Source organism: Ochrobactrum sp. 19YEA23 (assembly GCF_029909865.1).
Classification (GTDB): Bacteria; Pseudomonadota; Alphaproteobacteria; order Rhizobiales; family Rhizobiaceae; genus Brucella; species Brucella gambitense.
In genome coordinates this window covers 56420-114090 of the sequence record NZ_JASAMQ010000001.1, presented here as the reverse complement: position 1 = coordinate 114090, position 57671 = coordinate 56420, and the positions used below count along the sequence as shown (strand labels likewise).

The following is a 57671-nucleotide window of genomic DNA, read 5'->3' as shown; positions in this document are numbered from 1 at the left end:
CGGCGCGCTCTATTTCGGCACATTGCTGCTTGCAGCCTGGCTCATTTCCGCAGCCGTTGGCGAAGAGTGCTTCAATGCCGTCAACGCCATTTTCGGCTCCTGGATCGGCCAGCTTGTTCTGTTCGGCTACACCTGGGCGCTGCTGCACCATCTGGCTGGCGGCGTTCGCCACTTCATCTGGGATACCGGCGCAGGTCTTGAAAAGCACACAGCTTCCAAGATTGCCTGGGCAACGGTTGTCTTCTCGGTCATCGCAACGATCCTCGTCTGGGTCGTCGCTTACTCGGTGCGCTAGGAGGCTGATCCCATGAGCGGTTCGAATAACGATATGCGTACGCCTCTTGGCAAGGTTCGCGGTCTTGGCTCCGCCAAGGACGGCACCAGCCATTTCTGGTATCAGCGCATGACGGCGGTGGCTCTGGTGCCGCTGGTTCTCTTTTTTATCGGCCTGGTGATTTCGCTCAATGGCGCAAGCTTTGCGGAAGTCCGGGCTGCTCTCTCGCATCCCCTTACCGCCATTGTCATGGCGCTGTTCGTTCTGACTGGCGTCTATCACATGCGTTTGGGCATGCAGGTCATTATCGAAGATTATGTGCATGGCGAAGGCATGAAGATCGTGCTGGTGATGCTGAACACCTTCTTTGCGGCGGTGGTCGGTTTTGCCTGCGTTTTCGCGATCCTCAAGCTCAGCTTCGGAGGTTGATAGCCCGATGGCTAGTGCAGAAAAGAATGCAGCTCCTGCTGCGGGCGAAAAGTCCTACAAGTTTGTCGATCACAAGTTCGACGTTGTCGTGGTTGGCGCCGGTGGCGCTGGTCTGCGCGCCACGCTCGGCATGGCCGAGCAGGGTCTGAAGACAGCCTGTATCACGAAGGTTTTCCCAACCCGTTCGCACACGGTTGCGGCGCAGGGCGGCATTGCCGCCTCGCTGAAGAATATGGGCCCGGACAGCTGGCAGTGGCACATGTACGATACCGTCAAGGGATCGGACTGGCTCGGCGATACCGATGCAATGGAATATCTGGCGCGTGAAGCGCCTGCCGCCGTCTACGAACTGGAGCACTATGGTGTGCCGTTCTCGCGTACGGAAGAAGGCAAGATTTACCAGCGTCCGTTCGGCGGCCACATGCAGAACTTTGGCGACGGTCCTCCGGTTCAGCGCACCTGCGCTGCTGCTGACCGTACCGGCCATGCCATCCTGCACACGCTTTACGGCCAGAGCCTGAAGAACAACGCACAGTTCTTCATCGAATATTTCGCGCTCGACCTGATCATGACCGACGGTGTCTGCACCGGCGTCGTGGCGTGGAACCTCGATGACGGCACGATCCACCGCTTCTCCGCCAAGATGGTGGTTCTGGCGACGGGTGGTTATGGTCGCTCCTACTTTTCGGCTACCTCGGCCCATACCTGCACCGGCGACGGCGGCGGCATGGCTGCACGCGCTGGCCTGCCGCTTCAGGACATGGAGTTCGTTCAGTTCCATCCGACCGGCATTTATGGCGCAGGCTGCCTCATCACCGAAGGCGCACGCGGCGAAGGTGGCTATCTGGTCAATTCTGAAGGCGAGCGCTTCATGGAGCGTTATGCCCCATCGGCCAAGGATCTTGCCTCGCGTGACGTGGTTTCGCGCTGCATGACCATGGAAATCCGCGCCGGTCGTGGCGTCGGCAAGGCCAAGGATCACATCTTCCTGCATCTCGACCATCTCGATCCCGCCGTTCTGCATGAACGCCTGCCGGGTATCTCCGAGTCGGCCAAGATTTTCGCAGGCGTGGACGTGACCAAGGAACCGATCCCGGTTCTGCCAACCGTTCACTACAATATGGGCGGCATTCCAACCAATTACTGGGGCGAAGTGCTGAACCCGACGCCGGAAGATCCGGATCGCGTCCAGCCGGGCCTGATGGCTGTCGGCGAAGCGGGCTGCGCTTCGGTGCACGGTGCAAACCGTCTCGGCTCTAACTCGCTGATCGATCTTGTGGTGTTCGGTCGTGCGGCTGCGATCCGTGCTGGCGAAGTCATCGACCGCGCCGCGAAGATCCCGGACATCAACGAAGCTGCGGTTGAAAAGATCATGGATCGTTTCCATCGCCTGCGTTACGCCAACGGCTCGACGCCGACGGCAGAGCTGCGCGAAAAGATGCAGCGCACCATGCAGGAAGACGCCGCCGTGTTCCGCACGTCGGAATCGCTCAAGCAGGGTTGCGAGCGCATGGAAAAGATCTGGAACGAACTGCCGGATATCAAGGTTTCCGACCGCTCGATGATCTGGAACTCCGATCTTGTCGAGACGCTCGAACTTGAAAACCTCATGGCCAACGCGTTGACGACCGTTGTTTCGGCGGAAGCGCGTCATGAAAGCCGCGGCGCTCACGCGCATGAGGATTTCCCGGACCGTAACGATGCCGAGTGGCGTAAGCACACCCTGTCCTGGCTCTCGCCGGACGGCAAGGTGACGCTCGGGTATCGCGCCGTTCACCTCGATCCGCTCACGACGGAAGAAGAAGGTGGCATCAGCCTCGCCAAGATTGCGCCGAAGAAGCGCGTTTACTGATTAAGGGAAAGAGCAATGGTTGAACTCGCACTTCCCAAGAATTCCCGCATGCAGGAGGGCAAGACCTGGCCCCGTCCTGATGGCGCAAAGCGCGTCACGGAATTCCGTATTTATCGCTGGTCGCCGGATGACGACGCCAATCCGAGCATCGACACCTATTATGTCGATCGCGACGATTGCGGTCCGATGGTTCTGGACGGTCTGCTCTATATCAAGAACAAGATCGATCCGACGCTGACGCTGCGCCGTTCGTGCCGCGAAGGCATTTGCGGCTCCTGCGCAATGAACATCGACGGCGCCAATACGCTGGCCTGCACCAAGGGCATGGACGACATCAAGGGGACCATCAAGGTTTACCCGCTTCCGCACATGCCAGTGGTCAAGGATCTCGTTCCGGACCTCAACAACTTCTACGCCCAGCACCGTTCAATTGAGCCCTGGCTCAAGACGGTTTCGCCGGAGCCGCAGAAGGAATGGCTGCAGAGCCATGACGACCGCCAGAAGCTGGACGGTCTCTACGAGTGCATTCTGTGCGCTTGCTGCTCGACCTCGTGCCCGAGCTACTGGTGGAACGGCGACCGTTACCTCGGCCCGGCTGTGCTGCTTCAGGCCTATCGCTGGCTGATCGACAGCCGCGACGAAGCCAAGGGCGAACGCCTCGACAATCTCGAGGATCCGTTCCGTCTCTATCGCTGCCACACGATCATGAACTGCGCGCAGACCTGCCCGAAGGGACTGAACCCGGCCAAGGCGATTGCCGAAATCAAGAAGATGATGGTCGAGCGCCGCGTGTAGTAGCGCGACCGATCTGGAAACTAAAAGGGGAAGGCCGTTGCCTTCCCCTTTTTCTTTGTCAGGTTTCTCATCGTGACCATACACTCATTGATTGTATGGACTTGACCTTTGCGTTGCCGCCGATATGTCTTGAGATAACAAGGCAGCACGGAGAATGAGCAATCATGCTCGACCATATTGGCTTCAACATTTCCAGCATGCCCAAGTCGCGCAAATTCTATGACGAGGCGCTGGCCCCTCTGGGCATTACCCGCGCCATGGAATTCGGTGATTGGGTCGGTTATGGGCGCAATGGCAAGCCGGAATTCTGGATCGGCAAGCAGAAGGGCGCCAAACTGGAAGGCGTTCTGCATGTCGCCTTTTCGGCTGGCACGCGTTCGGAAGTGGATCGTTTCTATGAAGCGGCCATTGCAGCCGGCGGCAGCGACAATGGCAAGCCGGGCCTTCGCGCCGATTACCATCCCGATTATTATGCGGCCTTCGTGAACGATCCAGACGGGCACAATATCGAGGCCGTCTGTCATCTGCCGGAATAAAAGGCGGGTTCCTTAGAGCGCCGATCTGATTGGATCAGATCGGCGCTCTAAGGGTATGTTCTAACGCGCATCTTTTCCGATCGAAGCAGGATCAGAAATCAGTCCAGTGGACTGATTTCCCTGCGGAGGCGTTTCACACTTTTCGGGATGCGCTCAAAAACCCGCCTTTGGCGATCTTAGACCAGCTTCGCGTCGAGCGTCACTTCGATTGCGCCGAGCGCCTTCGAAAGCGGGCAGGATTCCTTTGCCTTTTTCGCAAGGCTGTCGAAATCATCAGAGGAAATGCCCGGAATCTTGGCATTGAGCGTCAGTGCGCTGCGGGTAATCTCAAAACCGCCACCCGAGGCAGGGCCGATGCTGACCACTGCCGTTGCTTCCAGCTTTTCCGGTGGAGTGCCGTTCTGCGTCAGCAAGGCGGAAAGCTGCATCGCAAAGCAGCCCGCATGGGCTGCCCCAAGAAGTTCTTCTGGGTTGGTTCCTGCGCGGCCGCTTTCATCTTCAAAACGGGCCTTGAAATCATAGGCAAGGTCCTTCAGCGCGCCGCTCTGGGTATTGAGCGTGCCTTTGCCTTCCTTGAGCGTGCCTTGCCAGACTGCGGTTGCTTTTCTATCCATGGGGAAGCTCCTCTCGGTGATTGTCCGTCACGGATATAGGGCGCTTGGCCGAGGCTTCCAGCGATTAACAGGCAGCAATCTGAGAGCAGGCGATCAGATCGACTGGCCTTTCAACAAGCGCGGTGTTTCGCCGGACAACCCGGCGGCCTGCTTGATGAAGAAGGACTTCAGGCTGGGGACGCGATCCACGAGGCCAAGGCCAATATCGCGGATGGAGCGGATGGCCGGGTTGTCGTTGGAAAACAGCTTGGTAAGCACATCGGTCGTCACACCCATCTGCACCGTGTCGAACCGACGCCAGGACTGGTAGCGTTCGAGTGCTGCGAACGATCCGATATCGAGGCCGAGACGATCCGTTTCGACGATGACTTCGGCGATGGCCGCAGCATCGCGGAAACCGAGATTGAGACCCTGTCCTGCAATCGGGTGGATGCGATGGGCCGCATCGCCAACGAGGGCAAATCGCGGCTTCACGAATTCGCGCGCCAGCGTCAGGCCAAGCGGGAAGGCGCGGCGCGGACCTTCGACATGCAGCGCGCCGAGACGGTGGCCAAAACGCTGCTCCAGTTCGGCTTCGAAGACGAAATCATCCTCGCGGATCAGGCGGTCGGCGTCAGTGGTGCGTTCTGTCCACACCAGCGAGCTGCGATTGCCCTTGAGCGGCAGGATGGCAAAGGGTCCGGCAGGCAGAAAATGCTCGTCGGCGCGACCGCCATGCGGCTTTTCATGAGACACGTTGCAGACGATGCCGGACTGGCCATAGTCCCAGTTAACGGTCTTGATTCCCGCCTGATCGCGCAGGCGCGAGCGAGCGCCATCGGCAGCAATCAGAAGCCGGGTTTCGATTGTGTGGCCATCAGAAAGCGAAACGGCCACAGTTTCCGGCTTGGTTTCAAAGCCGTTCACGCTGGTTGCTTCGAGAAAGGTGATGCCCAGCGCATCGGCCTTGTTGTGCAGGGCGGTATTGAGAACACGGTTCTCGACCATGTGGGCAAAGGGCTCGCCGGGGTCTACGTCACCCGAAAAGGTAAGGAAAACCGGGCGCACCGGGTCGGAAACGCGCGAATCGGTGATGACCATTTCGGTGATCGGTTGCACATCAGGCACGATTTCCTGCCAGCAGCCGAGCTTGTCGAGCATGCGCGATGCGGCAGCCGCAATGGACGAGGCGCGCGGGTCGGTCTTCCAGGCGCCAGCAGGCGCACCGTCGACAACCGTGACGGAAAGATGCGGTGCTGCAGACTTGACCGCGACCGCCGTGACGAGGCCGACATAACCGCCGCCGGCGATCAGCAGGTCGGTATTGCTGGTGCTTGTCTGTTTGGATTTCGCAGCCATCAGTTCGTCCTTTCCGGAAAGCCTATACCATGCTTGTGCGCTTCTGGCACAAATACGGCAAGAGTGAAGCCGATATTTTGCCGCGGCACTGTGAGGCATGTTCGCAAGGAGGCGGAACCCTAAAAACAGCCACGCCACTTGACAGATTTCTGCCGTCGGGAACAAACATGAGCCATAGGTTTATTAGGTTCATATAGTGTCGCAGGAGCCAGGCTGTCCATGTCCGATCGCGAAAAGTCCGAATATCAGCAGTCCGATGCCAAGTCTGTATCAGGGTCTGTGTCAGGCGAGAGTGCAGGCCAGACGGCTTCCATGCGGGAGTTGCTTTCGATACTTGATCTGGAAACGCTGGAGATGGATCTGTTTCGCGGCAACAGCCCGCAAGTGGGCTGGCAGCGTGTATTCGGTGGTCAGGTGATCGGTCAGGCGCTGATTGCGGCCCAAAGGACGGTGGAACCAGAGCGGCATGTGCATTCGCTGCATGGCTATTTCGTGCGCCCCGGCGACCCGGCAATTCCGATCATTTATGAGGTGGATCGCATTCGCGACGGTTCAAGCTTCAATACGCGGCGTGTGCTGGCCAAACAACACGGCAAGGCCATCTTCACGCTATCAGCGTCGTTTCAGGTGGATGAGGGCGGTCTCGATCATCAGATCGCCATGCCTGAAGGGTTGCCGTTGCCTGAACAATTGCTTGGTGATCGCGACATCAAGGAGCAGTATCTGCACCTTGCTCCGGCCAATGTCCGCAAATATTGGGAGCGGGAGCGGCCTATCGAGATCAAGCCAGTCCAGCTCACGCATTATTTCTCGCGGGAGAAGCTGGAGCCCGTGCAGCATGTCTGGGTGCGCGCAAACGGTATTGTTCCCGATGATCGCGCGCTTCAGGCGGCAATTCTCGCCTATCTTTCCGATATGACGCTTCTCGACACCTCGCTGCATCCGCATGGGCGCTCGATCTTTGATCGCGATCTTCAGGCGGCAAGCCTCGATCATGCCATGTGGTTCCATCGTCCGTTCAAGCTCGATGACTGGCTGCTTTATACGCAGGACACACCGAGCGCTTCCGGCGCACGCGGGTTTAATCGTGGCGGGCTTTATACGCGGGACGGTATTTTGGTGGCCTCTGTTGCACAGGAAGGGCTAATTCGTGTGCATGAAAAGAAAGAATGATTAAATATTAATCGCACCTGTAGATGCTGTATAAATATTGAGCATTACACCTCTCGCCTGCAAAGTTCAGCGCTCTGGCAGGGCGCTGAAAAACTGAATCGCCAGAATCACTTAGCCTGATTTTGCCTAAACCTCCGGCAGAAAAAACCCGGCTTTTCGGGTTCTGCCTTACCCCGTAACAATGGGCTTCACAAAAAAATCACATTTTGTGCCGCGCCTTTCTGCAACTGGCACGATTTTTGTTTCTCTTAGTTCGAACCGGTCTTTCCAGCGCATACGCGTTTGAAACCGCCATTCGACGGAGATATTCGATGCTCATAACAGGAAGAATCAAGCCAGCAGCTCTTTTGGCCACTTTGCCTGCGCTTGTCGCCATGGCTGGAATGGCGTTGGCTCAGGACGCCGCAGCCCCTGCGGCACCCACGCCCACTCTCGATACGGGCGATACGGCCTGGATGCTGACGTCAACCGCGCTTGTGTTGATGATGACCATCCCCGGCCTTGCGCTGTTCTATGGCGGCATGGTGCGCAAGAAGAACGTGCTGTCCACGGTGATGCAGAGCTTCGCCATCACCTGCCTCATGTCCGTGCTGTGGATGGTGGCTGGCTATTCGCTCGCTTTCACCGATGGCGGCTCGATGAATTCGTACATCGGCGGTCTGTCGAAGGCCTTCTTCTCCGGCGTAACGATGGAATCGCTGACCGGTACCATCCCGGAATATGTCTTCATCACCTTCCAGATGACCTTCGCGATCATCACGCCTGCGCTGATTGCCGGTTCGTTTGCTGAACGCATGAAGTTTTCGTCCATGCTGGTCTTCCTGACCCTGTGGCTCTTCATCGTCTATATCCCGGTCGCACATTGGGTCTGGGGCGGCGGCTTCATGGCTTCCGATGGCGTCCTCGACTTTGCGGGTGGCACGGTTGTTCACATCAACGCCGGTGTTGCCGGTCTGGTGGCGGCGCTCATCATCGGCAAGCGCGACGGTTACGGCCACACCAACATGGCCCCGCACAACCTCGTTCTCTCGGTTATCGGCGCTGCCCTTCTGTGGGTGGGCTGGTTCGGCTTCAACGCCGGTTCTGCCGCTGGCGCGAATGCACTGGCTGGTGTTGCCATGCTCAACACGCAGGTTGCGACTGCCGGTGCGGCTCTCGCCTGGATGTTCGTGGAATGGGCGGTTGCCGGTAAGCCAAGCGTGCTCGGCATTATTTCGGGCGCCGTTGCTGGTCTCGTTGCGATCACGCCTGCTGCCGGTTTCGTCAACCCGACCGGCGCTCTCATCATCGGTATCGTTGCTGGCGCGATCTGCTACATTGCAGCCGTCAAGATCAAGCACGCTCTCGGCTATGACGACTCGCTTGATGCGTTCGGCGTCCATGGTGTCGGCGGTTTCGTTGGTGCGGTTCTGACCGGTTTCTTCGCAGACGCCACCATCAATGCAGCTGGCGAAGGTGCCACGATGGGCAAGCAGTTCTTCGGTGCTGCCGTAACCGTCGTCTACACGGCCATCGCCACGGCCATCATCCTCTACGTGGTAAAGGCTGTCATGGGACTGCGCCCAAGCAAGCAGGCCGAAATCGAAGGTCTCGATATCTCTTTGCACGGCGAATCTGTTCAGTAAGAACAATTCTCCCAAAACGGAGAAAGGCGCGGGAAACCGCGCCTTTTTTCATTTGTGTGAAGATAATCCATGGTTAATGCGGAATTAACCATCGCCGGATTAGGATCGGACCGATTCATTCTGCCCGTAACTGTTCTGTTATGGGCGACAGCGAAAATTTCGGTTCGGGACTGGCTATATGCGGCAAGGATATTCGCCCTCATACCCGCTGCGTGACGAGCGGATAACGGAAGACAGGCTTCGCCTGACCAATATCTTCCGCAGGCAGTTCTATATACTGTTTGGTCTGGCGCTTTTGTCGCTGACGGCAATGGCCGTTGGCGCGCTGGCTACATGGAATGTGGCTGATCCAAGCTTCAGCCATGCTACCGACAATCCGGTGACCAATGCGCTTGGTTATCCCGGCGCTGTCTTCTCCGATCTCGCCATGCAATTTTTCGGTCTGGCGAGCGTTCCCGCATTGTTGCCGCTGGTCGTGTGGTCGCTTCTCATGATGACCCGCGGCGGTATTGGCCGTGTCGCCAAGCGCAGCTTTGCCTGGATCGGCGCAGCCGTTCTTTTTGCTGGCATTGCGAGCTGCTTTGCCGTGCCGGAAAGCTGGCCGATGCCGATCGGACTTGGCGGCGTGTTCGGCGACATGCTGCTGCGCTTTCCCGGCCTGTTCCTTGGTCAGTTCCCGCAGGGAGCAATCGCTTCGGCTATTGCGCTGGTTCTCGCTTTTCCTGCGCTGTGGCTCTGCCTTTTTGCAAGCGGCATCATTGGCCGTGGCATCATCAATCCGGTTCAGCCCACGCAACGCGGACGGGCGGAAGAAGATTTCATCGATGAGGATGACGAGGAAACCGCTGGCGGCGGCTTCCAGTTCATCGGTGCGCTGACCCATCTCGTGCTGACGACGACAGCCAACTTCAAGCGTCTTACCGGGCTTGGCCGTCGCCAGTCCCGTGACGATGATTTCGGCGATATGCGCGCCGTGCGTCGTAGCGCGGAAACGCGCAATGGTGCGGAAGCGGGCAGGCGTCGTGAACCGGGCTTTGGCGGACCATCGGCGGACGAAGCGCCGTTCGATATGGACGATCCGATGGATGATGGCGCGGACGAAGCACCGCTGGCCGGTCAGGAATGGCACGATGCGCCGCCTGCACGCAGCCGCAAGGCGCGTGTCGAACAGGCCGCACCGTCGCCCAAGCCGGGCGCTCGCGCCCAGCGTGAAGCACAGCCGTCCTTCCTCAAGGATAATGGCGTGTTTGAAATGCCATCGCTGCATTTCCTCGCTGAACCAAAACTGGTTCAGCGTGATCCCGCTCTGTCGAAGGATGCGCTGGAGCAGAATGCGCGTCTGCTGGAAGGCGTGCTGGAAGATTTCGGCGTGCGCGGTGAAATCATCAATGTGAAGCCTGGCCCGGTGGTCACGCTTTACGAACTGGAACCGGCACCGGGCATCAAGTCTTCCCGCGTCATCGGCCTTGCCGACGATATTGCCCGCTCGATGAGCGCGATTGCCGCGCGCGTTGCAGTGATTCCGGGCCGCAACGCCATCGGCATCGAATTGCCGAACCCGAAACGCGAAATGGTGTATCTGCGCGAAATGCTGGCCAGCCGCGACTTCGAACAGTCCAAGGCGAAACTGGCGCTGGCGCTTGGCAAGACCATCAATGGCGAGCCGGTGATTGCCGATATCGCGAAGATGCCGCATGTGCTCGTTGCCGGTACGACCGGCTCGGGCAAATCGGTGGCGATCAACACGATGATCCTGTCGCTGCTCTATCGCATGACGCCGCAGGAATGCCGCCTGATCATGATCGATCCGAAGATGCTGGAACTCTCCGTCTATGACGGCATTCCACATCTGCTCACGCCGGTTGTGACCGACCCGAAAAAGGCTGTGGTCGCGCTCAAATGGACCGTGCGCGAAATGGAAGACCGCTATCGCAAGATGTCGAAGGTCGGCGTTCGCAACATTGACGGTTTCAATCAGCGTGTCGGTCTGGCACAGAAAAAGGGCGAGCCGATTGCGCGCACCGTGCAGACCGGCTTCGACCGCAATACCGGCGAGGCGATCTACGAAACCGAAGAACTCGATCTGTCGCCAATGCCCTATATCGTCGTGATCATCGACGAAATGGCCGACCTGATGATGGTTGCTGGCAAGGATATCGAAGGCGCGGTGCAGCGTCTGGCGCAGATGGCGCGTGCCGCTGGTATCCATGTGATCATGGCCACGCAGCGCCCGTCGGTGGATGTCATCACCGGTACGATCAAGGCGAACTTCCCGACCCGTATTTCCTTCCAGGTGACGTCGAAGATCGACAGCCGCACCATTCTGGGGGAACAGGGCGCAGAACAGCTGCTCGGTCAGGGCGATATGCTCTTCATGGCTGGCGGCGGTCGCATCCAGCGCGTGCACGGACCTTTCGTCGGCGACGACGAGGTGGAACGCATTGTGCAGCATCTGAAGCTTCAGGGTGTGCCGGAATATCTGGATGCTATCACTGAGGACGAAGAAGACGATGAGGGCGGCAGCGGCCCGTCTGGAACCTCCAATCTGGAAGATTCCGATGACCCGTATGATCAGGCCGTCGCGGTGGTACTTCGCGACAAGAAGGCATCCACGTCCTATATCCAGCGCCGTCTCGGCATTGGCTATAACCGGGCTGCGTCGATCATCGAACGCATGGAAGATGAAGGGATTGTCGGTCCCGCCAACCATGCGGGCAAGCGTGAGATTCTGGTGCCCACTGGTGACGATGACTTTTAAGCCAGGGATATTTCGGCTCTGGCAACCTGCAAATGGCGTTGTTCTGCGCTTCCGGTGCTCATGTACGTTAAGTACACTCCGCTCCGGTTCTCGAACTCCACCATTTTCGGCACGCCATAGCCAAAATCTCGTCGACCCTATGAAAACGGCACGCCACACTCGCGCCAAACTGGCGCGATAACCTGACGATATGATGAAAAGAGAAAGTATACCGATGATATTCTCCCGTTTTTCAGCCTTTGCGAAAGCTGGTCGTCTTGCAGCCGTGCTGGGAATGGGAGCGCTTGGTCTTGGCGTCACGTCTCTGGTTCTGACGCCTGTTGCCGCGATGGCGCAGGGTGCTGGTGCTGCTGGTGCGGCGCAGCAGATCGCCGATCATTTTTCATCGGTTCGTACCATGACGGGCGAGTTCGTACAGTTTGGTCCGAAAGGCGACCAGACCGGCGGTACTTTCTATATCGAGCGTCCGGGCAAAATCCGCTTCAACTACAACAACTCGCCGATCCGCGTGATTTCCGACGGCGAGTCCGTGGTCATCAACAATCGCAAGCTGGATACGTGGGATCTCTATCCGCTTTCCAAGACGCCGCTCAAGCTGTTGCTGGCAGATCGCATCGACCTTGGCGGTGGCCGTCTTCAGAATGTGAAGCAGGAACCGGACATGACCACCCTGGTGCTCGGCGACAAGTCGATCTTTGGCGATTCGAAAATCACCATGATGTTCGATCCCAAGTCCTATGAGCTGAAGCAGTGGACCATCACCGATGCGCAGAAGCTCGACACCACGGTCATGATCTTCAATCTGCGTACCGGTGTTCGTTTCACCGATGACATGTTCAAGATCGACTATCAGCGTATCGCCATGAAGCGCAAAGGCCAGTAAGCGGCTTTCACAAAAAGGTCAGCAATTGTCACCTTGCTTCGGCAAGCTGTTTGCATTTGCAGGATAAATGGTTAGGTTCGCGGCATCTTTTTCGTTGCTGCGAGTCCCACCCCCATGGCTTTTTCCGTTGCTACTTGGAACATCAACTCCGTGCGCCTGCGCATGCCGCTGGTCGAGCAGTTTCTGCGCGACTATCAGCCCGATGTTCTGTGTCTTCAGGAAACCAAGTGCCCGGACGATCAGTTTCCGTCCAAGGGGTTTCGTGCGCTCGGCTATGAGCATATCGAGATCAGCGGCCAGAAGGGCTATCACGGCGTTGCAACCATCTCGCGCCGTCCATTGTCCGGTGTCGAAAAGATCGGTTTCTGCGATATGGGTGATTGTCGCCATTTGAGTGCGGTTGTTGAAGCCGGGAACAAGAAGCTTCGTATCCATAATTTCTATGTGCCGGCAGGCGGCGATGAGCCGGACCCGGCAATCAATCCGAAATTTGCCCATAAGCTGGGCTTTCTGGAAGAAATGCGGGCCATCGTGGCGGATCGTCAGGATGGTCTGTCGTCGATCTTGGTGGGCGATCTCAACATCGCGCCGCTTGAAAACGATGTCTGGTCCCATAAGCAGCTTTTGAAGATCGTCAGCCATACGCCGATCGAGACCGAGACGCTGGAAGATCTGCGCGTCAAGGGCGGCTGGAGCGACTTGATGCGCCAGATCATTCCGTCTGACCAGAAAATCTATACTTGGTGGAGCTATCGCGCGAAGGATTGGGATGAATCGGATCGTGGCCGCAGGCTTGACCATGTCTGGGGCTCTGCCGATCTGGAGGCCCATATGAAGGGTCTGCAGATTCTGCGCGATGCGCGCGGCTGGGAACGTCCATCAGACCATGTTCCAGTTATTGCGACATTCGATCTAGATTGATCCGGTAACAGCCCTTATATAGGGAGCAGTCAAAGCAAGGAGAAAAGAACGATGGATCAGACAGCACTGTATCAACCGACCAGTGTTTTCAATGTTTCCATGGTTCGCAATGACTGCTCTTCTGACACTTCAGGACGTTTCGTGCATCACGGCTGATGGCCGTACACTTTTCGAATCCGTCAATTTCAGCGTAACCGAGGCCCGTATCGGGCTTGTCGGGCGCAACGGCGTGGGTAAATCCACGCTTCTCAACATCATGAGCGGCGCGTTGACGCCAACATCAGGCACTGTCGCACGCAGCGGCAGGTTCGGCGTTCTGCAACAGAATATAGCGACTGACGGCGGGCAGACGCTGGCCGATCTGTTCGACCTTTCCGCAGCATTCGCTATGCTTTCACGTATTGAAGCGGGGCAGGGTTCGGATAGTGATTTTGAACAAGCCGACTGGCTTCTGCCGCAGCACTTTGCCGACGCTTTGCAGCATTTCGGACTGGCGCAGGAACCGCAGACGCTGCTTTCGTCGCTCAGCGGTGGGCAGCGGACACGTGCTGCTCTTGCCGCGCTTCTGTTTCACCGGCCCGATCTTATCCTGCTGGATGAACCGACCAACAATCTCGACCATGATGGCCGCAAGGCGGTTATGGATATGCTGGCGGACTGGCCTGGAGCGGCGATTGTCGTCAGCCATGATCGCGCGCTGTTGCGGCAGATGGATAGTATTGCCGAGCTTTCGCTAACAGGACTCCATCTTTATGGCGGCAACTGGGATTTCTACCACGACAAGAAACAGGAAGAGCGGGACAATGCAGCCCGCAATCTGCAACTTGCCCAACGCGAGGTAAAGCAGGTTCAACGCAAGGCGCAGGAAGCAGCGGAACGTCAGGCACGCAGTGATTCACGCGGGTCCAAATCTCGTGCCGATGCTGGTATGAGCAAACTGTTGCTTGATGCGCGTGAAGACCGGGCGCAGAAGACCGGCGGCAAGGGGCAGGCGCTGGCGGATCGCAATTCAGAGAAGGCGCACGCCCAACTGAAGGATGCTGAAGCGCTGGTCGAGACGGTCAAGCCGATGCGTTTTAGTGTCGAGCGCAAGGCGCTTCCATCTGGGCGCGTTCTTCTGCAAATGGACAATGTATCGGGTGGACCGCGATCAGACCGGCCTGTTATCCGGGACTTTTCGATGAAGATCGTCGGGCCGGAGCGCATCGCGATACGTGGCGCCAATGGTGCGGGTAAGACATCGCTGCTGAGGCTTGTCATGGGAGAACTGTCGCCGGTTGCCGGACGCGTGCAGTGCTACGTACCAATTGCGATGTTCGATCAGCAGATGAAGTTGATGGACCGCAAAGCTACGCTTTATGAGAACTTCCGGCATCTCAATCCGGATGCGAATGACAATGATGCGCGGGCGGCGCTGGCGCGTTTTTCATTTCGCGGCGAAAGCGCGAGCCGGTTTGCAGGAGAGCTGAGCGGTGGCGAATTGCTGCGCGCCACGCTCGCTTGCGTTCTGGGTGGTACACAGAAACCGGAATTGCTGCTCCTCGACGAGCCGACCAATCACCTCGATCTTGATTCTATCGAGGCGCTGGAAGCTGCATTGAACGACTATGAAGGCGGCTTACTTGTTGTCAGCCACGATCAGGCGTTTCTTGACGCCATTGGAATCGAGCGGATAATTAATCTGTAGCACAACGAAGTTCGAACCTGCCCATATGGGATTACAGGCAGCGAACCTGCTCCAATCGACTGCGGATATTCTTACAAAATTTGGGGGAAAATTTGAGAGTGCCCTTCGGGTCAAACCGCCGAAAGGACTGAGGGGATTGGATAAGACTATAGGAGACCAAAAGTGCGGGCCTTAGCGACGGCCTGAACCTTGTTCACAGCAACAAGCTTGGTCAGCACGTTGCTAATATGGAAGTTTACTGTGCGGGTTGAGATGTTGAGTATTGCGCCGATGATTTCAGACGTCTTGCCTTCACTAGCCCAGTGGAGGATTTCCCTTTCACGCGCGGTGAGATTGACTTCGGAAACGCAGTTCATGGTCGGAACATCGAGATGTTCATACATGGACAAATGGAGCAGATTTGCCGAAATCTGCATTTGGCGGCGCAATGTGGCTACTTCGCCCGAAGATAGGGTTGGCTCGCTTCTGATAAAAGACAGCATGCCGAATACGCCTTGTGCGGCCCAGCAAGGTTGCGAGATGCCAACCTTGAAGCCGAATTTCTGCGCGTCCTCCCAGATTTGCGGAGCATCCGCGAACAATTTTGCCGACCAGACCAGTGGCTCTATGCTATTCAATGCTTTACGAACAAGCGGATCTTCTTCCGCGTATTTCTTGGACGCATAGTGATCTGTCCATTCTTGCGGTAATGAGCCGAAGCTAAGCCACTTCACCACACCGTTGAGCAGTGGAACGCGCATGGCATAGGACACATGTGCGAATCCGCGCTGTCTGGCATAGCTCTCTATGTGTTCCAAGAGCTGCCCAGCGTCATCAGCTGATTGCATGGCTTCATAGATTTGTTCCCATTTCATTGCATGCACCCAATAAGAATGTTTTGTTTATGCTCGTATGTGAAATTTAGTAGGGTATTGTATTCAGATTTACTGAATCAATTTCATCATATTACTATTATTTTTACAAGATTTTAATATGTTTTCGAACAAATTTAATTCAGTTTGGTATTATACTAAAAATCTAAATTAGTGTAATCTATGAAAGATTACACTAATTCTATTGGCGATCAATTTGTGGGCGGGTTTCTACAAACTGCTTGTTAAAGCAGGTATGTCCAGTCAATGTCGGCGTCACGGCATATCCGCTCACAGTCGAGACGAAGGAATTTTTACGGCACCGCAGGGATGTAGTCCACCTTTGCATATAGGATCAGACAATCATGTCTTCTATACACAGAGGGGTGTCGCAGGATCTTCGTTCGATTAGATTAACCGCCTTCGGTTATCCTTTTGAACATCTCCGCAGTTTCTGAATATAGCGATCCATTATCTGTCCGTTTCTGGTATCCAATCGGGTCAACATCCGTTTTGGGGGATCACTGTCGCCAAACATATGGCGACAGTGCTGTTTTCGTGCTATCAAACAAAAGGATCGACGGTATTGAGCAGGACATTATCGAGCACCGCCGACCACGTTTTCTCAATGAAATAGTCGGCTTCCAGAGTGCCGTGATCATATCCGTTGACTTGATCATATGGGAAATTGAAGACCATTTTCTTGGCGTTAATTTCGACGTCCGTAATTGGGATTTCCTGTGTTAGGTTGGCACCGAAACTCCCATCGTGTTTGTTGAGATAGACAATGAGATGGATAGTCTTTTGGGGGATCCAATACTGGGGATCATAGTCCACGATAACATTAAGCCCGCCGATAATATCGCCATGAACAACCATAGTGGCGTTGTCATAGAGGCGTGGAGCAAGCATAGGTCGATCCTGGTCCGGTATCGGCAGGTTCGTTAACGGAGTTCCTTTCACTTCAGGCGGAAGGGGCGTAGATCGAAAACCCTGACCCGTCCTGCTGTCGACGGCCATATAGCAAAACATATTGGTATTGGTGGTTCCAGGTTTGGGCGTAACGTAGTTGAAGGGAACTATCACGCCGTTTTCGGCTTCTATAATATCAGTGATTATTATTCTCTCACTGGGGGTGGGATCGGACATGTGGCTCTCTAACCAGAACACGACAAGGTCGTACCCACGTTGAGCTGAGTTCTCCGGAATGTTTAGGGTGAAACCTTTGTGATCGATGGAATATTGGCCTGAAAGCTCGATGGGCTTTGGCTCGTAGTTGACGCGGCTCATACCCGGTTCAGCAAGATCAGCCGAAAAAGTTGCGATGGCAAAATCTACTGCTGGTGTTGTCGCAGATGGGTTGCCAACCGGGTTGGCTATGACGTGGCCGAGGTGCGCAGCTGAGCTCCCGATCTTGAGGATGGCTCGTCCTTCTGCGTTGGTTTTTGTAAAGACGTTGTGGTCAGCGTTGGCTTCCCATTTAACGTTGTTTTCGTCATAAAACCTGAGATTTCCTGACATGGGTTCGATGTTCCAAGCGATCCACTGTTCAGGCTGAGGTTCATCATTCTTCTTGTAGATGAAGTTGAAAACTACAATTTCACCCTCGTCACGCGGTACGGCATCAAAGCCCTCTGGCATGTTATGCGCGTAGTTGGTTTTACAGAACATATTGCTGTCGTAATAATCGCTGCCAGTGAAGTTCAATCTGAAATATCGTGACGCATTCGCAGCTGACGCCACTACGTCAATCTCGAACATTTCTTTAGAGGTTGTGGTGAATATGGCTGTGGCTTCCCCATTCGCAGCGGTAAGCGAATCCTTACTCTCGACAGTAATGCCTTTTGGGACGAGCCAGGTGATAGGGTATTTCGCCATCGGCTGTCTGTTGTTGTTGGTCAGCTGCAGTTTGACGTGGATTTCAGTGCCAGGTACCTGAGAAGAATTGTTTGCCGGATGGAGAAGGGTTAGATGATTTTCCTTGCCGCCACCGATGAATTTCAACGTTACAGAATCCGAAGCGCCGAAGTCATCGCGAACGGTTGCGATGATGGATACTGGAGAGGCGGGCAAGCCGTCAGTGGTTGAATAGTTAAACCAGAAGGAGTATTCGCCTTTCGGGCCTGTCGCGCTTGACCGCATCCATGTCAAATTAGGCGGCAAAGGGCTTCCGTCAGCGAGCGTAAAGTCCAATTTTAATTGGGCGTCCTGAAGCGGTTTGCCTTGGTCGTTCGTATAATTCGCGGTTATCGCCACCTGTGTGTCGTACCGGATATCGACCTCTGGTTTGTTAATAGTGACGATGTTCCTTTTCGTTTCACCAAAGGTGAGCTCGATGATTGTGGGAACACAATCTGGCCCCTCTGAGATGGACAAATGTGTCGTAAGCGCGGTGGACGAAGTTACCGGTATTGTGGCGATGCCATCGGCGCCTGTTACAGCACTGGAACCGACTCGTATGTCAGTGTTGCGGGCGATATAAAGCGTGCGACGGGGCACAGCATTTCCCTTGTAATCGGTCAGGCTAACCGTAACAACCTGTTCAATTCCGACAGCAAGCGGATCAGTGGTAGCGGGTGGAACCTGCGCGATGATATTGGCCGCTACCTGATACGTCGCCTGATAGGGGGCGCCTTCTGTCGGCGTAATGGTAACGTCGACATTCTGCACTATGCCCTGCGGTAAGTTGCTAAAGTGGAGGCCACTTTGACCAAGACCGTGGTCCAGCTCGGTAATAACCACGGGAAAACGTGCCGTTCCCTCGCCGTGCAAGGCGGCGTCCCAAGTAACGGTGACATCACCACTGGGGCTGGTGCCGTGTTCGTCTAGCACCATCACCTGGAACTGACAAGTTTGGTAGGGATCGATGACCCCGTGGTCGGGTGTTGGAATGATGATGCTAAAACGCGGACCTCCTATCGTGAAAGTGGGGTAGTCGAAGACGGTAGCTTCAGATTCATCAAGCCCGACCAGTCCCACTTTCAGAGTAATCTTGTCGTCCATTCCATAGACAACGTATGGAACAGTAATTGAGGAAATGGCTGTGCCGTACTTATCTTCCTTTAAGGATGCAGGTTCAATCTGGACCTCGATACCATCGGGTAATTTGGTGTTTACACTCCAGAAAATCTCACGATGCGGTACGGTAAATCCATTTCCAACCGTGTGAAGTGTCTTTAGGTCATAGGTATATCCGGGGTATAGAACAGAATTGTTAATTGGCCAAAAATTTAGAACCTGATTTCTAAGTATACTTTCATCGTTAAGTAGATTGTTAGAATGCGCTTCTTTACCATCTACTTTAGCGGTTGTAATCCATTTTCCTGAAGAATATTCTTCAACTTCTTTAAAACTGGCATAGAATTGACCAAGTCTGTATTTAGTATTACTATTTATTGTATTGCTACCAAGTACGGAATTGAGAATTATTTCTTTGCCTTCTATAGGGATTCCATAGGGGTCAGTGTAGAAAACCAGGTAGTTTATATCGCCTGCACTTGGATCAAGATTTATGGGGGCAAGGTCTTTAGGGTCGTCTCGAGGGTAGACTATTTCTAGCCAGTTTCCCGAACCAATGGGCGGCGCAGCCTTTGGCGCACCGAACAGACATTCGAATTCGAGCTTTGAATCCGCCTCGTCTTCCGGCCAGACAGCCAGGCGAACGGTGGAATTAGCGTTCGGATCGGCAAGTTCCACCTGGATCGAATTAACGCCGTTGCCGTCGCTGCCAACCGGTGTCGTCTGGTGGCGTAGTGTTGCTTCGCCTTCGACAAGCTGCCACACCAGATTTCTGCCAGCCAGGGGCGTGTGAAAGCTGTCCTTATAGGTAATGGCAAGATCGACAAATTCATTCGCCGGAAATGCAAAACCGAGTGCCGGTGTGCTGGCCATGTAATGCAAATTATTGTTGTTTTGAGTGAGAATGAACTGTCTCATCCTGCTCTCCTGATTTTGAACAAACGGGAAAACTTGCCAGCTCCAGCCGAGTTGGCAATTCAATTGGTTGTCGTGTGCGTTGTGGCTATTCCTGGCCGAGAGCGCTCTCGTGCGCGGGGCCGTCCAGAGCCTCTTTCTGCTCTGCAGATCATCGTGTAGATGAAGAATGACAGGAAGAATCCAATTCAGACCGATTGGATGTCCTCTGCGAACGGCGCGCCTTCTCCTGCCCTGCATCACGCAGGCAGCGTTGGTCCCGAAAACTTACTTTTCCCGCGATCTTGGTCCACCAGTGTTGAGGCTGCCGACGATAGTGTCGATAGGCCTGCCCAACACTCTGCCACTAGAATCCATTACTGTATAATCAATTTCGAATGAACCCAGTACCCCATCCTTGGACATCGAATAATCGTCGAGATTGCCCCCCGAGGGTGTAAATGGGATAACGATGTATCCGTTCTGGGTCGCAGCGTCGAAATCCGATTGAGCCAAGCCTAGAGTCGTGGCTGTTACGTGCCCATGTTTGGAAGTATTGGTGCCGTGCTCGTAGGCATCCAGGCGGAGTTCTATTTGAATGGAATTGCCGAATTGGTAATCGCCGGTCGGCGCTGTAGGTAGCGGGAACCAGAAATCGATCGGCTGGGTCGGACTGGTTATTTCCGTGTTGTAATTGTACATCCGGGCAATTTCGTGCTCGTTGCGGAGGTCTGTCGGCCTTGAATCGGCATCGTCGTTAAGTACGGCAGTGTAAGTGACATAGTTTCCGTCCTCAGCGGTTTCGCCGTTGAAGAACATGTAGCGGAAGATGTTTTCCCCGGTGCCGTCCGTATTCAGATTTGCAACACTAACGGGATATCCATTGGTTATGACCTCCGCAAGATCCCCGAAGTAGATTTGTGTTTTTGCACCTTGCACCAGAAGGGCTGTTTTTGCCTGTTTCCAATCCGAATAGTTCGCGATAGCCATTCGCGGCAACGACACTGGAATTATAGTTTGGGAAGGATCAATCTGGATGACACCCTTAAGAATATTTTCAATCACCGGGTAGCCGAAGTTTCCAATAACGGGCTTTACGGTCATAAAAGCGATGTATTCCGGCAAATCCATTTTTTGCGATTGATCGTCGGCTGCGAGCATATAGGGGGTGAAAATCACTTCTTTGTCATAAAAGAAGTAGAATTCTATAGCGCCATTCGCGGCGCTAGTAATAGTGAATGTACCGTCTCTGTTAGGTGTTATTGGATTTCCACCTTTGCCCATTACGTTTGCGGTACCCTCTTCGAACCCCAGGGTACTATCATGTGACGCTGCTGCGCCATCTACTTTCAAGGTTGCTGTTACCTTGATGGAGTGATCGCCGGGCGCCATTGTAGTGCCGTAAGGAGCTGGTTCTTTCGTAAGTGTTTCGACGTTGATATTTTCATAGGTGATTATAGGCATAGGAGTTACCTTATGTTTGAGAATGCGGGACAAACATGTAGTTTTTGGGGGCGGGCAACAACTGTCGGGAGCGGCATGATATTTGGTGGTTTTGCCAGTTGTGCCGACCGGGGCTTCAATTTTGGGGCAAAAGCTTGAGGAATACGTCGTAAAGCGGCGGCCACGTTTCCGGGTGAGTTTCAATTTGCTTTGCCGCATTTCGATTTGAGAAAATAAGAATAAAAGCAAATTGTATATCGTTCAGGTCTGTATGATTTTGTACTGCGGCATTGATAAATAACGAATATAATTATATTATTATATAATATATTAGAAAATTAATATTAAATACATGGTATCTTTTATTCAAAGACGTTTGGTTGTATCTATGGAAATAATCTAGATTCACTTTTATTAGAGAAATTAATACGATGTATCAGAAGCGCAAAAGAATATTACAATTTATGCATTTAGGTATAGCTAATTCGAATTTGTGTTCGAGTGTCTTTCTGCCTGCAGCGATTATTCTTGCGCCTTCCTTGCTCCTCCCAGTCTCGCCGGCGTTTGCACAAACAGTGGGTGGAGACGGTGGAGGGGATCACTCCATCTCTTATCCTGGTAAAGGCGGAGGACCTGGGCAGGACGGAGGGGATGGGGTAAACGGTAACATCCAACAAGTGGCTCCCGGGATGGGCGGCGGCGGCGGCGGCGCCGGCGGTGGCGCTGGCGGCGTCGGCGGTGTTAGCGTCATAGGGCATAATAAGGGTGGCGACGGAGGTGCGGGTGGGGCGCATGGCAATGCGAATGGCCAGGGTGGTGACGCTGCTTACACGAGCCCTTTACACGGAGACCGAGGCGGCGACGGACAAGACGGCGCAGACGCGACCCAGGACAAAACGCCGAGCGCTAGCGGTGGTGGTGGTGGTGCCGGAGGGTATGGTTTGGTCGTTGTGAGCGGTGGTGCGATCAACAATCAGACCACGATAACGGGCGGCGACGGTGGCAATGGCGGCAAGTCTGGTGTTGTGGTGGCCCCATTCTATAGTAATGGGAACCACCCCGGCAATGGAGGTGATGGTGGCGGTGGCGGTCTCGGGATCTGGATGTCAGTTGCCAATATAACGGCAACCAACGAAGCGACGGTCATTGGCGGAAACGGTGGCAAGGGTGGAACAAGCCCGACGAGTCCCAATACGCAGCTGCCTGGTTACAGCGCCGGGAATGGTGGTGCTGGCGGCGCTGGCATTTATGGCGCGGGAACCGGTGGTGTGGCGCTGGCCGGTACCGAGGTCGTGAATAGTTCGTCAGGACATGTCACGGGTGGAACGGGCGGCGATGGAGGGGATGTGGACACAACGCCCGCTGATATCGGAGGGGGGTTGGCCATCGACTCATCTGGAGCTAATGGTGGCCTGGGCGGTGCTGGTATCTATGGTGTTTCCGCTGTGGATAACCAGGGCGGATCCATCACGGGCGGCCTGGGCGGAAACGGTGGTGTGGGTTCTCAAGATAATACACATCCTGGCTATCAACAAACCGAGGCCACCGGTGGTGCCGGTGGCGCAGGGGTGGTAGCGCTTCCCGTCGACGGTGGTTCTGAGGCGAGCGTCAGCAATAGCGGTTCCATCAGCGGCGGTAATGGTGGATATGCAGGGAACGCGCTAACAGTAGGTGCTAACGCAAAAGACCAAAGCTCAGGCGGCAGAGGTGGCGACGGCATTCAGGCCAGCGAGGCTAGTATCGTAAACGTAAGCGGCGGTTCCATCACGGGCGGCAATGGCGGCGCGGGCGGCATAACATTTGCGACAGACCCGAGTAACGGTAATGGCGGCGATGGTGGCGACGGCATTAATGGCACCGGGCTGAATATCATCAACAGCGGTACGATTACAGGGGGAACCGGAGGCGCTGCCGGCAGTGGATCAGCCGGTAACCACGGCGATGCCATTCATGTGCTGGGCGGCAACAACACGCTGGAACTCCATAGCGGCTCGAACATCGTTGGAAATGTTCTCGCTGAAGGAACGAATAACACGTTCATACTCGGCGGAGATGATTCTGATACCTTCAATGGGCAGCTTTCGACGTCCACAGGCGGCTCAGAGGATTATCAGGGATTCCAAACTTTCGAAAAGACAGGCAATAGCAATTGGACCCTGACAAACACTAGTAATGTGAGTTGGAAAATCCGCGGCGGCACGTTGACAATTGGTGATGGTGGCGCATTGGGGGATCATGCTTCCACCGTCAATACGGGCGATGGTACCAGTAAGGGTTTTTTATCCTATAACCAGAACGCGACCACGCCCACAACATTTGGTGGCACGATCAACGGCGACGGCGGTCTTCGCAAGGAAGGCACTGCCGAACTTGTGCTGACGGGCACCAATTCCTACAGCGGCGGCACCGAATTGAATGGTGGGATGATCTCGGTTGATGACGACACCCGACTGGGGGATTCAAGCGGTGTTCTAACCTTCAATGGCGGAACGCTGAAGATTACGGGCATGTCGATGAAATCGACGGGTCACGCGATCAGCTGGGGCAGTAACGGTGGCGGCTTCAACATTGACTATGTCGGCAACACTTTTACCATTACAACTGATCTCAACGGAAACGGCTCACTGACCAAAGACGGCGCGGGAATGCTCGTTCTGACAGGCCTCAGCACATATGGCGGCATAATCGCGATTAACAACGGCACGTTGCAGATTGGTAATGGCGGTTCGGTGGGAGGGCTTGGTGCGGGCCAGAGCGTTACCATTGCCAGCGGTGCATCGCTGGCCTTTGATAGAACCGACGATAATCTTGTCGTTAGCCAGACGATTAGCGGTAATGGTGGACTTGAGCAGAAAGGCTCCGGAAAGACAACGCTAGTCGGCAACAATACCTACACCGGCGACACCGTCATTTTGGCTGGTACTCTTCAAATCGGCCAGAACGGAACAGCAGGTAATCTGGTTTCCGCAAGCAACGTCAAGATCTCTAGCGGCGCAAAACTGGAGATCAGCCGCAATGACCTCAGCCTGGTTAATTTTGACAACGCCATCAATGGCGACGGCCAAGTAGTGATTGACGGCGACGGTATTGTTTCGCTCACCAATGGGGATAACGCTTACAAGGGCGGAACAGAACTCGATGCGGGCACCCTCGTTGTTAATTCCTACAAGGTTCTCGGTTCGGGTTCGTTGACCTTTGGCGGTGGCACGTTGCGGGTGGAATCTCCCTTTACGATGACGCGTGTCATCAACGTATTGGACCCGACTGCCACGGAAAACACATTCGATACAGCCCAGAACTTGACGTTCTCCGGAGCTATGACGGGGAGCAACGCCTCAAGCTTTACCAAAATAGGCGCCGGTGATCTATGGTTCGATCAAGCGGCAACTACGACGGGCTTTACAGGTACTGCCAATGTCGACGAAGGCACCATGCGGGTTAGCAGCACGTTCGGTGGCAAGGTTAATGTCAATAGCGGCGGCTTGCTTGGCGGTACTGGCACGGTTGGCGACACGCACGTTTTCGCTGGTGGAACGTTGGCCGGACTTTATGGCACGACGTTAAAGATCAATGGGGACCTGACAGTCGACAGAGATAGCGCCGTTCAAGTCAATATCGGCACATTGCCATTCTCTAAGGGTATGTTTAACGTTTCCGGTGCGCTGGAACTTCACGGAACCCTTGACGTTACTACCGGCGGAATTTCGGCGCCCGGTGTCTATCGGATATTCGATTACGCCGGTTCTAAGGACGATTCTGACTTCGAGTTGGGCGCGGTCGACAATCTGCCGGCCGATGAGAATGACTGGGAGATTCAGGATTCAATACCGGGCAGGATCAATCTTATCAACAAGGCGGGACTGACGTTTACCTACTGGGACGGTGAAAACACGCAGGGCGATAGTAATGGTCAGCCAGATGGTGGCAATGGATTCTGGACTACGTTAGCGAATAATTGGACAGAGTCAGACGGCTCGATCAATGGCCAATGGGCTGATAACGGTGTTGCGGTCTTCACAGGATCTGCTGGGCGCGTCGAGATCATGGACGGAGATGTGCACGCAGCCGGCCTTATCTTTGATACAACGGGTTATACCGTCACCGGCATGCCTTTGACCCTGGTCAACGGAACTAACGGCACGACACCGTTTATACAAGTCAGCACAGATAACGATCCGAACGCCGCTGCGACAATTGACGCCGTTTTGGAGGGAACAGATGGCTTGAACAAAACCGGTGCCGGCACGCTGATCTTGACCAAGGATGCTGTATATGCGGGCTTGACGACCGTATCCGATGGTACGCTTCAGTTGGGTGATGGTGGTCGTTCTGGGACAGTCGTAACGGATATCGACCTGAAGGATGGCTTCTTAGGTCACGGTACCTTGGTATTCGACCGCTCTGACAACAGTAATAACTTCAATCATCAGATCAGTGGCGGCGGTGAAGTCATCCAGCGTGGCACAGGAACAACGACCTTCTCTGGAAACAATAGCTTCGCCGGTGGTCTGACTGTTGAGGCCGGTACGGCGAAAGCCGGTATTGCGAACACTGCATTCGGCTCCGGTCGTGTGGCTGTTGAAAACGGTGCCACGCTCGATCTCGATATTTTCAACGAAACGGTCGGCGGGCTTATCGGTAACAAAGACGACAAGGGCGACGGCGAAATTCACCTCGGTACTGGAACCCTGACGCTCAATCAGGACTTCGGTTCGGAATTTTCTGGCGAAATTTCCGGAACGAGCGGCGGTCTCGTTAAAAATGGGACTGGCACACTGACTCTCTCGGGACAGAACTCCTATTCGGGCGCAACCTTCGTCAATGACGGCTTCCTGGTGCAAGGCGCGCATGGTGCCTTGAGTGGCACGTCGGCTTATACTGTTACCAGTGGCGGAACGCTCGATCTGGGTGGTTTTGAAACAGGAATGAAGTCATTGGATAACGCAGGCGCGATCAAATTTGGTGGTGCTGGTGGCACTCAACTGACTATCACTGGAGACTACAAAGGTAGCGGTGGCTTGGTTTATATGAATACCGAACTGGGCGACGATAGTTCCAAAACCGACATGATGACGGTCGCAGGCAACACGTCCGGAAGCACGACCATCGATGTGGAAAATCGAGGCGGCTCGGGTGCCCAGACGGTAAATGGCATCAAACTGATTGATGTCAGCGGCACCTCGGAAGGTACTTTTACTCTGGGGAACGGCTTCACAACCAAGGATGGGCAGCAGGCCATACTGACATCGTCAGCTTATGCCTACACATTGCAAAGAGGTGATGCGTACGGTTCGAATACCAACGATTGGTATCTGGTCAGCCAATATACTAAAACCAATCCAGATGGCCCGTCACCGGATTGCGACGATCCGAATGGCTGTTCTGAAAATCCAGACACGCCGTCGCGGTTCAGCCCGGCAGCTCCGGTTTATACGTCTTATGCCGCCAGCATGCAGGCATTGAACCAACTGCCAACCTTGCAGCAGCGTCGCGGTGATCGTTACTTGGCCAAGAAGGCGTCGACTCTTCGCGGTTCTTCTTCCGACGCTGGCGAGACCGACGGCCAGGCTATCTGGGCTCGTATCGAAGGTGCGCATAGCCGCCTTGAACCGAATTCGACGGCTGGGCATGTGCAACAGGATGTAAACACTGTCATCATGCAGGCAGGTGTCGATGGACAGTTCTATGAGGATGAAAATGGTCGATTGATTGCAGGCATTACCGGTCAATACGGAAATGGCCGCGCCAAAACGTCGAGCGAATTCGATGATTCCCTTGGCGGTGGTCAGCTGAACACGCAGGGCTGGGGTCTGGGCGGAACGATCACCTGGTATGGAAACAGCGGTTTTTATGTTGATGGGCAGGCGCAGGCCACCTGGTACAAGACCGATCTTAGCTTTGGCGGCGGCAACAAAGGATTGTCGAACGATAATAATGGCTTCGGCTATGCACTCAGCGTGGAAGCCGGGCAGCGCTTCGGTATCGATGACCATTGGTCGCTGACGCCGCAGGCACAGCTGATGTTCTCGTCGGTCGATTTCGATACATTCTCGGATAACTACGGCGCCACTGTCAGTAACCGTGATGGCAACAGCCTCAACGGTCGTCTCGGCATTGCCGCGAACTATGCCGATAGCTGGCAAGGAGCGGATGGCCGCGCGGTTAATGCCAATGTCTATGGTATCGCTAATCTCTATCAGGAATTCCTGGGTGGTACGAGCATCAACTATGGCGGGACCCGTATGAAGGACGACCAGGATCGCACATGGGCTGGCGTTGGTTTCGGCGGCACCTATGCGTGGGCGGACGATAAGTATTCGATCTACGGTGAGGGCACGTTGAACACTTCGCTTACTCACTTTACAGATAGCTATGCCGTCAAAGGAAACGTGGGCTTCCGGGTGAACTGGTAAACCGATGTAAATTGCGAGGAGCCCGCTATCGAGCTTCTCGCATCGCATTATTTCGAGACCGATGTGCCAAGCGTGATTTCCGTTTTCGGCGATCAGGTAAGAGCGCGGCAGAAGGCCGCGTGGATGCTGTCAGACATCAGCGGTCTATAGAGCTTGAGGCAAACTCTGCTCCAGAGTATTCTCGGCAAAAATCGCGAGTGCCTCCGCAGGGTACACAGCCGATGGTCCGATTGTAATCCGTCGAGGATCAGGCGAACGGACTGGAAGCGAACAAAAAAGCGCCGACCTGATCCAGTCAGGTCGGCGCTTTCGTTTTCGGAGCAAAAACTTCCGATGAAAATCAGTCACCATTCCCGAGACGAGGCGCGACCTTTTCGATCTCGCTGATCAGGTCCAGCAGATTACGGCTGATATGGCCATGCAGCGAGGCGGCGACCTCGGGATATTCTTCCAGAATGCGCCGGAAGATCGAGCGGCTGATGCGGATCACTTCCGTTTCTGCTTCGGCGACCGCGCCGGTAAGGCGTGATGTCTGGGCGATGAGAGCCATCTCACCAAGCATCGCACCGGGGCCGACAGCGCGGATCGATATCCGCCCCTCATCAGCATCGTGAAACAGGGTAATGTTGCCGGAAACGACGATATAGGCGCAGTCAGCGCTCTGGCCTTCACGGAAAAGCTCGCGGCCCGCGCGTAGCACAAGCCGCTCGGCGCCGAAGGCAAGAAGGCGCAACTGTTCGGGTGTGAATGACTCGAACAGGCCCACCGTGCCGAGAATGCGAATATCGTCGTCTAGCGCCATAGATTGTCAATACACCTGCATCGGGCGCTGTCCATCACGGGACAAGCTTGTATCCCCCGCTTTCTGTGACGAGAAGCGTGGCATTGGACGGGTCTTTCTCGATTTTCTGGCGCAGGCGATAGACGTGGGTTTCAAGCGTATGGGTCGTTACGCCCGAATTATAGCCCCAGACCTCTTCCAGCAGCACATCGCGACCGATGACCTTGTCGCCAGCGCGATAGAGATATTTGATGATCGCCGCTTCCTTTTCGGTCAGGCGAATCTTCGCGCCCTTTTCGTCGATCAGCAGCTTCTGGCCCGGCTTGAACGTGTAGGCGCCGACCGTGAAGGTCGCGTCTTCGCTTTGTTCATGCTGACGCAATTGCGCCCGAATGCGGGCAAGCAGAACGGCAAATTTGAACGGCTTGGTGACATAGTCGTTCGCGCCGGATTCAAGACCGAGAATCGTGTCCGATTCGGTGTCATGTCCGGTCAGCATGATGATCGGGGACTTGAAGCCGCCTTTGCGCAGAAGCTTGACAGCCTCACGGCCATCCATGTCCGGCAGACCCACATCCATGATCAGAAGATCGACGATGCCGTTGCGCGCAGTCTGAATGCCCTTGGTGGCATTGTCTTCCTGCAGGATCTGGAATTCTTCACACAGCTCAAGCTGCTCGACGAGGATGGAGCGGAGATCTTCGTCGTCATCCACAATCAGAATTGTACGGCCTGTCATGCCTGTCCTCGTTACTCTTTGATTTAAATATGGCTCTTCGTGTTTTATGACACTTAATGGCCAGAAGTTGAAGCGGCGAAACGCGAATCATGTTTTCGCCAGCTTCGGGGGCGAATTGTAAACATGTTTTGCCCGAAAACTGAAAATGGAGACGGGGGCGTGACCAGATACCAAGGAAGCCGTGGGGTCGGCATCATCAATGTGCGGGCCAAGCCGGGCCACAAGACTCGCGGGCTGCTTACTGCTGGCAATCTGGTGCTGGAATGCGCGCTTGGCAAGGGGGGCATCAGCGCTTTCAAGCGCGAGGGCGACGGCGCAACGCCTTTGACCGCAATGCGCCTGCTTTATGGATATCGCCGGGGTGACAAGGGAACTCTGCCGACAACGCAGTTACCGTTGCGCAGAATCCGTCGTCTGGACGGTTGGTGCGACGCACCGGGAGACCGCAATTATAACCGGCCGGTACCGCTGCCTTACACGGCCAGTCACGAAGATATGTGGCGCAAGGACCATCTCTACGATGTCTGCATCGTGATGGACTGGAATATCGTTCCGCGCCGCCGTGGCTGCGGCAGCGCCATTTTCTTCCATCTTGCAAGGCCGGGTTATACGCCGACTGAAGGCTGTATCGCATTGAAGCGCGCCGACATGGCGCGCCTCTTGCCGCATCTATCGGACCGGACGGTTGTTCGCGTCCTGCGATAGTTTCGATCTGTCAGTGCGCCGGTGCGGGAGCCGGGACGACTTTCACTTCGTTGCCCTGCACGTCGTAGAGCTTTCCGCCGAGGACATAGTCTCCATCGTGCAGTTCGGCGATATGGTGATGGCGAATGATGCGCTCGGTTCCTTCCGAAAACACTGACATTTGATCGGAATTGCCGGTCTTGAACTCGTTGAACATCAGGTTGAGCACTATGGCCATCAGCGCAGCCGAGCTGATGCCGGAATGGAAGATGGTTTCAAACCAGTCCGGAAACTGATGATAAAACTGCGGCGCGGCAATCGGGATCATCCCGAAGCCGATGGAGGTCGCCACGATGATCAGATTGACATTGTTCTGATAATCGACCTTCGACAGCGTGCGGATACCGCTGGCTGCAACTGTGCCGAAAAGCACGATGCCCGCGCCGCCCAGAACCGCTGGCGGAACGCAGGCAATCACGCGCCCCATCACCGGCAGCAGGCCAAGCGCTACGAGAATGATACCGCCGGTCGCCACGACAAAGCGGCTTTTCACGCCCGTTACTGCCACAAGGCCGACATTCTGCGCAAAGGCGCTCTGTGTGAACGAGCCAAAGACCGGGGCAAGAATGCTCGATGCCATGTCGGCACGCAGTCCGTTGCCGAGCCTGCGGGAATCGACCTTGGTGCCGATGATATCGCCCACTGCCAGAATATCTGCCGAGGTTTCAACCAAAGTCACCAGAATGACGATGAACATGGAAATCGTCGCGGCGATGCTGAAGACCGGCAGGCCGAAATGGAAGATTTCCGGGAAAGCCATGATCGGGCCTTCGCTGACCCTCGAAAAATCCGTCATGCCAAGCGCCCAGGCGATCAGCGTGCCGCACACCATGGCAAGCAGGATCGACAGGCGGGAAATGGTGGCGCTTCCGATTTTGCTCAAGACAAGCACAAGCGCCAGCGTCAGTCCGGCAAGGCCGATATTGGACATGCTGCCGAAATCAGGTGCATTGCTGTTGCCGCCCATCGCCCAGCGGGCGGCAACCGGCATCAGCGTCAGGCCGATGGTTGTGATGACGATACCCGTCACAAGCGGCGGAAAGAAGCGCGTGATGCGTGAGAAAATCGGCGTTATCAGGAAGCCGATAAAAGCCGCCGCCATGACTGAGCCAAGGACGACTTGCAGGCCAGCTTCACCGCTGCCGCTAGACGTGACAATGGCCACCATCGTGGCGACACCGGCAAAGGATACGCCCTGTACGAGCGGCAGCTGGCATCCGAAAAAGGGAATGCCGATCGTTTGCAGCACGGTGGCGACACCGCCCGCAAATAGCGAGGCGGTAATGAGAAGCCCAACTTCGCTGGGGCTCAATCCTGCGGCCTGACCGATGATCAGGGGAACCGCGACAATACCGCCGTACATGGTCAGCACATGCTGAAAACCATAGGCAATGTTGGCTGCAACCGACAGTTTTTCATCTTCGGGGCGCGAAACTGCATCCGCCCCGGACAGGTGCGTATTCAATGCTACTCCCTCCCGGCAGACGGGTTTAGACCAGTCTGCCCTCTCCGTTCTCCCTGCGCAATCGTGTTGTGGCTGTCCGAGTTATGCCACACACAAAAATACGCAATGTCTCCTCCAAGACATGTCGGGCGAGTATAACGGCAGCCGTCCGCATGACTGTGCGTCTTTTGCTTGAAATTGTTTTCGACGCGGGAAGGCTAATGTTGTGGGTGGATTCAGCGCCCGATTATTTTCATCGCTTCTTGCAGAACCGTGAAAACAGCGGGGTCTGTCGACTGCGCCACGTTGAAGCGCAGATAGGCGCTTGCGGTGCGTGACGGGCTGAATACATCGCCCGGGGCCAGAACGACACCCTTGTCGAGAGCGTGCCTGGCAATGATGCCGGAATCCATTCCATCCGGCAGACGCGCCCAGAGAAACATGCCGCCTTGCGGTTCGTTCCAGAGTTCAAGTCCTGCGGCTTTCAGGCGTTTTGCAGTCAGCGTCATCGCATCGGCCAGCTTGGCGCGCATGCCTTCGATATGACGGCGATAAGTGCCGTCGGTCAAAAGCGCGTGGACAAGCTGCGCTGAAATCGAATTGCCGCCGAAGGTGGTGGCCAGCTTCAAATCGGTGAGGCCGTCGATCCAGTCGCTGCGCCCGGCAATATAGCCGACACGGGCTGCAGCCGAGAGGGTCTTGGAGAAACTGCCAATGTGCAGCACACGCTCGAACCCATCGAGTTCCGCCAACAGTGGCGCTGGCGAGGGATGAAAATCGCCGAAAATATTATCCTCGACGAGAATGATGCCATGGGCTTCCGCGAGCTTCAGAAGGCGATGCGCGGTTGCGGGCGACATGACGCCACCGGTCGGGTTTTGCAGTCCCGCATTGGAAATGTAGAGTTTCGGCGCGTGTTCGGCGGCTGCCTTGGCAAAGGCTTCGAGGTCTGGGCCGCTATGGGTATAGGGAATGCCGATCAGCTTGACGCGGTGGGTCAGCAGTACAGCTTGAAAGTTGAAATAGCACGGATCGTCCACCAGCACGGTATCGCCCGGCTGAAGCAGAAAGCGGCAGATGAGATCGATGGCCTGCGTGCCGGAATCGGTCAGCAATATCTCGCCGCCGGAAATATCCATACCCTGTTCCGCCAGCCGGTGTGCGAGGTGACTGCGCAACGGGCGAAAGCCGAGCGGTTCGCCATAAGTGGCGAGATCGCTGCGCTCGTCGCGGGCAATGGCGCGGAGCGCGCGGCGGATGCCTTCCAGCGGCAGCCATTCATCCGGCAGCCAGCCGCAGCCGGGCTTCAATGTCTTGCCTTCGGTTTCCAGCGATTGGCGCATGACCCAGAACGGATCGATCTGCCGGTCCTTATGCGGTGTGGTCGTGGCCAGCGAAAAGGGCTGGCGCGCCCGTTCCGACACATAGAAGCCTGCGCCGCGGCGTGACTGGATGATGCCTTCGGCGACCAGCCGGTCATAGGCTTCGACAACGGTCGATTTGGAAACGTCCATCGTCTCGGCAAGCCGACGGATCGACGGCAGACGGGCGCCGGGAGCAAGGCTCATGGCCGCAATGCGTCCACGGATAATGGCCATGACTTTTTCGACAAGCGAGGTTTTTTCCGCGGCAGCGTTTTCATCGCCGCGCGCGCTATCGACGCCCGCATAAGCGGCTTCTACGGCTTCCAGGCTGCGCAAAAGGCCCGTCGATATCATCTGTACTCTCTTTCGTCCCAGTACAGTTTGCCAGAATTGTCCGGTAACTGTCTCTGATTATTTCGGCAAGTTCGCGGCATTGTCCGCAAAATTCATAGACGATTTTGTTGAAAGCTGAAAAGACACATGCGTGAGAATGTTGGGAACAAGGTGGTTGTTAGCCAGACCGTGGGTAACAAGACGGCCGGGTGGTTGAATGGATTTCTCGGTGTGCTGATTTTCTCAGGCTCGCTGCCTGCGACACGTCTTGCCGTCATCGATATCGACCCAACTTTTCTGACACTGGCCCGCGCGTCGATTGCAGGTCTGCTGGGCATGGCGCTGCTGCTTGCATTCCGTGAACCGTTTCCGCGCAAGAGCGATGTCATTTCGCTTATCGTGGTGGCGCTGGGCGTGGTGGTTGGCTTTCCGCTCCTGACGGGCATTGCGCTGCAACATATGACCTCGGCGCACGCCATTGTCTTCATCGGCCTGCTGCCGCTTTCGACGGCGGTATTCGCCGTGTTGCGCGGCGGTGAGCGCCCGCGTCCGCTGTTCTGGCTGTTTTCGATCGTGGGCGGCGCTATCGTTGCATCCTACGCCTACGGGCAGGGCAGCCAGTCGACTTTCATAGGCGATGTGCTGATGCTGGGCGCGATCATTGTCTGCGGGTTGGGCTATGCGGAAGGTGCCAGCCTGTCGCGCAGGCTTGGCGGCTGGCAGGTCATTTGCTGGGCGCTGGTCTTCTCATTGCCGATCATGCTTCCGCTGACCATTCTCATGCGCCCTGAAACATGGGCGGGGATTGGTGCCATGGCATGGGGCGGGCTGGTCTATGTGTCGCTGTTTTCGATGCTGATCGGCTTTTTCTTCTGGTATCGCGGGCTGGCGCAAGGCGGCGCTGCGACGGTCGGCCAGCTTCAGCTTCTACAGCCGTTTTTCGGCTTGATGCTGGCGGCAGGCATTGCGGGCGAACCCGTCAGCATGGGTATGGTCGCGACAGCGGGGATCGTCGTGCTCTGCGTCGCGGGAGCGAAACGCTTCGCTTAAGCGGGTCTAACTGAATGCCCAGACGGTTGTGCGCTTGACTTCGGAATCTTCCAGCGCACGCGTCACAGGCACCGTGTAGACGGCAAGCTGCCGTAAGCGCTCTTTCGGCAGATAGGAGCGGCCCGGATCGCCGACAATGATCTCAGCGCCGCGTTCCGCCAGTTTTGCGAACCATGGAATAAGCCGGTCTGCCAGCGGCTTCTCGTAAAAGACATCGCCTGCCAGAACCACGTCCCAGCCGTGATCGGTGCCGATCAGATCTTCAAGGCTTGCTGTCACCGCAACGCCGTTGGCGGTAGCGTTGATATCGATTGCCGGAAGCGCGAAGGGATCGATATCCGAAGCGAGGACGCTTTCCGCACCCGCCTTCATGGCCGCGATGGCGACAAGACCAGAGCCGGATGCAAAATCCAGCACAGTCTTGCCGCTTACGGCTTCCGGATGGTCGAGAATATAGCGCGCCACGCCCTGACCGCCCGCCCAGGCAAAGGCCCAGAAGGGCGGCGGCAGACCGATTGTGGCCAGTTCTTCCTCTGTCTTGCGCCAGAGGTCATGCGCTTCATCGGCCAGATGCAGGCGGATTTCCGGCACATGCGGCGGTGCTTGCAGGCCGGTATTGGCCAGAATGAAGCTGCGCGTGCTGGTTTCCGCCGGATCGAGCATCGGTTGCTGGTCTCAGATGTCTTTGGCGTCGAGGCCGCCCATGCGACAGACTTCGATCCATTCGTCTTCCGTCACCGGCTGCACGGACAAGCGCATGGAAGTGACAAGCGCCATGTTCTCAAGCTTGGGGTTCGCCTTGACATCTTTCAGCGTGACGGGCTTCGGCACATCACGGACGGCCTTGATGTCCACACAGTCCCAGCGCGGATCGTCGGTGGTGCTGTCGGGGTGCGAGAGAGCGCAGACCTCAACAATGCCAACCACTTCCAGCCCTTCATTGGAATGATAGAAAAAGCCTTTGTCGCCAATTTTCATGGCGCGCATGTTGTTGCGCGCCAGATAATTGCGCACGCCATCCCATTGCTCGCCCTTTTCGCCACGGGCCTTTTGCATTTCCCATGACCATTTGAACGGTTCGGACTTGAACAGCCAGTAAGCCATTGCGTGTTCCCCGGTGCTTAAGCCTTAGGCGTTGGCAGGATTTTTGAACGTCCAGTTCCATGGGCGTACGGTGACGTCCTGAAACAGACCGGCCTTGGCATAAGGATCATTGGCGCCGATGGCTGCTGCTGCGGCCTTGTCTTCAGCTTCGACAACGAGAAGGCTGCCATTTGGCTTGCCGTCTTCGCCGAGGAAGGGACCGGCAAACTTCAGCACATCGCCAAGGCTCGTAAGATATTCGAGATGCGTCGGGCGCGTATCGAGGCGCACTTGCAGATGGTCGGGCTTGTCGTTGCAGAGAAGTGCAAAAAGCATCGTCTGGTCCTCTAGTCTTCGGTCTTGAGTGGTCGGTTGATGAGGTTGGTGACAGCCTCGTCGATGGTAATCTTCCCGCTAAGCAAAGCGCCAACCGCATCGATGATGGGTGCAGAAATGCCGTGCTTGTCGCACAGTTCCGCAGCAATAGGCGCGGTTGCGACACCTTCGGCCAGAGGCCGGTTGGTCAGGTCTTCGCCGCGTCCAAGCGCAAGGCCGTAGGAATAGTTGCGTGATTGTGACGATGAACATGTCAGCATCAGATCGCCGAGGCCGGAAAGCCCCATGATGGTTTCCGGTTTTGCGCCCATGGCTTGTCCGATACGGCGCAGTTCCGCGAAGCCGCGTGTGACGAGCGCAGCCTGCGCGCTCGCACCGTAGCCTCGCCCGACAGCTGCACCGGCAGCAATCGCCAGAACATTTTTCAAAGCGCCGCCAATCTCGACACCTTTGAGATCGGTGGTCGAATAGCAGCGGAAAGCCGGTCCCGATAGAAGCGCTGCAAGCCTGTCGGCTGTGTCTGCATCCTCGCAGGCAACCGTCACAGCAGTTGGCAGGCCGCGTGCAACATCGGTTGCGAAACTTGGGCCGGAAAGGGCGGCGATGCGGTGGTTCGGCAACACCTCCGCCACCACTTCCGACATCAGGCGTCCGGTGCCGCGTTCAATACCTTTGGCGCAAAGAACGACGGGCGCGGACTGTGGAATGAGGCTGCTCAGTTCGGAGAGGCCCGTGCGCATGGCCTGCGCGGGGACTACGGCCAGAACTGCGTCAGCATCGGTCACAACATCGGAAGCCTTGGTGCTGGCGCGAATGCCGGCTGGCAGTTCGATCTCGCCCAGATAGCGCGGATTGCGCCGGTCGTTGTTGATCGCGGCGACCGTGTCGGTATCACGGGCGTAAAGCCAGGCTTCGTGGCCGCTCGTTGCTGCCATGGCGGCAAGCGCCGTGCCCCATGCGCCGCCACCGAGAACGGCGATCTTTGTGCGACCGCTCATGCCTTGGCTCCGCGCCGTCCCGTGCCGATCAGCGGCGCGGATTTTTCATCGAGCGGCCAGCGCGAGCGCGGCGCGATGGCAAGCGAATCCGGCATTTTTGTTGCGGCATGCTCGGCTCCGGCCCAGGCGATCATCGCTGCGTTGTCGGTGCAAAGATTGAGCGGCGGGGCGATGAAGCTGAAGCCGTGTCTGGCGCAGAGCTGCTCCAGCGAAGCTCGCAGGGGCTTGTTGGCGGCCACACCGCCCGCGACGACCAGCGACGGTGTCGCGCAGTCCGGAAACTCCGCCTTGAAACGTTCGAGCGAACGCCCCACCCGGTCGGCAAGCGTATCGGCGACTGCGGCCTGAAACGAGGCGCAAATATCGGCGACATCCTGATCGCTGAGCGGCACCAGTTCGCTTGCTGTCTGGCGCACGGCGGTCTTGAGACCGGAAAATGAAAAATCGAGCCGCGCTTCGCCTTTCAGCGGTCGGGGCAGGGCAAAGCGCTTGGGATCGCCCTGAAGCGCCATGCGCTCAACCGCCGGACCGCCGGGATAAGGCAAGCCGAGAAGCTTTGCCGTCTTGTCGAAGGCTTCGCCCAGCGCATCATCAATCGTGGTGCCGAGGCGCTCATAATCATTAAGCCCGCGTACCAGCACCATCTGCGTGTGACCACCCGAAACCAGCAGCAGCAGATAGGGAAATTCGAGCTTGTCTGTCAGCCGCGCCGTCAGCGCGTGGCCTTCGAGATGGTTCACGGCATAGAACGGCTTTTGCGCAGCCATGGCGAGCGCCTTTGCCGTCATCAGGCCGACGATGAGACCGCCGATGAGGCCGGGACCGGCGGTGGCTGCCACGGCATCCACATCATCGAGCTGCATATCCGCATCCTGCAAGGCGCGTTCGACCAGCCGATCCAGCGCCTCGACATGCGCGCGCGCGGCAATTTCCGGCACAACGCCGCCATAAGGCTCGTGTTCGGCGATCTGGCTCAGAACCACATTGGACAGAATACGGCCTTCACCCTTATCGTTGCGTTCAACGATAGCGGCGGCTGTTTCGTCGCAACTGGTTTCTATTCCAAGAATGCGCATTTGCGGTTAGACCCTGCCAGTCTCATATTTCTGATACGTCAAGCAACCCGGTACCATGGACGACGCAATATGCAAACACCATCCTTGAAGATTGGCACACGCGGTAGCAAGCTGGCTCTGGCTCAGGCTTACGAGACGCGTCGCCGCCTGATGGAGGCGCATGGTCTGCCGGAAGAAGCCATTGAAATTCTGCCCATGTCCACGGCGGGCGACCGCATTCAGGACCGCCCGCTGTCGGAAGTCGGCGGCAAGGGGCTTTTCACAGAGGAAATCGAGCAGGCGCTGAAGGACGGGCGAATCGATATCGCCGTTCATTCGACCAAGGATATGCCGACTGTTCTGCCTGAGGGATTGCATCTTTCCGTCTTTCTCGAACGCGAAGACCCGCGCGATGCCTTCATCGGTCGCACTGCCAAGCGGTTCATGGATTTGCCGCAGGGCGCTGTCGTCGGTTCGTCGTCGCTGCGCCGTCAGGCGCTGATTAGGCGTTTGCGCCCAGACATTCAGGTGGTGATGTATCGCGGCAATGTCGATACCCGTTTGCGAAAACTTGAAGCAGGCGAGGTCGATGGAACCTTTCTGGCCTGTGCAGGTCTGAAGCGGCTGGGCCTTGACGCGGCGATTACCGAACTGGCCGATCCGCTGACCTTCCCGCCCGCACCGGGGCAGGGTGCCATCGGTATTGAAAGCCGTATCGGCGATGCGCGCATCGATGCGCTGCTGGCACCGTTGGCGCATCGCGACACGCAGGTAGCGCTTGCCTGCGAACGCGCGTTTCTCGGTGCGCTTGACGGCTCCTGCCGCACGCCGATTGCCGGTCTTGCCACTGTGGACGGCGACAAGGTGCATTTCCACGGCATGATCCTGACGCCCGATGGCACAAAGGCGCATGAAGTGACACTCGACGGCACAGCACAAGAAGCAGCGGTGCTTGGAACCGAGGCTGCAAGGCAGGTTCGTGAGGCGGCCGGTCCTCATTTCTTCACCGATTGGGATTGACCTTGACGGGGCCGGGCGCAGCCACAACAGGCAAGCGGGTTCTGGTGACGAGGCCGGAACCGGCAGCTCTGCTGACCGCCGCGAAGCTCACTGAGGCGGGGTTCGAGCCGGTGCTTCTGCCGCTCAGCCGCACGGTCTCAATGGCTTTTACTCTACCCGATACCCGTTTCGACGCATTGACGGTAACAAGCGCCAATGCGTTTCGCCATGCGGGCCATGCTTTGCCGCAACGCGATATGCCGCTCTTTGCCGTTGGCGAGGGTACCGCGCGCGCCGCGCGCGAGGCGGGCTTCACCGAGGTGGTGGACGGCGGCGGCGATGCGGTGCGGCTTGCTGAGACCATGCGCCGGACCTTGCCGCAAAGGGCGCGCGTTCTTTATCTTGCCGGGCGTGTGCGCCAGCCGATTTTCGAAGAGCGCGTATCTGCCGCCGGTCTCGATATGACTGTCTGCGATGTCTATGATATCGAAACCATCGACTATCCGCGTGATGAACTTCAGCACATATTGGGCACGAAACCGCTCGCGGCGGTGATGCTCTATTCCGGCGTGGCGGCGGAAAAGTTTGTCGAGGCGATGGGCAGAATTGCCCCGCCTTTTAACGAAAAGACCCGCTTTTTGTGCATATCTGCGCGTGTGGCCGCAAAACTGCCCGCCGCATGGCAGGCCGAGGCGCTGGTCGCAGAACAGCCGGATGAGAAAGGACTTTTCCGTCTGTTTTCCAAACTTTGACTCTTTTAGACGCAACCTTCCTGCGACAGAAGATTTTATCTGTTAGAGTCACATAGAGTCACCGGCAGGCAATCGACGATTACGAGAGGACCCATGGCGAAATCCGGCACCCCGCGACATTCCAAACCGGCCCGCAATCCTGTGACGATCAATCTCGATCCGTCTGATGTAAAGCGTGTCGATGAACAAACGGGAGCCAGGGCGACACCGCCCGCCGAACCGGTCGGCAACTTTGCTCAAGCATCAGCCGCCAAGCCCGCAGAGGCGAAAGCCGCCGAAACGAAATCTGAGCCAAAGCCACAGCCGAAACCGGCTGCAAGCACCTCAAATCCCGCCAGTCCACCTTTTACCGCGGGCGTCAAGCCGGAAGCGGAAAAGCCGCGCGCGACCTCCGGCTCATCGTACACTGTGCCGCCTGTCGGCAATGCCAATCAGGGTTCCAGCCCGAAATCCAGTTCGGGTGCGTCGCATCTTCTGGCGGGTATCGCCGGTGGTGTTATCGCGCTTGGCGGCATGTTTGCCTTGCAATGGGGTAATGTCATTCCGTCGCCCGGCGCGCGCGTGACTGCCGAGCAACTGGCGCAGATGGAGCAGCAGATCGCCGATTTGCGCACCAATCCAACGCCTGCGCCGCTCGATGCCGCAAGCCGCACGCAATTTGCCGATTTGCAGAAGAATGTTCAGGCCGCAGAGATCAAGGCGGAAGCAGTCGCGGGCACCCTTACGCAATTGCAGCAGCAGGTTGAAACACTGCCGCAGGCGACTGGAGGTGCCGCTGCAGGTGATATCGAAGCGCTGACCGGGCGTCTCGACGCACTGGAATCTAAGCTTTCGGCAGCCCAGAATCAGGCTGATCAGGCCGCTGCCGGTGTTTCGGGCAATAGCGGGACTATCTCATCGCTCGAATCGAAACTGACCTCTTTGCAGGCAAAGGTCGGCGAAGCCGCCCGCCAGCCGGATGCGACAGCGCTGATCGCAGCCAATGCGCTGAAGACGGCCATTGATCGTGGCGGTTCGTTCAAGGTCGAACTCGATACTTATGCTTCACTTGCGCCGCAGGATAGTTCGGTCGAGGGTCTCAAGGCCTTTGCCGATACGGGCGTGCCGACGGTTGCTGACCTCAATGCATGGTTCGGCCCGGTCGCCAATCGCATTGTCGCGACCGAAAACAAGTTGCCCGCCGATGCGGGTGTTTGGGATCAGCTGGTTGCCAGCGCCAAGGGGCTGGTAAGTGTTCGCCCTGTCGCGGGCAATGTGGAAGGCGAAGGCGTCGGTCCGGCGACTGCGCGCATGGAAGCAGCACTTCATGCAGGCGATCTGGAACGCGCCATCGGCGAATGGGAGAAGCTCCCTGCCGATGCCAAAGCCGTTTCGGGAGAGTTTGCGAACCAGATGAAAGTGCGCCGCGATGCCGATGCGCTGATCCAGCGTCTGGTCGCGGACAGCCTCAAGCCAAAGGCACCGACTGACGCGGGTGCTGCGGCGCCTGCGGGTAATTAAGGGGGGGCTGGCCGATGCTGCGTGTTTTATTCTATCTGCTGATCATTGTGGCCCTTGGTTTCGGCTTTGCCTGGCTGGCCGATCGTCCGGGTGAGCTGGATGTCGTTTTCGCGGGAAACCACTATAACGTGCCGCTGATTACGGCGGTCGCCGGTATCGTGGCTATCGTGGCGGCGATCCTGCTTCTGTGGTGGCTGGTGAAGAGCATTATCCAGTCGCCCTACACGCTGCGCCGCCATTTTCGCGCACGCAAGCGCGACCGTGGATATCAGTCGCTTTCGACTGGCCTGATTGCTGCCGGTGCGGGCGATGCTGAGGCTGCGCGCCGCATGACCAAGCAGGCTGGCAAGTTGCTGAATTCGGATCAGGAGCCGCTCATCAAGCTTCTGGAAGCGCAGACGGCGATGCTCGAAGGCCGCACGGACGATGCCCGCAAGGGGTTCGAAGCCATGCTGGAAGACCCGGAAACCAAGCTTCTGGGTCTGCGTGGGCTTTACATCGAGGCCCAGCGCGTCGGCGCGATTGAGGCGGCACGCCATTATGCTTCGGAAGCTGCCAAACAGGCACCACAACTGGAATGGGCGTCATCTGCAGTTATGGGCCAGTTCTGCGCTGATGGTGATTGGGACGGGGCGCTGAAGCTGGTCGAGGCCCGCAAGCAGGCGCTGGCGCACAGCAAGGACACCGTAAAGAGGGAACGCGCAGCGTTGCTGACGGCCAAGGCCATGGCAACGCTGAATGTGGACCATGCCCATGCACGAACCATGGCACTGGAGGCAAACAAGCTCGCGCCGGATCTGGTGCCTGCCGCCGTGGTGGCCGCACAGGCGCTGTTTAGCGATGGCGAAGTGCGCAAGGGTTCCAAGATTCTGGAAGCGGCATGGAAGCGTTTCCCGCATCCGGATATCGCTTCCGCTTATGTCTATGCCCGCGCTGGCGATACGGCGCAGGATCGTTTGAAACGCGCGCGGCATCTGGTGTCGCTGCGTTCCAACACGGCAGAAGGCAGCCTTGTGCTGGCGCGTGCGGCTTATGAAGCCGGAGATTTCAAGGCGGCACGCGACAGTGCCGATCAGGTGCTGAGAGCACGTCCGACGGAAAGCGTCTATCTGCTGTTGGCGGATATCGAGGAAGCCGAGACCGGAGATCAGGGCAAGGTTCGTCAGTGGCTTGCCCGCGCGGTCAAGGCGCCGCGTGATCCGGCATGGACTGCCGACGGCTATGTCTCGGAACGCTGGTCGCCGGTTTCGCCTGTTACCGGTAGGCTAAACAGTTTTGAGTGGAAAGTTCCGGTGGTCGAACTTGCCCCGATTGTTGAGGCGGAAGAGCCGGAGATAAAGGGGCCTGTCCCGGATGATAAAGCGGTCGTGCCGGTTGTCGTGACGCCACCTGTTCGCGAAGCGTCGGCAAAAGCCGCTCCGCAGATCGACGTGGTGGAGGCCGAAGTGGTCGTGCCCGATGCGGAACCGGTCAAAGCTTCCCCTCCCACGCCCGCTCAGAAACGCGATGAAATTCCGCAACCGCCTCTTGATGCATCGCCCCTCGATGATGCCGGCAACGAGGACAAGCGCGGTCATTTTGTGGTCGATGATCCGGGTGTGGATCAAAACAGCACACCACGCAAGGCGCAGGGTGGGCTGCGGCTCTTCTAAGCCGCTTCCGCTTGAACAAAGCGTTGCTTAAAAACAACGCTGGCGACGTCATCTGCTGCGAACCGTCTTTCATGACGGTTTGTCGCGTTGCCTGCCGTGTTTCCCCGGTTAGGTTCGCAGATATGAAGGGCGGCGTTTCCCCGTGAGGGAGCGTCTGCATTGATATGTCTGGCGAGGGTGAATGTTCGATCGTCTGTTGGAATTTTTGAAGGAACTGCCCGGCAACGGTTTTCGTGACCGCAAGGGCGATATTTCCAATGACGATCCCAAGCTTGCCGCAGCTGCTCTGCTGTTCCACATCATGGATGTCGATGGCGAGACGCGTGAGAGCGAGCGCAAGAAACTCGCAGCGATGCTGTCGCTGAAATATAACCTCAAAGGCGATGCGCTGAAGAAGCTGATCAAGGCCGCCGAAGAGGCCGACAGCGAAGCCATTGATTTTTCAAGCTTCACATCCGTTCTCAAGCGCCAGCTCGACTATAATGCGCGGCTCGATTTCGTGGGACTGATGTGGGAAATGGTCTATGCCGATGGTGATGTCAGCGAAGTGGAAGCGGACGTCACCTGGCGTATCGCAGAGCTTATTGGCATTCGCGAGGATGACCGCAATGCACTTCAGGCGCGCGTACAAATAGAAAAGGCGAGCCGTAGCTCGCCTTTCTGATCATCAGGTCCGCCCTTGCAGATGACGGGTCTTGCGCAATTGCGGGAACATCGCCGCCCAGATCACCGCGACCGCGATGGAGCCGACGCCGCCGATCACCACAGCCGGAACCGCGCCGAGCGCCGCCGCCATCAGGCCTGCTCGGAATTCGCCCAGTTCATTCGATGCGCCGACGAAAACCATATTCACGGCATTGACGCGTCCGCGAACATGATCCGGAGTCCAGAGCTGCATCAGCGTTTCACGAATGTAGACGCTGATCATATCGGCAGCACCGGCCAGCGCCAGTGCGACGACCGAAAGCCAGGTCAGCGTTGAAACGCCGAAAATGATGTTGAACAGGCCGAAAAATGCGACAAAGACAAACATCACACGGCCCGCATGGTCCCGGATCGGATGACCGGCCAGCCAGATCGCGGTGAGTACAGCGCCGATGCCGGGAGCCGAACGCAGAAGGCCAAGGCCCCACGGACCGAGATCGAGAATATCGCGCGCATAGATGGGCAACAGCGCGACTGTGCCGCCGAGCAATACTGCGAAAAGATCGAGCGAGATCGCGCCGAGAACGATCTTTTCCTTCCAGATATAACGGAAACCGGCGAGCATGCTCGACAGGGACCGCTGTTCCGCCAGCGTGTGCTGTCTCGGTTTCGGAATAGAGAAGGTTAGAAGTGATGCGGCGATGAGGAAGATCGTGGCAACACAATAAGCGGCAACCGGTGAGATGCCATAGAGCAAGCCGCCTGCGACCGGGCCGACGATGGTTGCGACCTGCCAGGCAGACGAATTCCACGACACCGCATTGGCGAAATCCTCGGTCGGAACAAGGTTCACCACCAGCGATGCCGAGGACGGTCCGAGGAAAGCGCGGGCAATGCCGAAGAGAAGCAGGCAGGCAAACACTGTCGCAGGCTCGAACAGGCCCGTAAGCGTCAGTGAGAGCAACAGACCTGTGACGACCGCTTCCAGCACCAGCGACAGCCCCATGATCAGGCGTCTGCCAAAACGGTCAGCCGCGGCGCCGGTCACGAGAACAAGCAGCAAAGCAGGCAGAAACTGCATCAGCCCGACCATGCCCAGATTGAAGGCGTCGCGGGTCTGGTCATAAATCTGCCAGCCGACAGAAACGCTGACGATCTGCACCGCGAAGGCGCTCAGAAAGCGCGCACCCCAGTATTTTTTGAAAGATGAGTGGCGGAATGCTGCGTAACGATCCGCAGGAGAGGCATCAGTTGAGGGGGACATTGCTCAAGACATCGAGAGGAAAGATGCTCGTTACTTACAGCATCCTTCCCATGATCGGAATCACTTTTTGGTGGTAAATGTTTCGCCCCTGTTTCCAGTGGTCTGATTCCAACATTTGCATCCTTCGATTCAAGCGCTGAGCAAATGTTGGAATTAAAATGACCACTAGCAAGTATAAGTATCTAGTGGATTTTTCGAATTTGACGTTTGAAACAGCATTTATGTCAGTCGGGATTCAAACGTCAAATTCAATCCACTAGGGACGAAAAGTCTCCAATAAAAAAAGGCCGACTGACGCCGGCCTAGTCGATCCGGGAGGGCGGATCAATCTCTGCCAAGCAGGCCTTTCCAGATGATCGCGCCGAGGGCAGCGCCGACCAGAGGTGCAACCCAGAACAGCCAGAGCTGGCTGAGCGCCGCCGTTTCAGCGAAGAGCGCAACGCCGGTGGAGCGAGCCGGGTTCACCGATGTATTGGTCACCGGGATCGAGATCAGGTGGATGAGGGTCAGGCCAAGACCAATGGCGATCGGCGCAAAACCTGCTGGAGCAATCGACGACGTCGAACCCAGAATGATGATGATGAAGAACGCCGTCAGGACGACTTCGATCAGCAGGGCCGATGTCAGGCTATAGCCGCCGGGCGACAATTCGCCATAACCGTTGGAAGCAAAGCCGCCAGCCGTGAAACCGCTTTTCCCCGAAGCGATCAGATAGAGCACAGCCGCCGCAACGATGGCGCCCAGAACCTGTGCGATCCAGTAAGGGATGAGATCCTTTGCCGGAAGTCTGCCGCCAATCACGAGGCCGAGTGATACAGCCGGATTGAAATGGCCGCCGGAAATGCCGCCCACAGCAAAAGCCATGGTCAGGACGGTGAGACCGAAAGCAAAGGCGACGCCAAGGAAGCCGATGCCAAGTTCAGGAAAAGCTGCAGCGAGCACCGCGCTGCCGCAGCCGCCGAAAACCAGCCAGAAAGTTCCGAAAAACTCAGCCGATAGTTTATTCAACATGGAAATCCCCAAGGTTGGTGTAGTGAAACTGGCCGAAAGCGAATCAGATAACAAAAACTATATCCCTGTCATATTCTTCCGGCAATATTGTTGAAAGCAAAGATTGATTGTTATGCTTTGCTTGTTAGAACTGTTTTAACAGTAAAGGCGCAAATTTATCCCAATTATATTATGTTGTTTACAAATTATTCCCATAAGATGTTGAATTTATTGAAATAATTCATTTGCCCATTTAATTGGAGTAAAGCGCAGTTTTGTAGTGCAGTGTCGTGTTTTCGTATTGATTGGATCACTATCGCTCGTCTCGTCGACGCCTCATTTGCAATGGAGCCATGGCCATGGTCTTCTGTCCCGGGGTCATTGCGAAGGGCGCAGCATGCGCGTTATAAGCGAAGAGTAGGCACGGGGCAGGCCCGCAACCGAAGAACAGCCACTTTCAAAGGCTGTCGCAGAGCATGACAGGGAGTTTGCGGTTTGAACACGCATCCGAAGACCAGAGGATCGAAAGCCCTATTGGGTGGCGCTGTGGCAGTGTCGCTGATTTCCGTTCTGTCGGGCTGCACCGCAACCGCATGGACGGAAAAGGTCAAGATCGACACCACGCCTATGCCGACGGAATGCGCTGGATGGCAGAAGATCGATCTTAAGCAACGCACGACGATGGTTTTGCTGCGTCAGGATCCGAAGCTTGTCGTCGATATCGATTCCCACAATCTCAAGGGACGCAATCTCGGCTGCTGGCAGTAAGGTCGCGGTTTCGGAATACTGGGGGCCTGTGCCCGAAAATCAGGCCGGGCTCGCCATCCGTATATCGACTTTCTCAATCGTTCCGCGCAGGGCAGGCAGCATCGTTTCGAAACGGATGTTGCTGCCGGGCCCGATGCTGGTACGCACGGGTTCCAACAGGCGTTCGCGCTTTTGCCCGTCACTATAAGTGATGCTGACGATCAGCGCTGGTGGCAGCCGGGTCTCATGACCTTCGTTTCTGATGCTGGCGCCGACATTCAGCACATTGCCTTCGGCGCGCTCAGCAATATTGGTGGTGATGTCCGTCACTTTCAGCGCAGAAACCAGCGGCAATGACGGCGACGCGGTGGCTGCGATATCCGATGGCCTGCTGGTCATGATCGTATATCCGCCCGCCATCCAGAAAGCGGTGGTTGCGCAGAAAGCCACCAGAACCCAGTAGGCGGGTCCGGGGCTGCTGGCGGTCTCAGTAGCAATCACTGGTTGATCCGGTTTGCGGAAAAGGCTGAAACCCGGCAACGCGCGCGGCGTTATGGGCGTTTGTCGCTCCGGCAGCACGGTTTCGAATTCAGCGTCCTCGACTTCAGCGGCAGACGACAGACGCCAGCCAGCAGGCTTTGCTGCATGCGGCTGCCCGCACGCACTGCCTCTGGCTGATGATTGCTTCGCCATCATGAAGTCATCTTCCTCTGCGTTTTCTCGGTCATTCCAGCTGCCTAGGCTGCCGCAAAATGGTTAATGCTTCGCTCGCGAAATTTTTAACGGCCGAAACGGGTCGGATTTAACGCAAGATTAACCATAGAGGGTAAAGGTCAAACCGATATTGATGCGTGTGCGAAAGCTTCGCGCGCGCGAAGAACCAAAGAGAAGCTGACCGGTGATACGTTTCGAGAATGTCGGCCTGAGATATGGAATGGGACCTGAAATCCTGAAGGATGTCAGTTTCCACATACCGCCGCGTTCATTCCAGTTTTTGACGGGCCCTTCGGGCGCTGGCAAGACGTCGCTCATGCGTCTTCTTTTCATGGCGCTGAAGCCGACACGCGGGCTGATCAACGTGTTCGGTAAGGATGTGGCGCGTCTCGATCACAAGGAAGTGCCCCTGCTGCGCCGCCGGATCGGCATCGTGTTTCAGGATTTCCGCCTGCTCGACCATATGACCACTTACGAGAATGTGGCGCTTCCGTTGCGGGTGCGCGGCAAGGAAGAAGCCACCTACCGGCATGAGGTGGAAGAACTGCTGCATTGGGTTGGCCTCGGCGACCGGATGGGCGTTTTGCCGCCGGTTCTATCTGGCGGTGAGAAGCAGCGTGCCGCCATTGCGCGTGCGCTTATCGATCAGCCGGAATTGCTGCTGGCTGATGAGCCGACCGGCAATGTTGATCCGCCGCTTGCCAAGCGCTTGCTGCGCCTTTTTACAGAGCTTAACCGCTCAGGCACCGCTGTCATCATCGCCACGCATGATCTTTCCCTGATGGATCAGGTTAATGCGCGGCGCATGATCCTCGAACACGGGCGGCTCGATATCTATGAGTAACACCCGGAGTGGCCGTCCAAGCGGCTGGCAGAAAATTCAGGATGATCTGAAGGTTCGTTTCGAAGACCTGAAGGATATGGTTCTGGTCCGCGTCGGCAAGCGTCGGCAGCGCAAAGGACCAAGCCCGATTGTGCCCGATGGAAGTGTTACCGGCACCGCTCTGGTGACCGTTATCGCAATCATGACGTTTCTCGCCTGCCTGACCATGGGCGGCGTGTCGCTGGTTCGCGCATCGGCTGCCGCCTGGCAGAGCCAGATCGCGCGGGAGGCGACCATCCAGATCCGCCCGGTTGAAGGGCAGGATATTGAAAAGGCCTTGCAGCAGGCGAGCGATATCGCGCGCGGCTTTGCAGGCGTCAAAGCGACGAACATTATCGACAAGGACGCCACTGCGCGCCTGCTGGAGCCATGGCTGGGCACTGGCCTCAATATCGATGAACTGCCCGTGCCGCGCCTTGTCGTGGTCACCATCGATGAAAGTGCGCCGCCCGATTTCGGCACCATGCGCACGGAACTGACCCGCGCTATTCCGGCAGCAAGTTTCGACGATCACCGGACCTGGGTGGATCGGCTGGTTTCGATGGCGCATACGACGGTTCTGGTCGGTACGGCGGTTCTGTCGCTGGTGATTGCGGCAACCGTTCTCACCGTCATTTTCGCCACACGCGGGGCGATGTCTGGCAACAGCCATATTATCGAGGTTCTGCATTTCATCGGTGCGGAATCGAAATTCGTGGCGCGCGAATTCGAATGGCATTTCTTCCGCACGGCGCTGAAGGGCGCCTTGTTCGGCGGCGCCGCAGCCATGCTGGTCTTCCTGATCTTTTCCTGGTGGGCTTCGCGCCATATGGCGACGCCCGAAGGCGATCAGGCTGCGGCCATGTTCGGCAGTTTCGCCATCGGTCGCAGCGGCTATCTCGGTGCCGCAGCCATCATCATTCTGGTCAGTGTCCTGACCATGCTGACCAGCCGCCTGACGGTTATCCGGCAACTCGCAACCATGGATGGTCCGGGAGTACGCTCCGAATGACAATCTTTTGGCCAAATACGCACCGTCGCACGCGAATTCCTGGTAGCTTTCCGAGTTATCGCCGCAATGCTGCGTATGATAGCCAAAGGAACGACGGACGAATCGCGCGCGCATTGGGCGGCGGATACCGGGCGAGTAACGATGCGGCGGCAGAGAAACGAACAGCGGATGAGAAGCATGCGGGCGCCGTGGTCTGGCGGCGCAGTCCCCCTGTTGTTGCCCCTTCATCCTTGCTGCTTGCGCCAGCCAGATTCCTGTGGTCTGTCATGATGCGTATGCTCAGACGTTTCCAACCCATCTCCATCGTGCTTTTTACGCTGCTTCTGGCTTTTCTCGTCGGCTTTGTCGCCTTTGGCGAAAAGGTGACAAGCATGACGCCGCCTGTGATCGATGAACCTGCCGATGGCATCGTGGTTCTGACCGGCGGGCAGTCCCGCATTCAGGCGGCGGTTGATCTGTTGCAGGAAAAGCGCGGCAAGCGGTTGCTGATCAGCGGTGTGCACCCTTCCACGAATGAAAAATCCATCCAGCGTGCGACGCATGCCGATCCGGGTCTGTTCGATTGCTGTGTGGATCTCGACCGTTCGGCGCGCAACACCGTCGGCAATGCCGAGGAAAGCGAGCACTGGATTCGCAACAACGATTATCGCCGCGTGATCGTCGTCACGAACAATTATCATATGCCGCGCAGCATTCTGGAAATGTCCTATCGGATGAAGGACGTGGAATTCGTGCCCTATCCGGTGGTTAACGGCGATGGTCGCGAGCAAAGCTGGGTGGCCGAGGGCGACACATTGCGCGTGCTCTTCGTGGAATATGTCAAATATCTGGGCGCGGTCGTCCGCGTTGGCGCGTCGGAGGTCTTCGGCTTCGATATTCTTGACGGTGTGGCCGGTCAGAAGATCAATCGGTAACAATCTGGAAAATCCCGATGCCCAGTCACCGTTTTCTGTATGGAAAATGGGGCAGTTCCTGATATACGAGTGCCCGAGATTTCGGAAAACGAAGGCCTGACAGTTTTTCGGGATTATGGTCTGACTGTTTGTTTTGAGCGCATCACGTCCGAAAGCCGGTTCACGCTTTTCGGGATGTGCTCTAGCCGGGATACTCGCCGACACGATGCTTCTATACCTGCGCTCAATCCTCTTCAATGCCGCGTTTTACATCTGCACACTGGTGCAGATGATCCTTTATACGCCGTTCTATTTCCTGTTGCCGCGCAAGAAGGCTTGGATCGTGCCGAAGCTCTGGGCACGGGTCAATCTGTGGCTCCAGAAGGTCATTGTCGGTACGGATTACGTCATCGAAGGGCTCGAGAATATTCCGGAGGGGGCTTATATCTGCGCGCCCAAGCACCAGTCGGCCTGGGATACCTATGCCTTTCTGCCTTATCTGGACGATCCGGTTCTGATCCTGAAGCGCGAATTGATGCGCATTCCGCTGTTTGGCTGGTACATCGCCAAAATGGAGATGATCCCGGTGGATCGCGGATCGCGCGTCAAGGCGCTGCATTCGATCACCAAGGGCGCGGAGAAGGCCATCGCCGAAGGACGTCAGATCCTCATTTATCCCGAAGGCACGCGCCGGTCGCCGGGTGCGCCGCCGCAATATAAATACGGCATCGTGCATCTTTACGATGCGCTCGATCTGCCGGTCTTGCCAATTGCGCATAATGCCGGGCTCTACTGGCCTCGCCGCAAGTTCCTGCGTTTTCCGGGCACCGTTCGCTGCCGTGTTCTGCCCCCCATTCCGCCGGGGCTTGAAAAGGAAGAGTTTCTGCGCCGCCTGATCGAAACAACGGAGACGGCCTGCGACGAGCTTCTGGTTGCGGCAAGCCGCGACCCCAACCCACCCCCGATGCCACCGACAGCTGTTGAACGCTTGAAGGAGCTGGGCGTTTCCCCTCGCGGTTAAACGTCCGAGGCCTTCATGTTCAACTTAAGTTAAACGACAATTAGTCGCGTTTTGTTGGAGTTTCGTTTTTCTTGCACGGAAACATGAAACCCGTTATCAGAGCGCGACACGAAAGGACCCATCATGAATATTGATGCCATTTCCATCGGAACCAATCCTCCCGAAGACGTCAACGTCATCATCGAAGTTCCGGTCGGCGGCCAGCCGATCAAGTACGAGATGGACAAGAAGTCCGGGGCTCTGATCGTTGACCGTTTTCTCTACACGCCGATGACCTATCCGGGCAATTACGGTTTCGTACCGCATACGCTCTCGGAAGACGGCGATCCGATTGACGTTCTCGTCTGCAACACCCGTCCGCTGGTGCCAGGTTCTGTGATCAATGTCCGCCCGATCGGCGTTCTGGTCATGGAAGACAATTCCGGTAAGGACGAAAAGATCATCGCCGTTCCGTCGCCGCACCTGACGCGCCGTTACGAGAAGATCCATGATTACACGGATATGCCGGAAATCACGCTGAAGCAGATTGCGCATTTCTTCGAGCACTACAAGGATCTGGAACCCGGCAAGTGGGTCAAGATCGGCGATTGGGGCGATGAAGACTATGCTCGCAAGTTCATCGTCGAAGCGATCGAACGCGCCAAGGGCAAATAATCCGGGCGAGCAATCGCCGGTTTGCATTATGGTTTAAAACAAAAGCGCCCAATGATCCTTCGGGGATCATTGGGCGCTTTTGTTTTTAAGCTTTGGTTTGCCGATCAGAGGAAGAGCGGCAGCAGCGTCGTCCACATGAACTGGCGGATGAAGAAGATGATCAGGAGCAGGATGATCGGCGAAATGTCGATCCCGCCGAGATTAGGCAAGAGATTGCGGATCGGGCGCAGAACCGGCTCGGTCACCTTGTAGAGAAACTCTCCGACAGAGGCCACGAAGCGATTGCTGGAATTGACGACATTGAACGCATAGAGCCACGAATAGATGGCGCTGGCGATGATGATCCACGTGTAGATGTCGAGCGCCAGATCAATGGTGCGGAACAATGCAATCATGAGTGTCTGTCTCCTTGACGATTGGCCGAGATGTAGCGATTGCTGCGATTAAGGACAAGTGCCCGATAGAGTGTCGGCTCAACTTTCGTCATCGAAATGCCGTGCGAAAGCGCCCTTCAATCCCGTTACGGTCCTATTTATTCACAGATCGCCGTGTAGTCAGTATAGCTGTGATGATATGCGAACAAAAAATTAGATCATACTAACATTCTGTGCAGTGTTGCTATGCTCTGTAATAAATGCCAAGTGAACTTAACAGCGCTAGCTCGTGTATGGCTGAACGGATAAAACGGCAATGAATATTTCAGAAAATGGTCGCGATCCCTATAAGGACCGCAAAAGCATCGAGTTTTCTTTCCGCGCCAAACGGTTTGCCCATATTCAGAAGTTGATCGAAGCCGCGCTTGCCGAAAAGCCGGAAGGCGAGAAGGTAGAGATACTTGATCTCGGCGGATCGGAAAAATATTGGCTGATCGGCGAGGCCTTTATCGAGGCCAATCGCGACCGTTTGCATTTCACGCTGATCAATCCTGAAGAGCAGGAAGAGAAAGACACGGAAACGTTCACGTTTCTGGTCGGCGACGCGACCGATCCGGCGCTGTTTGCCGGGCGGACGTTCGATGTCGTTCATTCCAACTCGGTCATTGAACATGTCGGCGACTGGGCGGCCATCACACGGTTTGCTGAGAACACCCGCAGGCTGGGCAAGCGCTATTACATGCAGACGCCGAATTACTGGTTTCCTTACGAGCCGCATTTCCGCTTTATCGGATTTCAGTGGCTGCCGGTGCCCGTGCGCATCTGGCTGATGACCAAGATGCGGCTCGGCTTTTTCGAGCGGCTGAAGAGCGCCGACGAGGCCCGCTTTCATGTGGAATCGATCCGCCTTCTGACCACAGGCCAGGTGCGAAGGCTCTTCCCGGATGCGCGGATCGAGTTTGAAAATATTGCCGGACTGGCGAAATCCATTCTCGCGATCAGGGGATGATCAGTATCCTTTGACGCGTCCTGTCAGTCGAAATCACGCGGTTGGTGTGATTTCGAGGCAATCAGACTGCCGACATGCTCCAGCGCATGATCGCGCACGCGCATGTCGCGCAGATGCTTCAGCGTATTGGCTACATAGTCGATATTTGCGCCGGACTCGCCATGTGCGGAGGCGACAATCGCCGCCGCATCCTCGGCTCTGAGCGCGCCTGCATATTGCACATGGCGGCGGTCGGCAACATAGACCAGCCCCTGAACATCGCGTCCGTCGTGAAGGCGCAACCGCAGTTTCTTTTCGTGATAGACATTGTTCGATAATTCACGTTCGCGCAGATAGACCATGACCTCGTCGGTCATCTCGCCCGGAACGCGAAAGGCCATGCCAAGGCAAGAGCCGCCCGCATCGAGGCCAAGCACCAGTCCGGGATGGTCGGGTGAGCCGCGATGAAAATGCGAATAGATGCACAGGCTGCGACGATAGCCGTGCAGACGGGCGCGAACGGTTTCCACATGCGCGAAACCGGGACGCCACATCAGCGAGCCGTAGCCGAAAACCCAAAAATCACTCATCGCTTCTCATCAATATTCTTTGTCATGATGGTATAATATTTGCCGTCTCGTGATCGATTTCCATGGGTAATTGATGGATATCCCTCGTTTTTTCTGAAGCTCCACTTCACAAGACTCAATCCTGCCATAATATGGCCACCAGTGAGGTTGAGCAAAACAGTGTATCGAAAGATGCGTCGCTGGCGGCTTTGCCGCTTCTCAGGCTCAACTCTCTGACCGACATAAGGTTTTTCGATGATGCATCCCGGGACGGAAGCTGGAACAGGACAACGGAAGTCCAGAAAGCGACCGATTGCGCTTGGAATTTTCCTGATCGTTCTCGTCGCAGGCTATACAGCCGGGTGGTTCTATGTGGCCGACCGCCTGGAAACCCGCGCGACGGCGGACATGGCCAAGCTTTCGGCCCAGGGCATCGGCGTGCGCTGCGAGGATCTGCGCACCAGCGGCTATCCACTCCGCGTCAATGTCGTCTGCGACAGCATTTCCTGGCAGAAGCCGAGCGCCGGAATGGCATTCCGCGCTGGACGTTTCACCTCCGGCTCACCTGTCTATGCGCCGCGATCGCTCAGCAACGATCTGACCGGACCTGCCTTCATCGAATTCCCCGGCCTGCAACCGCTTGAAGTCAACTGGAGCAAGTTTAACTCCAACACGCGCCTTGCCCGCCCGTTCCCGACCGAGATTGCGCTTGAAGCCCGCGACGTCGTGGTTGGCCGCCGCACAGAAACCACAACGACAGAACCGCTGAGCAGTCTGGAACAGATGGATTTCAGCATGAGCGCCGTCGATGGCGCGCTGAAACTGGCAGGCCGTTTTGCAGGGCTGAAGCTCGCAGCACCCGTGATTGGCAATGCCAAGAGCCCCGAGATCGATGGCGTTGCCGATATCGAGATCGCTGATGCCGCCACGCTTTTGGCGTCGGGCTCTTCCGATTTCAGTCAGCGCCTGCGCGGCCATAGCGGCACGATCCATCAGGCATTTCTCTCCATGCCCAATGGGGCCATGGTATCGCTGACCGGCCCGTTCTCCGTCGATGATGACGGGCTGATCAATGCAGACGTGAAGCTGACGCTGGTCAATGCCCAGTCGCTGGCACAGGCAGGCCAGACGGTTTTCCCGGAACAGGGCGGCAATATCGCCACTATCCTGTTTGCGCTTTCAGCCATGCCGAAAGACGAAAACGGCAATCCCACGCTGGAAATTGCCGTTCGCAAGGGCAGGGCTAATGCCGGGTTCATCCCGCTTGGGCGGTTGCCGGCGCTGTAGGGAATAGGGGAGTAAGGGAGTAGGGCAGTATGTTGGAGCGCATCCCGAAAAGTGTGAAACGGTTTTCGGATAAGACGCGCGTTAAAAAATGGCTGCCCTATCTGTTGCTTTACTTCTTTTCGTTTGTGCGCGTTGCAGCCTGACGGCCAAAGTCCGGCGCATCCACTTCCTGACCCGCATCGATAATGCCGCGGCGTACCGCACGGGTGCGGGTGAAGAGGTCGAACAATGCCTCTCCATCGCCCCAGCGGATCGAGCGCTGCAAGGAGGCAAGATCTTCCGAGAACCGCCCCAGCATTTCAAGGATGGCGTCCTTGTTGTGCAGGCAGACGTCACGCCACATGGTCGGGTCGGATGCCGCCAGACGCGTGAAATCGCGGAAACCGGATGCGGAATATTTGATCACTTCCGATTTCGTCACCTGTTCCAGATCGCTGGCCGTGCCGACGATGTTGTAGGCAATGATATGCGGCAGATGCGAGACGATGGCCAGCACCAGATCGTGGTGCTGCGGGTCCATGTGATCGAGCCGTGAACCGCAGGCCGTCCAGAAGGCGGTGAGCTTTTCCAGAGCCGCTTCATCCGTGTCTGGAAGAGGCGTGAGGATGCACCAGCGATTATTGAACAGCTCGGCAAAGCCTGCATCCGGGCCGGAATATTCCGTTCCTGCCAGCGGGTGGCCCGGAATGAAATGCACATTGGCGGGCAGTTCCGGCTGCATCTGCGCGATGACGGAAGCCTTGGTGGAGCCAACATCGGTGACGATGGCGCCCGGCTTCAGGCTTGCGGCAATCTGCTTTGCGACGGTGCCGGAAGAGCCGACTGGCACCGAGACGATAACCAGATCTGCATCCTTGACCGCTTCGGCGCTGTCGGTCGTGTAGCTGTCGCCGAGGTTCAGTTCCTCGGCGCGCTTCAGGGTCTCGGCGCTGCGGGTTGCGATTGCGATGTGGTTTGCAAGGCCTTCGCGACGGATGACGCGCGCGAGCGACGAACCGATGAGGCCGATACCGATCAGCGCGATTTTATCAAAATGGATCGTGGACATTGATCTTACTTTAAAAACTCAGTGAGTGCGGCGACTACGCCGCGATTGGCTTCTTCCGGTCCGACAGTCATGCGCAGCGCGTTGGGGAAACCGTATCCGCCAACGCGGCGCAGAATATAACCGCGCTTGGAAAGCCACTCATCTGCCTTGTCCGCCGAGTGCGCGGCGTCTTCAGGGAAATGGATCAGAAGAAAGTTCGTTACCGAAGGCGTGACCCGCAGGCCGAGCTTGGTGAACTCATCCGTCAGCCAGTTCAGCCAGGTGTCATTATAGGCAACCGACTTTTCGACATGGTTGCGATCGCGAATGGCCGCAGCGCCCGCTGCAATGGCGGGCGCATTCATGTTGAACGGACCACGAATGCGATTGACCGCGTCGATCACATGGGCAGGCGCATACATCCAACCGATCCGCAGGCCCGGAAGGCCGTGGATCTTTGAGAAGGTGCGAGTCATCACGACATTTTCGTTCGACGAAACGAGTTCTAGGCCAGCCTCGTAATCGTTGCGGCGCACATATTCGGCATAGGCTGCATCGAGGATGAAGAGGACATGCTTCGGCAAGCCCGCATGCAGACGGCGCACTTCCTCGAATGGCAGATAGGTGCCGGTCGGGTTGGCCGGGTTGGCAATGAAGATTACCTTGGTGCGCGGTGTGATGCCAGCAAGAATGGCATCCACGTCGATGCGCTCATTGCTTTCCTTCACCGTCACCGGCGTTGCACCGGCTGCCAGCGTCTGGATCTTGTAAACGGCAAAGCCATGCTCGGTGATGATGGCTTCATCGCCGGGCGCAAGATAGGTCTGGCAGAGAAGGCCAAGCAGTTCGTCAGAGCCGTTGCCGCATAGGATATTGCCAATGTTCAACCCCTGCGTTTCGGCAATGGCCTCCCGCAGCGCGAGCGCCTGTCCGTCGGGATAAAGCTCCAGCTTTTCGCCCGCGTATCGATAGGCCTCCACCGCATGGGGGCTGGGACCGATCGGTGTCTCGTTGGAGGAGAGCTTATAGACCTTGGCAACGCCTTCCACATGTTCCTTGCCAGGCACGTAGGCTGCGATGTTGAGCAGGCCGGCCTTGGGCTGGGGACGGGAAAGGTTTTGCTGATCGGTCATGATTTTGGCTCCGCCAAAAGAACAGTGTTGCTTAACGGGACGCTCAAGGGATTTTGAGCCCCGATGCGACATAAACCGCCATGGGCGTGAAGTCGAGAAAAACCTTGTTTTCAGGGGAAAAGCGTCAGGTTTCCGCTTCTTTCTGCTTTGTTTTGCGCAGGCCCCCGACGGGAGTTCCAAGCACCGGCACGAAAACACGCCGCGACGAGCGCTGTGCAACCGGCAGGCCCTGATAGAGGCGCTTCTGTGCCTCCACGACCAGAACGCCGGAGAAAAGCGGCCACAGCCGCCGCCCCATGCCTTCGAGCGCCAGACAGGGGCGCATCATCCAGCGGCGCGTGGCGGGTGGAAAATGCAGGGCGTCGCTGACGGTGTTGACCGTGAAATTGGCCTCGCGCAGCAAGGTGGAAAGCTGATCGCGGCTATAAGGCCGACCGCTGCCGAAAGGCGTATGTTCGAAGCGGGCCCAGACGCCGCGGCGGTTTGGCACGACGATCACCAGCCGCCCATTGGGAGCCAGCACGCGCCACATTTCCTTCAGCGTTTCGGGCGCGCTTTCGGCATATTCCAGTGCATGGACCATCAAGATGCGGTCGATGGAGGAATCCGGCAGCGGCAGTTCTTCATCGAAGACCAGCGCGGTGCTGGATTTGTCAACCGAAGGCCAGGCAATGGCGCCTTGTCCGGCTGGCATGAAGGCAAAAGTGCGCTCGGTATCGGCGCTGAACCGGTCGAGATAGGGGAGGCAGTAGCCCATTCCCACGAGGCGCTCACCCGGCACGCGTTCCCAAAGACCGGCAATCGCCATGCGTATGGCGCGCTCGGCCAAATGACCGAGTGTCGTGTCGTAAAAGGAGCGCAGTTCGATAATGTCCGGATGCATGCGGGCACGCTATATCAAATCCTGTCATCGGGGAATGGATATAAGCCTGAGCCTGTTGACAGGCGGGGTGCATTTTTCTCAAACCATGCTATAGAGCGTGCCTTCTGCATGAGAGCGCCTCCCGAAAAGTCTGAAACGACTTCGGGAGCCAGAAGCACAGCAAACGATCAGGAGAGAACCGACAATGCCAGAAGTCGGCGGCAAAACGATAGAAGTTCTGTTCAGCCCGGAAGATATTGCCGGTCGCAATCTTGAGCTGGCGAAGGCTATTGCC

50 protein-coding genes (2 of these 50 running past the window's edge) are annotated in these 57671 nt (G+C 56.7%); 28 read left to right on the top strand and 22 right to left on the bottom strand.

Features of this window, described 5'->3' with window-relative positions; all coding sequences use genetic code 11:
* From sdhC to QBD01_RS00490, 5 genes are all read left to right on the top strand, one after another.
* Positions 1–295, top strand: partial view of a succinate dehydrogenase, cytochrome b556 subunit gene (gene sdhC, locus QBD01_RS00510; protein ID WP_182518885.1) — the 3' portion only. The gene continues 104 nt to the left of window position 1, outside the view; the window shows 295 of its 399 coding nt (coding positions 105–399); the start codon falls outside the window, past its left edge; the stop codon is at positions 293–295.
* A 12-nt stretch (positions 296–307) separates the two neighbouring features.
* The gene (gene sdhD, locus QBD01_RS00505) at positions 308–703 is read left to right on the top strand and encodes a succinate dehydrogenase, hydrophobic membrane anchor protein (RefSeq protein ID WP_280991197.1); all 396 of its coding nucleotides are present in this window, start codon (positions 308–310) and stop codon (positions 701–703) included.
* 7 nt (positions 704–710) lie between these two features.
* Positions 711–2555 (top strand): succinate dehydrogenase flavoprotein subunit, encoded by a 1845-nt coding sequence (sdhA, locus tag QBD01_RS00500; RefSeq protein ID WP_280991196.1) that lies wholly within the window; start codon positions 711–713, stop codon positions 2553–2555.
* Positions 2556–2570: 15 nt separating this feature from the next.
* Positions 2571–3350, top strand: a complete 780-nt coding sequence (locus QBD01_RS00495) for a succinate dehydrogenase iron-sulfur subunit (RefSeq protein ID WP_078337551.1) — start codon at positions 2571–2573, stop codon at positions 3348–3350.
* Positions 3351–3514: 164 nt separating this feature from the next.
* Positions 3515–3886, top strand: coding sequence for a VOC family protein (locus QBD01_RS00490; protein WP_280991195.1), 372 nt, complete (start codon positions 3515–3517; stop codon positions 3884–3886).
* A gap of 176 nt (positions 3887–4062) precedes the next feature.
* On the opposite strand, the gene QBD01_RS00485 is transcribed toward QBD01_RS00490, so the two are convergent.
* Complete coding sequence (locus QBD01_RS00485) at positions 4063–4500, bottom strand: OsmC family protein (protein WP_280991194.1); 438 nt, start codon at positions 4498–4500, stop codon at positions 4063–4065.
* A 93-nt stretch (positions 4501–4593) separates the two neighbouring features.
* Complete coding sequence (locus QBD01_RS00480) at positions 4594–5838, bottom strand: ubiquinone biosynthesis hydroxylase (protein ID WP_280991193.1); 1245 nt, start codon at positions 5836–5838, stop codon at positions 4594–4596.
* Positions 5839–6057: 219 nt separating this feature from the next.
* Here QBD01_RS00480 and tesB point away from each other — a divergent pair, with 219 nt between their 5' ends.
* The 6 genes from tesB to QBD01_RS00450 all read left to right on the top strand — a co-directional run bounded on the left by tesB (position 6058) and on the right by QBD01_RS00450 (position 14885).
* The gene (tesB, locus tag QBD01_RS00475; protein ID WP_392391301.1) at positions 6058–7011 is read left to right on the top strand and encodes an acyl-CoA thioesterase II; all 954 of its coding nucleotides are present in this window, start codon (positions 6058–6060) and stop codon (positions 7009–7011) included.
* Between the two features lie 311 nt (positions 7012–7322).
* A complete protein-coding gene (locus tag QBD01_RS00470; RefSeq protein WP_280991192.1) occupies positions 7323–8636 on the top strand; it encodes an ammonium transporter in 1314 nt (437 codons plus the stop codon).
* 178 nt (positions 8637–8814) lie between these two features.
* Entirely contained in the window at positions 8815–11394 is a 2580-nt protein-coding gene (locus tag QBD01_RS00465; RefSeq protein WP_280991191.1) for a DNA translocase FtsK, read from the top strand.
* A gap of 214 nt (positions 11395–11608) precedes the next feature.
* Positions 11609–12277, top strand: coding sequence for an outer membrane lipoprotein carrier protein LolA (locus QBD01_RS00460; RefSeq protein WP_280991190.1), 669 nt, complete (start codon positions 11609–11611; stop codon positions 12275–12277).
* 114 nt (positions 12278–12391) lie between these two features.
* A complete protein-coding gene (xth, locus tag QBD01_RS00455; RefSeq protein ID WP_280991189.1) occupies positions 12392–13198 on the top strand; it encodes an exodeoxyribonuclease III in 807 nt (268 codons plus the stop codon).
* 109 nt (positions 13199–13307) lie between these two features.
* Complete coding sequence (locus QBD01_RS00450; RefSeq protein WP_280991188.1) at positions 13308–14885, top strand: ABC-F family ATP-binding cassette domain-containing protein; 1578 nt, start codon at positions 13308–13310, stop codon at positions 14883–14885.
* 146 nt (positions 14886–15031) lie between these two features.
* Here QBD01_RS00450 and QBD01_RS00445 read toward each other — a convergent pair whose 3' ends face one another.
* The 3 genes from QBD01_RS00445 to QBD01_RS00435 form a co-directional block, all read right to left on the bottom strand.
* Positions 15032–15739, bottom strand: coding sequence for a LuxR family transcriptional regulator (locus QBD01_RS00445; protein WP_280991187.1), 708 nt, complete (start codon positions 15737–15739; stop codon positions 15032–15034).
* Between the two features lie 561 nt (positions 15740–16300).
* The gene (locus QBD01_RS00440; RefSeq protein ID WP_280991186.1) at positions 16301–19672 is read right to left on the bottom strand and encodes an Ig-like domain-containing protein; all 3372 of its coding nucleotides are present in this window, start codon (positions 19670–19672) and stop codon (positions 16301–16303) included.
* A gap of 264 nt (positions 19673–19936) precedes the next feature.
* On the bottom strand, positions 19937–21112 hold the full coding sequence (locus QBD01_RS00435) for a hypothetical protein (RefSeq protein ID WP_280991185.1): 1176 nt from the start codon (positions 21110–21112) through the stop codon (positions 19937–19939).
* A 410-nt stretch (positions 21113–21522) separates the two neighbouring features.
* On the opposite strand from QBD01_RS00435, the gene QBD01_RS00430 reads away from it, so the two are divergent.
* Positions 21523–27504: an autotransporter outer membrane beta-barrel domain-containing protein gene (locus QBD01_RS00430; protein ID WP_280991184.1), complete on the top strand. Its 5982-nt coding sequence runs from the start codon at positions 21523–21525 to the stop codon at positions 27502–27504.
* A 340-nt stretch (positions 27505–27844) separates the two neighbouring features.
* Here the strand turns inward: QBD01_RS00430 and QBD01_RS00425 are convergent, their stop codons facing one another.
* Both QBD01_RS00425 and QBD01_RS00420 read right to left on the bottom strand, forming a co-directional pair.
* Positions 27845–28306 carry a cyclic nucleotide-binding domain-containing protein gene (locus QBD01_RS00425; RefSeq protein WP_280991183.1) on the bottom strand — a complete coding sequence of 154 codons (462 nt, stop codon included), beginning with the start codon at positions 28304–28306 and terminating at the stop codon, positions 27845–27847.
* Positions 28307–28340: 34 nt separating this feature from the next.
* On the bottom strand, positions 28341–29024 hold the full coding sequence (locus tag QBD01_RS00420) for a response regulator transcription factor (protein ID WP_078337540.1): 684 nt from the start codon (positions 29022–29024) through the stop codon (positions 28341–28343).
* A 123-nt stretch (positions 29025–29147) separates the two neighbouring features.
* Here QBD01_RS00420 and QBD01_RS00415 point away from each other — a divergent pair, with 123 nt between their 5' ends.
* Positions 29148–29729, top strand: a complete 582-nt coding sequence (locus QBD01_RS00415; protein ID WP_392391300.1) for a L,D-transpeptidase — start codon at positions 29148–29150, stop codon at positions 29727–29729.
* A 10-nt stretch (positions 29730–29739) separates the two neighbouring features.
* Here QBD01_RS00415 and QBD01_RS00410 read toward each other — a convergent pair whose 3' ends face one another.
* Positions 29740–31233, bottom strand: a complete 1494-nt coding sequence (locus tag QBD01_RS00410) for a nucleobase:cation symporter-2 family protein (protein WP_280991181.1) — start codon at positions 31231–31233, stop codon at positions 29740–29742.
* 215 nt (positions 31234–31448) lie between these two features.
* On the bottom strand, positions 31449–32930 hold the full coding sequence (locus QBD01_RS00405; protein WP_280991180.1) for a PLP-dependent aminotransferase family protein: 1482 nt from the start codon (positions 32928–32930) through the stop codon (positions 31449–31451).
* A gap of 126 nt (positions 32931–33056) precedes the next feature.
* Between QBD01_RS00405 and QBD01_RS00400 the strand changes: the two genes are divergently transcribed.
* On the top strand, positions 33057–33959 hold the full coding sequence (locus QBD01_RS00400; RefSeq protein WP_280991179.1) for a DMT family transporter: 903 nt from the start codon (positions 33057–33059) through the stop codon (positions 33957–33959).
* Positions 33960–33965: 6 nt separating this feature from the next.
* Here the strand turns inward: QBD01_RS00400 and QBD01_RS00395 are convergent, their stop codons facing one another.
* From QBD01_RS00395 to tsaD, 5 genes are read right to left on the bottom strand one after another with little or no spacing between them, the layout of a single operon-like run.
* Positions 33966–34622 carry a methyltransferase gene (locus tag QBD01_RS00395; protein WP_280991178.1) on the bottom strand — a complete coding sequence of 219 codons (657 nt, stop codon included), beginning with the start codon at positions 34620–34622 and terminating at the stop codon, positions 33966–33968.
* A 12-nt stretch (positions 34623–34634) separates the two neighbouring features.
* A complete protein-coding gene (locus QBD01_RS00390) occupies positions 34635–35063 on the bottom strand; it encodes an EVE domain-containing protein (protein ID WP_078337535.1) in 429 nt (142 codons plus the stop codon).
* Between the two features lie 24 nt (positions 35064–35087).
* Positions 35088–35378, bottom strand: a complete 291-nt coding sequence (locus QBD01_RS00385) for a YciI-like protein (RefSeq protein WP_078337534.1) — start codon at positions 35376–35378, stop codon at positions 35088–35090.
* 11 nt (positions 35379–35389) lie between these two features.
* Positions 35390–36376, bottom strand: coding sequence for an NAD(P)H-dependent glycerol-3-phosphate dehydrogenase (locus tag QBD01_RS00380; protein ID WP_280991177.1), 987 nt, complete (start codon positions 36374–36376; stop codon positions 35390–35392).
* Positions 36373–37452: a tRNA (adenosine(37)-N6)-threonylcarbamoyltransferase complex transferase subunit TsaD gene (tsaD, locus tag QBD01_RS00375; RefSeq protein ID WP_280991176.1), complete on the bottom strand. Its 1080-nt coding sequence runs from the start codon at positions 37450–37452 to the stop codon at positions 36373–36375. Before tsaD ends, QBD01_RS00380 begins: the two co-directional genes overlap by 4 nt.
* 69 nt (positions 37453–37521) lie before the next feature.
* On the opposite strand from tsaD, the gene hemC reads away from it, so the two are divergent.
* The 5 genes from hemC (at position 37522) to QBD01_RS00350 (ending at position 42998) form a co-directional block, all read left to right on the top strand.
* Positions 37522–38451, top strand: coding sequence for a hydroxymethylbilane synthase (gene hemC / locus QBD01_RS00370; protein WP_280991175.1), 930 nt, complete (start codon positions 37522–37524; stop codon positions 38449–38451).
* 2 nt (positions 38452–38453) lie between these two features.
* Positions 38454–39182 (top strand): uroporphyrinogen-III synthase, encoded by a 729-nt coding sequence (locus QBD01_RS00365; RefSeq protein ID WP_280991174.1) that lies wholly within the window; start codon positions 38454–38456, stop codon positions 39180–39182.
* 93 nt (positions 39183–39275) lie between these two features.
* The gene (locus QBD01_RS00360; RefSeq protein ID WP_280991173.1) at positions 39276–40682 is read left to right on the top strand and encodes a mitofilin family membrane protein; all 1407 of its coding nucleotides are present in this window, start codon (positions 39276–39278) and stop codon (positions 40680–40682) included.
* Positions 40683–40696: 14 nt separating this feature from the next.
* The gene (locus QBD01_RS00355; protein ID WP_280991172.1) at positions 40697–42334 is read left to right on the top strand and encodes a heme biosynthesis protein HemY; all 1638 of its coding nucleotides are present in this window, start codon (positions 40697–40699) and stop codon (positions 42332–42334) included.
* A gap of 181 nt (positions 42335–42515) precedes the next feature.
* Entirely contained in the window at positions 42516–42998 is a 483-nt protein-coding gene (locus QBD01_RS00350) for a TerB family tellurite resistance protein (protein ID WP_280991171.1), read from the top strand.
* Positions 42999–43001: 3 nt separating this feature from the next.
* Here QBD01_RS00350 and QBD01_RS00345 read toward each other — a convergent pair whose 3' ends face one another.
* Positions 43002–44243: an MFS transporter gene (locus tag QBD01_RS00345; RefSeq protein WP_280991170.1), complete on the bottom strand. Its 1242-nt coding sequence runs from the start codon at positions 44241–44243 to the stop codon at positions 43002–43004.
* A gap of 324 nt (positions 44244–44567) precedes the next feature.
* On the bottom strand, positions 44568–45254 hold the full coding sequence (gene aqpZ / locus QBD01_RS00340) for an aquaporin Z (RefSeq protein WP_182518860.1): 687 nt from the start codon (positions 45252–45254) through the stop codon (positions 44568–44570).
* 513 nt (positions 45255–45767) lie between these two features.
* Between aqpZ and QBD01_RS00335 the strand changes: the two genes are divergently transcribed.
* Positions 45768–46001 carry a hypothetical protein gene (locus QBD01_RS00335; RefSeq protein WP_377514024.1) on the top strand — a complete coding sequence of 78 codons (234 nt, stop codon included), beginning with the start codon at positions 45768–45770 and terminating at the stop codon, positions 45999–46001.
* 39 nt (positions 46002–46040) lie between these two features.
* Here the strand turns inward: QBD01_RS00335 and QBD01_RS00330 are convergent, their stop codons facing one another.
* Positions 46041–46676 carry a hypothetical protein gene (locus QBD01_RS00330; protein WP_280991169.1) on the bottom strand — a complete coding sequence of 212 codons (636 nt, stop codon included), beginning with the start codon at positions 46674–46676 and terminating at the stop codon, positions 46041–46043.
* A 238-nt stretch (positions 46677–46914) separates the two neighbouring features.
* On the opposite strand from QBD01_RS00330, the gene ftsE reads away from it, so the two are divergent.
* From ftsE to ppa, 5 genes are all read left to right on the top strand, one after another.
* Positions 46915–47538, top strand: coding sequence for a cell division ATP-binding protein FtsE (gene ftsE, locus QBD01_RS00325; RefSeq protein ID WP_280991168.1), 624 nt, complete (start codon positions 46915–46917; stop codon positions 47536–47538).
* Complete coding sequence (locus tag QBD01_RS00320) at positions 47531–48568, top strand: ABC transporter permease (RefSeq protein ID WP_182518856.1); 1038 nt, start codon at positions 47531–47533, stop codon at positions 48566–48568. Before ftsE ends, QBD01_RS00320 begins: the two co-directional genes overlap by 8 nt.
* Positions 48565–49482, top strand: coding sequence for a YdcF family protein (locus QBD01_RS00315; protein ID WP_280991167.1), 918 nt, complete (start codon positions 48565–48567; stop codon positions 49480–49482). The genes QBD01_RS00320 and QBD01_RS00315 overlap by 4 nt, the downstream gene beginning before the upstream one ends.
* A gap of 205 nt (positions 49483–49687) precedes the next feature.
* Entirely contained in the window at positions 49688–50482 is a 795-nt protein-coding gene (locus QBD01_RS00310) for a 1-acyl-sn-glycerol-3-phosphate acyltransferase (protein WP_280991166.1), read from the top strand.
* 123 nt (positions 50483–50605) lie between these two features.
* The gene (gene ppa, locus QBD01_RS00305) at positions 50606–51136 is read left to right on the top strand and encodes an inorganic diphosphatase (protein ID WP_078337519.1); all 531 of its coding nucleotides are present in this window, start codon (positions 50606–50608) and stop codon (positions 51134–51136) included.
* 104 nt (positions 51137–51240) lie between these two features.
* Here ppa and QBD01_RS00300 read toward each other — a convergent pair whose 3' ends face one another.
* A complete protein-coding gene (locus QBD01_RS00300; protein ID WP_078337518.1) occupies positions 51241–51531 on the bottom strand; it encodes a YggT family protein in 291 nt (96 codons plus the stop codon).
* Between the two features lie 295 nt (positions 51532–51826).
* On the opposite strand from QBD01_RS00300, the gene QBD01_RS00295 reads away from it, so the two are divergent.
* Positions 51827–52519, top strand: a complete 693-nt coding sequence (locus QBD01_RS00295; protein WP_280991165.1) for a methyltransferase domain-containing protein — start codon at positions 51827–51829, stop codon at positions 52517–52519.
* 23 nt (positions 52520–52542) lie between these two features.
* On the opposite strand, the gene QBD01_RS00290 is transcribed toward QBD01_RS00295, so the two are convergent.
* Complete coding sequence (locus QBD01_RS00290) at positions 52543–53088, bottom strand: gamma-glutamylcyclotransferase (RefSeq protein ID WP_280991164.1); 546 nt, start codon at positions 53086–53088, stop codon at positions 52543–52545.
* Between the two features lie 237 nt (positions 53089–53325).
* Between QBD01_RS00290 and QBD01_RS00285 the strand changes: the two genes are divergently transcribed.
* Positions 53326–54354, top strand: a complete 1029-nt coding sequence (locus QBD01_RS00285) for a DUF2125 domain-containing protein (protein WP_280992070.1) — start codon at positions 53326–53328, stop codon at positions 54352–54354.
* 109 nt (positions 54355–54463) lie between these two features.
* Here QBD01_RS00285 and QBD01_RS00280 read toward each other — a convergent pair whose 3' ends face one another.
* The 3 genes from QBD01_RS00280 to QBD01_RS00270 form a co-directional block, all read right to left on the bottom strand.
* Positions 54464–55402 (bottom strand): prephenate/arogenate dehydrogenase family protein, encoded by a 939-nt coding sequence (locus QBD01_RS00280; RefSeq protein ID WP_151590484.1) that lies wholly within the window; start codon positions 55400–55402, stop codon positions 54464–54466.
* Positions 55403–55407: 5 nt separating this feature from the next.
* Positions 55408–56514: a histidinol-phosphate transaminase gene (gene hisC / locus QBD01_RS00275; RefSeq protein ID WP_280991163.1), complete on the bottom strand. Its 1107-nt coding sequence runs from the start codon at positions 56512–56514 to the stop codon at positions 55408–55410.
* Positions 56515–56638: 124 nt separating this feature from the next.
* Positions 56639–57397 (bottom strand): class I SAM-dependent methyltransferase, encoded by a 759-nt coding sequence (locus tag QBD01_RS00270; protein ID WP_182518848.1) that lies wholly within the window; start codon positions 57395–57397, stop codon positions 56639–56641.
* Between the two features lie 184 nt (positions 57398–57581).
* Here QBD01_RS00270 and hpt point away from each other — a divergent pair, with 184 nt between their 5' ends.
* Positions 57582–57671, top strand: partial view of a hypoxanthine phosphoribosyltransferase gene (hpt, locus tag QBD01_RS00265; RefSeq protein WP_280991162.1) — the 5' end (the start) only. The gene runs 447 nt beyond the window's last position; 90 of the gene's 537 nt are visible here — the first part of the coding sequence; the start codon lies at positions 57582–57584; its stop codon lies off the right edge, out of view.

Coding starts and splice junctions, on each gene's coding strand:
- hemC (WP_280991175.1), top strand. CDS start 37,522: ATGCAAACACCATCCTTGAAGATTGGCACACGCGGTAGCAAGCTGGCT.
- sdhD (WP_280991197.1), top strand. CDS start 308: ATGAGCGGTTCGAATAACGATATGCGTACGCCTCTTGGCAAGGTTCGC.
- QBD01_RS00465 (WP_280991191.1), top strand. CDS start 8,815: ATGCGGCAAGGATATTCGCCCTCATACCCGCTGCGTGACGAGCGGATA.
- hisC (WP_280991163.1), bottom strand. CDS start 56,514: ATGACCGATCAGCAAAACCTTTCCCGTCCCCAGCCCAAGGCCGGCCTG.
- tsaD (WP_280991176.1), bottom strand. CDS start 37,452: ATGCGCATTCTTGGAATAGAAACCAGTTGCGACGAAACAGCCGCCGCT.
- QBD01_RS00310 (WP_280991166.1), top strand. CDS start 49,688: ATGCTTCTATACCTGCGCTCAATCCTCTTCAATGCCGCGTTTTACATC.
- QBD01_RS00435 (WP_280991185.1), bottom strand. CDS start 21,112: ATGCCTATAATCACCTATGAAAATATCAACGTCGAAACACTTACGAAA.
- QBD01_RS00450 (WP_280991188.1), top strand. CDS start 13,308: ATGACTGCTCTTCTGACACTTCAGGACGTTTCGTGCATCACGGCTGAT.
- QBD01_RS00300 (WP_078337518.1), bottom strand. CDS start 51,531: ATGATTGCATTGTTCCGCACCATTGATCTGGCGCTCGACATCTACACG.
- QBD01_RS00380 (WP_280991177.1), bottom strand. CDS start 36,376: ATGAGCGGTCGCACAAAGATCGCCGTTCTCGGTGGCGGCGCATGGGGC.
- QBD01_RS00470 (WP_280991192.1), top strand. CDS start 7,323: ATGCTCATAACAGGAAGAATCAAGCCAGCAGCTCTTTTGGCCACTTTG.
- QBD01_RS00330 (WP_280991169.1), bottom strand. CDS start 46,676: ATGATGGCGAAGCAATCATCAGCCAGAGGCAGTGCGTGCGGGCAGCCG.
- xth (WP_280991189.1), top strand. CDS start 12,392: ATGGCTTTTTCCGTTGCTACTTGGAACATCAACTCCGTGCGCCTGCGC.
- QBD01_RS00425 (WP_280991183.1), bottom strand. CDS start 28,306: ATGGCGCTAGACGACGATATTCGCATTCTCGGCACGGTGGGCCTGTTC.
- QBD01_RS00360 (WP_280991173.1), top strand. CDS start 39,276: ATGGCGAAATCCGGCACCCCGCGACATTCCAAACCGGCCCGCAATCCT.
- QBD01_RS00280 (WP_151590484.1), bottom strand. CDS start 55,402: ATGTCCACGATCCATTTTGATAAAATCGCGCTGATCGGTATCGGCCTC.
- QBD01_RS00415 (WP_392391300.1), top strand. CDS start 29,148: ATGTTTTGCCCGAAAACTGAAAATGGAGACGGGGGCGTGACCAGATAC.
- ppa (WP_078337519.1), top strand. CDS start 50,606: ATGAATATTGATGCCATTTCCATCGGAACCAATCCTCCCGAAGACGTC.
- QBD01_RS00355 (WP_280991172.1), top strand. CDS start 40,697: ATGCTGCGTGTTTTATTCTATCTGCTGATCATTGTGGCCCTTGGTTTC.
- QBD01_RS00405 (WP_280991180.1), bottom strand. CDS start 32,930: ATGATATCGACGGGCCTTTTGCGCAGCCTGGAAGCCGTAGAAGCCGCT.
- QBD01_RS00395 (WP_280991178.1), bottom strand. CDS start 34,622: ATGCTCGATCCGGCGGAAACCAGCACGCGCAGCTTCATTCTGGCCAAT.
- QBD01_RS00490 (WP_280991195.1), top strand. CDS start 3,515: ATGCTCGACCATATTGGCTTCAACATTTCCAGCATGCCCAAGTCGCGC.
- QBD01_RS00385 (WP_078337534.1), bottom strand. CDS start 35,378: ATGCTTTTTGCACTTCTCTGCAACGACAAGCCCGACCATCTGCAAGTG.
- tesB (WP_392391301.1), top strand. CDS start 6,058: ATGTCCGATCGCGAAAAGTCCGAATATCAGCAGTCCGATGCCAAGTCT.
- QBD01_RS00315 (WP_280991167.1), top strand. CDS start 48,565: ATGACAATCTTTTGGCCAAATACGCACCGTCGCACGCGAATTCCTGGT.
- QBD01_RS00420 (WP_078337540.1), bottom strand. CDS start 29,024: ATGACAGGCCGTACAATTCTGATTGTGGATGACGACGAAGATCTCCGC.
- QBD01_RS00400 (WP_280991179.1), top strand. CDS start 33,057: ATGCGTGAGAATGTTGGGAACAAGGTGGTTGTTAGCCAGACCGTGGGT.
- ftsE (WP_280991168.1), top strand. CDS start 46,915: ATGGGACCTGAAATCCTGAAGGATGTCAGTTTCCACATACCGCCGCGT.
- QBD01_RS00320 (WP_182518856.1), top strand. CDS start 47,531: ATGAGTAACACCCGGAGTGGCCGTCCAAGCGGCTGGCAGAAAATTCAG.
- QBD01_RS00460 (WP_280991190.1), top strand. CDS start 11,609: ATGATATTCTCCCGTTTTTCAGCCTTTGCGAAAGCTGGTCGTCTTGCA.
- QBD01_RS00440 (WP_280991186.1), bottom strand. CDS start 19,672: ATGAGACAGTTCATTCTCACTCAAAACAACAATAATTTGCATTACATG.
- QBD01_RS00485 (WP_280991194.1), bottom strand. CDS start 4,500: ATGGATAGAAAAGCAACCGCAGTCTGGCAAGGCACGCTCAAGGAAGGC.
- QBD01_RS00480 (WP_280991193.1), bottom strand. CDS start 5,838: ATGGCTGCGAAATCCAAACAGACAAGCACCAGCAATACCGACCTGCTG.
- QBD01_RS00285 (WP_280992070.1), top strand. CDS start 53,326: ATGCATCCCGGGACGGAAGCTGGAACAGGACAACGGAAGTCCAGAAAG.
- sdhA (WP_280991196.1), top strand. CDS start 711: ATGGCTAGTGCAGAAAAGAATGCAGCTCCTGCTGCGGGCGAAAAGTCC.
- QBD01_RS00290 (WP_280991164.1), bottom strand. CDS start 53,088: ATGAGTGATTTTTGGGTTTTCGGCTACGGCTCGCTGATGTGGCGTCCC.
- QBD01_RS00270 (WP_182518848.1), bottom strand. CDS start 57,397: ATGCATCCGGACATTATCGAACTGCGCTCCTTTTACGACACGACACTC.
- QBD01_RS00430 (WP_280991184.1), top strand. CDS start 21,523: ATGTATCAGAAGCGCAAAAGAATATTACAATTTATGCATTTAGGTATA.
- aqpZ (WP_182518860.1), bottom strand. CDS start 45,254: ATGTTGAATAAACTATCGGCTGAGTTTTTCGGAACTTTCTGGCTGGTT.
- QBD01_RS00495 (WP_078337551.1), top strand. CDS start 2,571: ATGGTTGAACTCGCACTTCCCAAGAATTCCCGCATGCAGGAGGGCAAG.
- QBD01_RS00445 (WP_280991187.1), bottom strand. CDS start 15,739: ATGAAATGGGAACAAATCTATGAAGCCATGCAATCAGCTGATGACGCT.
- QBD01_RS00350 (WP_280991171.1), top strand. CDS start 42,516: ATGTTCGATCGTCTGTTGGAATTTTTGAAGGAACTGCCCGGCAACGGT.
- QBD01_RS00295 (WP_280991165.1), top strand. CDS start 51,827: ATGAATATTTCAGAAAATGGTCGCGATCCCTATAAGGACCGCAAAAGC.
- QBD01_RS00345 (WP_280991170.1), bottom strand. CDS start 44,243: ATGTCCCCCTCAACTGATGCCTCTCCTGCGGATCGTTACGCAGCATTC.
- QBD01_RS00390 (WP_078337535.1), bottom strand. CDS start 35,063: ATGGCTTACTGGCTGTTCAAGTCCGAACCGTTCAAATGGTCATGGGAA.